Annotated in this window: 55 protein-coding genes, 2 tRNA genes and 1 pseudogene (1 of these 58 only partly in view); 34 read left to right on the forward strand and 24 right to left on the reverse strand. The window is 62.4% G+C overall.

Translation table 11 applies throughout. The features are described 5' to 3' along the window. A partial coding sequence (locus B0919_RS07885) for a transposase (protein WP_139361981.1) occupies positions 1-190 on the forward strand: 190 nt, incomplete at its 5' end. A gap of 40 nt (positions 191-230) precedes the next feature. On the opposite strand, the gene B0919_RS07890 is transcribed toward B0919_RS07885, so the two are convergent. Beyond that, positions 231-1,208 (reverse strand): helix-turn-helix transcriptional regulator, encoded by a 978-nt coding sequence (locus B0919_RS07890; RefSeq protein WP_078011701.1) that lies wholly within the window; start codon positions 1,206-1,208, stop codon positions 231-233. Between the two features lie 99 nt (positions 1,209-1,307). Here B0919_RS07890 and B0919_RS07895 point away from each other — a divergent pair, with 99 nt between their 5' ends. The 4 genes from B0919_RS07895 (at position 1,308) to B0919_RS07910 (ending at position 3,935) form a co-directional block, all read left to right on the forward strand. Further along, positions 1,308-1,532 carry a hypothetical protein gene (locus B0919_RS07895; RefSeq protein WP_139361982.1) on the forward strand — a complete coding sequence of 75 codons (225 nt, stop codon included), beginning with the start codon at positions 1,308-1,310 and terminating at the stop codon, positions 1,530-1,532. A gap of 213 nt (positions 1,533-1,745) precedes the next feature. Then, a complete protein-coding gene (locus B0919_RS07900; protein WP_139361983.1) occupies positions 1,746-2,705 on the forward strand; it encodes a DUF4886 domain-containing protein in 960 nt (319 codons plus the stop codon). Between the two features lie 267 nt (positions 2,706-2,972). Then, positions 2,973-3,236: a hypothetical protein gene (locus B0919_RS07905; protein WP_139361984.1), complete on the forward strand. Its 264-nt coding sequence runs from the start codon at positions 2,973-2,975 to the stop codon at positions 3,234-3,236. A 42-nt stretch (positions 3,237-3,278) separates the two neighbouring features. After that, positions 3,279-3,935: a head GIN domain-containing protein gene (locus B0919_RS07910; protein ID WP_176132924.1), complete on the forward strand. Its 657-nt coding sequence runs from the start codon at positions 3,279-3,281 to the stop codon at positions 3,933-3,935. A gap of 3 nt (positions 3,936-3,938) precedes the next feature. Here the strand turns inward: B0919_RS07910 and B0919_RS07915 are convergent, their stop codons facing one another. Next, positions 3,939-4,469: a hypothetical protein gene (locus B0919_RS07915; protein WP_176132925.1), complete on the reverse strand. Its 531-nt coding sequence runs from the start codon at positions 4,467-4,469 to the stop codon at positions 3,939-3,941. A gap of 169 nt (positions 4,470-4,638) precedes the next feature. Between B0919_RS07915 and B0919_RS07920 the strand changes: the two genes are divergently transcribed. Continuing rightward, positions 4,639-5,661, forward strand: a complete 1,023-nt coding sequence (locus B0919_RS07920) for a tellurite resistance/C4-dicarboxylate transporter family protein (protein ID WP_078011707.1) — start codon at positions 4,639-4,641, stop codon at positions 5,659-5,661. 6 nt (positions 5,662-5,667) lie between these two features. Here the strand turns inward: B0919_RS07920 and B0919_RS07925 are convergent, their stop codons facing one another. The 5 genes from B0919_RS07925 to B0919_RS07945 all read right to left on the reverse strand — a co-directional run bounded on the left by B0919_RS07925 (position 5,668) and on the right by B0919_RS07945 (position 10,925). Continuing rightward, positions 5,668-6,123 carry a molybdopterin oxidoreductase gene (locus tag B0919_RS07925; RefSeq protein WP_078011708.1) on the reverse strand — a complete coding sequence of 152 codons (456 nt, stop codon included), beginning with the start codon at positions 6,121-6,123 and terminating at the stop codon, positions 5,668-5,670. Between the two features lie 98 nt (positions 6,124-6,221). Further along, on the reverse strand, positions 6,222-8,525 hold the full coding sequence (locus B0919_RS07930) for a molybdopterin oxidoreductase family protein (protein ID WP_078012008.1): 2,304 nt from the start codon (positions 8,523-8,525) through the stop codon (positions 6,222-6,224). Between the two features lie 219 nt (positions 8,526-8,744). After that, positions 8,745-9,200: an ankyrin repeat domain-containing protein gene (locus B0919_RS07935; protein ID WP_078011709.1), complete on the reverse strand. Its 456-nt coding sequence runs from the start codon at positions 9,198-9,200 to the stop codon at positions 8,745-8,747. 299 nt (positions 9,201-9,499) lie between these two features. After that, positions 9,500-10,540 carry a bile acid:sodium symporter family protein gene (locus B0919_RS07940; protein ID WP_078011710.1) on the reverse strand — a complete coding sequence of 347 codons (1,041 nt, stop codon included), beginning with the start codon at positions 10,538-10,540 and terminating at the stop codon, positions 9,500-9,502. A 118-nt stretch (positions 10,541-10,658) separates the two neighbouring features. Further along, the gene (locus B0919_RS07945) at positions 10,659-10,925 is read right to left on the reverse strand and encodes a hypothetical protein (protein WP_139361985.1); all 267 of its coding nucleotides are present in this window, start codon (positions 10,923-10,925) and stop codon (positions 10,659-10,661) included. Between the two features lie 196 nt (positions 10,926-11,121). Here B0919_RS07945 and B0919_RS07950 point away from each other — a divergent pair, with 196 nt between their 5' ends. Next, positions 11,122-11,901, forward strand: coding sequence for a sulfite exporter TauE/SafE family protein (locus tag B0919_RS07950; RefSeq protein ID WP_078011712.1), 780 nt, complete (start codon positions 11,122-11,124; stop codon positions 11,899-11,901). 155 nt (positions 11,902-12,056) lie between these two features. On the opposite strand, the gene B0919_RS07955 is transcribed toward B0919_RS07950, so the two are convergent. Continuing rightward, a complete protein-coding gene (locus B0919_RS07955; RefSeq protein WP_139361986.1) occupies positions 12,057-12,374 on the reverse strand; it encodes a DUF1493 family protein in 318 nt (105 codons plus the stop codon). Between the two features lie 111 nt (positions 12,375-12,485). Then, a complete protein-coding gene (locus B0919_RS25185) occupies positions 12,486-12,977 on the reverse strand; it encodes a hypothetical protein (RefSeq protein ID WP_176132926.1) in 492 nt (163 codons plus the stop codon). A 179-nt stretch (positions 12,978-13,156) separates the two neighbouring features. On the opposite strand from B0919_RS25185, the gene B0919_RS07965 reads away from it, so the two are divergent. Next, entirely contained in the window at positions 13,157-14,215 is a 1,059-nt protein-coding gene (locus B0919_RS07965) for an SDR family NAD(P)-dependent oxidoreductase (protein WP_078012009.1), read from the forward strand. Between the two features lie 89 nt (positions 14,216-14,304). Here the strand turns inward: B0919_RS07965 and B0919_RS07970 are convergent, their stop codons facing one another. After that, positions 14,305-14,763: a nuclear transport factor 2 family protein gene (locus B0919_RS07970; RefSeq protein WP_078011715.1), complete on the reverse strand. Its 459-nt coding sequence runs from the start codon at positions 14,761-14,763 to the stop codon at positions 14,305-14,307. Positions 14,764-14,833: 70 nt separating this feature from the next. After that, positions 14,834-15,655, reverse strand: a complete 822-nt coding sequence (locus B0919_RS07975; protein ID WP_078011716.1) for a helix-turn-helix transcriptional regulator — start codon at positions 15,653-15,655, stop codon at positions 14,834-14,836. Positions 15,656-16,136: 481 nt separating this feature from the next. Between B0919_RS07975 and phhA the strand changes: the two genes are divergently transcribed. The 8 genes from phhA (at position 16,137) to B0919_RS08015 (ending at position 21,792) form a co-directional block, all read left to right on the forward strand. Next, a complete protein-coding gene (phhA, locus tag B0919_RS07980; protein ID WP_078011717.1) occupies positions 16,137-16,883 on the forward strand; it encodes a phenylalanine 4-monooxygenase in 747 nt (248 codons plus the stop codon). A gap of 93 nt (positions 16,884-16,976) precedes the next feature. Next, positions 16,977-17,765, forward strand: coding sequence for a prolipoprotein diacylglyceryl transferase (locus B0919_RS07985; protein ID WP_078011718.1), 789 nt, complete (start codon positions 16,977-16,979; stop codon positions 17,763-17,765). A gap of 170 nt (positions 17,766-17,935) precedes the next feature. Continuing rightward, positions 17,936-18,478 (forward strand): hypothetical protein, encoded by a 543-nt coding sequence (locus tag B0919_RS07990; RefSeq protein ID WP_078011719.1) that lies wholly within the window; start codon positions 17,936-17,938, stop codon positions 18,476-18,478. A 35-nt stretch (positions 18,479-18,513) separates the two neighbouring features. Beyond that, positions 18,514-19,362 carry a hypothetical protein gene (locus B0919_RS07995; protein WP_078011720.1) on the forward strand — a complete coding sequence of 283 codons (849 nt, stop codon included), beginning with the start codon at positions 18,514-18,516 and terminating at the stop codon, positions 19,360-19,362. Between the two features lie 125 nt (positions 19,363-19,487). Then, entirely contained in the window at positions 19,488-20,888 is a 1,401-nt protein-coding gene (locus B0919_RS08000; RefSeq protein WP_078011721.1) for a radical SAM protein, read from the forward strand. Between the two features lie 3 nt (positions 20,889-20,891). Beyond that, positions 20,892-21,185 carry a hypothetical protein gene (locus B0919_RS08005; RefSeq protein WP_078011722.1) on the forward strand — a complete coding sequence of 98 codons (294 nt, stop codon included), beginning with the start codon at positions 20,892-20,894 and terminating at the stop codon, positions 21,183-21,185. An 82-nt stretch (positions 21,186-21,267) separates the two neighbouring features. Continuing rightward, positions 21,268-21,501 carry a hypothetical protein gene (locus tag B0919_RS08010; RefSeq protein ID WP_078011723.1) on the forward strand — a complete coding sequence of 78 codons (234 nt, stop codon included), beginning with the start codon at positions 21,268-21,270 and terminating at the stop codon, positions 21,499-21,501. Between the two features lie 12 nt (positions 21,502-21,513). Continuing rightward, entirely contained in the window at positions 21,514-21,792 is a 279-nt protein-coding gene (locus B0919_RS08015; RefSeq protein WP_139361987.1) for a hypothetical protein, read from the forward strand. 92 nt (positions 21,793-21,884) lie between these two features. Here the strand turns inward: B0919_RS08015 and B0919_RS08020 are convergent, their stop codons facing one another. Continuing rightward, the gene (locus tag B0919_RS08020) at positions 21,885-22,388 is read right to left on the reverse strand and encodes a DUF5004 domain-containing protein (protein WP_078011725.1); all 504 of its coding nucleotides are present in this window, start codon (positions 22,386-22,388) and stop codon (positions 21,885-21,887) included. Between B0919_RS08020 and B0919_RS24650 the strand changes: the two genes are divergently transcribed. Then, positions 22,387-22,668 carry a hypothetical protein gene (locus B0919_RS24650; protein WP_139361988.1) on the forward strand — a complete coding sequence of 94 codons (282 nt, stop codon included), beginning with the start codon at positions 22,387-22,389 and terminating at the stop codon, positions 22,666-22,668. The two genes, B0919_RS08020 and B0919_RS24650, sit on opposite strands and share 2 nt — an antisense overlap. Before the next feature lie 22 nt (positions 22,669-22,690). Here the strand turns inward: B0919_RS24650 and mutM are convergent, their stop codons facing one another. The 3 genes and pseudogenes from mutM to B0919_RS08035 form a co-directional block, all read right to left on the reverse strand. Further along, entirely contained in the window at positions 22,691-23,506 is an 816-nt protein-coding gene (mutM, locus tag B0919_RS08025) for a DNA-formamidopyrimidine glycosylase (protein ID WP_078011726.1), read from the reverse strand. A 136-nt stretch (positions 23,507-23,642) separates the two neighbouring features. After that, positions 23,643-24,544: pseudogene (locus B0919_RS08030) on the reverse strand (PhzF family phenazine biosynthesis protein). Between the two features lie 126 nt (positions 24,545-24,670). After that, on the reverse strand, positions 24,671-25,549 hold the full coding sequence (locus B0919_RS08035; RefSeq protein ID WP_078011727.1) for a hypothetical protein: 879 nt from the start codon (positions 25,547-25,549) through the stop codon (positions 24,671-24,673). 222 nt (positions 25,550-25,771) lie between these two features. On the opposite strand from B0919_RS08035, the gene B0919_RS08040 reads away from it, so the two are divergent. Next, entirely contained in the window at positions 25,772-27,841 is a 2,070-nt protein-coding gene (locus B0919_RS08040; protein ID WP_078011728.1) for a T9SS type A sorting domain-containing protein, read from the forward strand. Here the strand turns inward: B0919_RS08040 and B0919_RS08045 are convergent. Both B0919_RS08045 and B0919_RS08050 read right to left on the reverse strand, forming a co-directional pair. Continuing rightward, positions 27,838-29,649, reverse strand: coding sequence for an ABC transporter ATP-binding protein (locus B0919_RS08045; RefSeq protein WP_078011729.1), 1,812 nt, complete (start codon positions 29,647-29,649; stop codon positions 27,838-27,840). The genes B0919_RS08040 and B0919_RS08045 overlap by 4 nt on opposite strands. Positions 29,650-29,723: 74 nt before the next feature. Then, positions 29,724-30,050 carry an STAS domain-containing protein gene (locus B0919_RS08050; RefSeq protein WP_078011730.1) on the reverse strand — a complete coding sequence of 109 codons (327 nt, stop codon included), beginning with the start codon at positions 30,048-30,050 and terminating at the stop codon, positions 29,724-29,726. Positions 30,051-30,541: 491 nt separating this feature from the next. Here B0919_RS08050 and B0919_RS08055 point away from each other — a divergent pair. The 6 genes from B0919_RS08055 (at position 30,542) to B0919_RS08080 (ending at position 34,671) form a co-directional block, all read left to right on the forward strand. Continuing rightward, positions 30,542-30,613 (forward strand) — tRNA-Glu (locus B0919_RS08055). A gap of 20 nt (positions 30,614-30,633) precedes the next feature. Next, positions 30,634-30,705 (forward strand) — tRNA-Glu (locus tag B0919_RS08060). A 297-nt stretch (positions 30,706-31,002) separates the two neighbouring features. Then, positions 31,003-32,007, forward strand: coding sequence for a type I glyceraldehyde-3-phosphate dehydrogenase (gap, locus tag B0919_RS08065; protein ID WP_078011731.1), 1,005 nt, complete (start codon positions 31,003-31,005; stop codon positions 32,005-32,007). A gap of 190 nt (positions 32,008-32,197) precedes the next feature. Next, positions 32,198-33,097, forward strand: a complete 900-nt coding sequence (locus B0919_RS08070; protein WP_078011732.1) for a diacylglycerol/lipid kinase family protein — start codon at positions 32,198-32,200, stop codon at positions 33,095-33,097. Positions 33,098-33,174: 77 nt separating this feature from the next. Continuing rightward, on the forward strand, positions 33,175-33,513 hold the full coding sequence (locus B0919_RS08075; RefSeq protein WP_078011733.1) for a translation initiation factor: 339 nt from the start codon (positions 33,175-33,177) through the stop codon (positions 33,511-33,513). Positions 33,514-33,672: 159 nt separating this feature from the next. Beyond that, positions 33,673-34,671 (forward strand): hypothetical protein, encoded by a 999-nt coding sequence (locus B0919_RS08080; RefSeq protein WP_078011734.1) that lies wholly within the window; start codon positions 33,673-33,675, stop codon positions 34,669-34,671. A gap of 7 nt (positions 34,672-34,678) precedes the next feature. Here the strand turns inward: B0919_RS08080 and kdsB are convergent, their stop codons facing one another. Beyond that, positions 34,679-35,431, reverse strand: a complete 753-nt coding sequence (kdsB, locus tag B0919_RS08085; protein WP_078011735.1) for a 3-deoxy-manno-octulosonate cytidylyltransferase — start codon at positions 35,429-35,431, stop codon at positions 34,679-34,681. Positions 35,432-35,623: 192 nt separating this feature from the next. On the opposite strand from kdsB, the gene B0919_RS08090 reads away from it, so the two are divergent. The 4 genes from B0919_RS08090 to B0919_RS08105 all read left to right on the forward strand — a co-directional run bounded on the left by B0919_RS08090 (position 35,624) and on the right by B0919_RS08105 (position 40,551). Further along, the gene (locus B0919_RS08090; protein ID WP_078011736.1) at positions 35,624-36,652 is read left to right on the forward strand and encodes a LysM peptidoglycan-binding domain-containing protein; all 1,029 of its coding nucleotides are present in this window, start codon (positions 35,624-35,626) and stop codon (positions 36,650-36,652) included. A 65-nt stretch (positions 36,653-36,717) separates the two neighbouring features. Beyond that, positions 36,718-37,476 (forward strand): TIGR02757 family protein, encoded by a 759-nt coding sequence (locus B0919_RS08095; RefSeq protein WP_078012010.1) that lies wholly within the window; start codon positions 36,718-36,720, stop codon positions 37,474-37,476. Between the two features lie 235 nt (positions 37,477-37,711). Further along, entirely contained in the window at positions 37,712-40,129 is a 2,418-nt protein-coding gene (locus B0919_RS08100; protein WP_078011737.1) for an endonuclease MutS2, read from the forward strand. Positions 40,130-40,251: 122 nt separating this feature from the next. Further along, positions 40,252-40,551, forward strand: coding sequence for a thioredoxin domain-containing protein (locus B0919_RS08105; protein ID WP_078011738.1), 300 nt, complete (start codon positions 40,252-40,254; stop codon positions 40,549-40,551). 253 nt (positions 40,552-40,804) lie between these two features. On the opposite strand, the gene B0919_RS08110 is transcribed toward B0919_RS08105, so the two are convergent. From B0919_RS08110 to B0919_RS08120, 3 genes are all read right to left on the reverse strand, one after another. Next, positions 40,805-41,848, reverse strand: coding sequence for a hypothetical protein (locus B0919_RS08110; RefSeq protein ID WP_078011739.1), 1,044 nt, complete (start codon positions 41,846-41,848; stop codon positions 40,805-40,807). 119 nt (positions 41,849-41,967) lie between these two features. Further along, the gene (gene murB / locus B0919_RS08115; RefSeq protein ID WP_078011740.1) at positions 41,968-43,008 is read right to left on the reverse strand and encodes a UDP-N-acetylmuramate dehydrogenase; all 1,041 of its coding nucleotides are present in this window, start codon (positions 43,006-43,008) and stop codon (positions 41,968-41,970) included. A gap of 113 nt (positions 43,009-43,121) precedes the next feature. Then, positions 43,122-44,531 carry a sugar MFS transporter gene (locus B0919_RS08120; RefSeq protein WP_078011741.1) on the reverse strand — a complete coding sequence of 470 codons (1,410 nt, stop codon included), beginning with the start codon at positions 44,529-44,531 and terminating at the stop codon, positions 43,122-43,124. A 397-nt stretch (positions 44,532-44,928) separates the two neighbouring features. Between B0919_RS08120 and recQ the strand changes: the two genes are divergently transcribed. From recQ to B0919_RS08150, 6 genes are all read left to right on the forward strand, one after another. Further along, positions 44,929-47,190 (forward strand): DNA helicase RecQ, encoded by a 2,262-nt coding sequence (gene recQ, locus B0919_RS08125; RefSeq protein ID WP_078011742.1) that lies wholly within the window; start codon positions 44,929-44,931, stop codon positions 47,188-47,190. A gap of 228 nt (positions 47,191-47,418) precedes the next feature. Continuing rightward, positions 47,419-48,123, forward strand: coding sequence for a DUF2306 domain-containing protein (locus B0919_RS08130; RefSeq protein ID WP_078011743.1), 705 nt, complete (start codon positions 47,419-47,421; stop codon positions 48,121-48,123). After that, positions 48,120-48,938 (forward strand): hypothetical protein, encoded by an 819-nt coding sequence (locus B0919_RS08135; RefSeq protein ID WP_139361989.1) that lies wholly within the window; start codon positions 48,120-48,122, stop codon positions 48,936-48,938. The genes B0919_RS08130 and B0919_RS08135 overlap by 4 nt, the downstream gene beginning before the upstream one ends. A gap of 53 nt (positions 48,939-48,991) precedes the next feature. Then, a complete protein-coding gene (locus B0919_RS08140) occupies positions 48,992-49,852 on the forward strand; it encodes a hypothetical protein (protein ID WP_078011745.1) in 861 nt (286 codons plus the stop codon). Between the two features lie 247 nt (positions 49,853-50,099). Beyond that, positions 50,100-50,936 (forward strand): LexA family transcriptional regulator, encoded by an 837-nt coding sequence (locus B0919_RS08145; RefSeq protein WP_078011746.1) that lies wholly within the window; start codon positions 50,100-50,102, stop codon positions 50,934-50,936. Positions 50,937-51,268: 332 nt separating this feature from the next. Beyond that, positions 51,269-51,988 (forward strand): pirin family protein, encoded by a 720-nt coding sequence (locus B0919_RS08150; RefSeq protein ID WP_078011747.1) that lies wholly within the window; start codon positions 51,269-51,271, stop codon positions 51,986-51,988. Positions 51,989-52,142: 154 nt separating this feature from the next. Here B0919_RS08150 and B0919_RS08155 read toward each other — a convergent pair whose 3' ends face one another. The 3 genes from B0919_RS08155 to B0919_RS08160 form a co-directional block, all read right to left on the reverse strand. Then, a complete protein-coding gene (locus tag B0919_RS08155; protein ID WP_254846515.1) occupies positions 52,143-52,976 on the reverse strand; it encodes an alpha/beta hydrolase in 834 nt (277 codons plus the stop codon). 120 nt (positions 52,977-53,096) lie between these two features. After that, the gene (locus tag B0919_RS24655) at positions 53,097-53,729 is read right to left on the reverse strand and encodes a hypothetical protein (protein ID WP_139361990.1); all 633 of its coding nucleotides are present in this window, start codon (positions 53,727-53,729) and stop codon (positions 53,097-53,099) included. A gap of 144 nt (positions 53,730-53,873) precedes the next feature. Then, positions 53,874-55,347: the 3' portion of a M2 family metallopeptidase gene (locus B0919_RS08160; protein WP_078011748.1), read on the reverse strand. It continues 386 nt past the right edge of the window; the window shows 1,474 of its 1,860 coding nt (coding positions 387-1,860); the start codon falls outside the window, past its right edge — the gene reads right to left on this strand; the stop codon is at positions 53,874-53,876.

Consider the following 55,347-nt stretch of genomic DNA (forward strand, 5'->3'; position numbering starts at 1 on the left):
ACCCCGGCGCAAGCGCCGCCACCCCCGCGCCTTCGACGCGCAACGCTATGCCCAACGCCACCCGGTCGAGCGGCTCTTCAGCCGCCTCAAGCAGTTCCGGCGCGTGGCCACACGCTATGAAAAGCTGAATGCGCATTTCCTGGCATTCATCCACCTCGCCGCTACCGTGCTCTGGCTGCGTGACTGTTAACACTTCCTAAGAACTGGCCTAAACTCTTGATTAGTCCGGTTTACCCGCGCAGCTCCCTTGGGCTCACCCCAAACTTCTTCTTGAACGCCGTGCTGAAGTGCTGCAGGGACGAATACCCCAGCTCAAAGGCCAGCTCGCTGGCCGTTTTCTGGCCTCCGATGAGCTGGGCCTGAGCTTCGAGCAGGCGGTAATCGGCGAGGTAACCGAAGACGGTCTGGCCGAACAGCTCCTTGAAGCCTTTCTTGAGCTTGAACTCGTTCAGGCCGGCGATGCGCGCCAGCTCGGGCAGGGTAGGCGGCAGGTGCAGGTGCTGAATGAGGTAGTCGCGGGCGAAGAGCAGGCGCTCCTGGTCGTACTCCGAGCGCACGAAGCGCCGGGGCTGGTGGCGCTCAAAGGCATCGGCTTGCAGGGCCAGAATTTCAAGGGCTTTGGCGTGGAGGAAGAGTTTTTTGAGCGGGCCCTGCAATCGGCATTGCAGCACCTCGCGGATAGCGTGGTGCAGGGCCAGGTTTAGCGTAAGGCTTTGCTCGCCCAGCACCAGCGGCTTGCCTTCGAGCATCCGCTCGGCGAAGCGGCGCAGCACGTCGTTGGCCTGCTCGCAGAGGCGCAAAAACACCGGGCGGGTAAACTGCACCATGAAGGTTTCGGCCTCCAGCTCCTCGTGGCGCTGCGTGCCCTCGAAGCCGGGCGAGTACATCAGGTTGTGCTGGTAAGAGCCCATGACCAGCGGGCGGCCCAGCTGCCGGTGCTCGAGAACGAGGCGCCCGCGCAGGTTGAACTGCAGGTGCACCACATCGAGCTGGGAGTACCACTCTTGGGTGCAGCACTCGCGTAGGTGCCAGCGGGCGTGGCCCAGCCGGATGCCATCGAAGTACCAGTGGGTGAGCGTGCCGCGGCCGGCGGCAAACTCCAGTTCGCCGGTTTGCTCCACCAGCTCGGGCACGTCGAAGTCCTGAGCCACGTGCGCGTTGCGGTGGATCAGGTGCTTATCCCGGGCGTCACGGACTTCGAAGGGCATACTGGTAAAGATAGAAGCTGACTGCGGTGGGCTGACACGGCTTCGCGTAAGGGTGACAAAGCCCTGATTGCGCGCGACATGCCCTTGGCGCGGGGTGACATGGCAGTCGTCGGCGGTGACATGGCACTGAACAAGCGTGACATGACTTCCAACGGGCGTGACATGCCCTTCAAAAAGCGTGACAAGGGCTTCAACAAGGGTGACATGAACCTTGACGAAGCTGACATGAGGTTCAACAAGGGTGACATGGAGTTCAGCGAAGGTGACATGAACCCTGGAGGGCACGGCAGAAGCTTAAGCCGGAAGGTGCCGGGTTGCGGCTGAAGCGTCTACTGGGTTGCGGGCCGGCACGCATACCAAGGGTGAGAAATACAAGGCCGCCGACGGCAAAGCTGCAGCCTGCGGCCCCGGGCTACGTTATAGCTGCCGGAGCCTGACTTACAGCAGCCGGAATTTTGGGCCGGTGGCCCCGGCGGTGGGGACCGAACGCCGGACGTGTGCTTACTTGGCGGGCCTGTTCCTACTCATCGCCCCGCCATGCTCCGCCGTTCTTTTTGTCTTGCCTCGTTCGTGCTTGCCCTGGCGGCCGGCACACCTACTCGTCACGCCGTAGCCGCGGGGCCGCCGGCCAAAAAGCCCATCGTTATTCTGTTTGTGGGCAACAGCTTCTTCCACGGTAAGTACCTGCCGGTGCTCAAGTACAATGCGGGCGCCATCAAGGATGAAAATTTCGGTCTGCCCAAGGAAGACCCGCGCTACGAGCAGTACGACCACGAGCCCGGCCCGTGGGGCGGCATTCCGGCCATCTTCAAGAAGCTCACCGACGAGGCGGGCCTGCGCTACGAAGTGCACCTGGAGTCCGTCAGCGGGCAGACGCTGCAGTTTCACTACGACAACGCCCGCTCAGTTATCGACCGCCCGGGCTGGGATGCCGTGGTGCTGCAGGAGTACAGCACGCGCCCGTTGCCGGCGCGCCGCAGCGGCAAGCCGGAGCTGTTTCAGGAGTACGCCACCCGCATCGAGCAGCTGGTGCACGCCCGCAACCCCGCCGCCAGGGTGTACCTCTACGAAACCTGGGCCCGCGCCGACCAGACGTACCCCACCGGGCGGCCCTATTCCGGTTTGCCCGTCGATTCGATGGGGCAGGACCTGCACGGCGGCTATTATGGCCTGGCCCGGCAGAACGGGCGCCTGGCCGGGGTAGCCCCGGCCGGCGACGCGTGGCTGCGCGCCATGCGGCAGGGCGTGGCCCTGCGCAATCCGTACAGCCCCGAAGCCGGCAAAGTGGATTTATGGGGCGAGGACCATTACCATCCCAGCAACTGGGGCGCTTACCTCAACGCCTGCGTGCTATTCGCTGAAATCACCGGGAAGAACCCCGCCAAGCTGGGGCGCCGGGAGCAGGCCGCGGCCGATCTGGGCATTGCGCCGGCGGTAGCCGCGCAGCTACAGCGCATTGCGTACGCGCAGGTAAAAGCAGGTCGGAAAGTCAAGTAGCGCTTGTGGGCTCTAGCTCTGTCATCTTGATTCCCTGTCATCCTGAGGCGCTAGCCGAAGGGCCTTGTCCCCGCAGAACGATAATCGTGAAGGCTGCATTTTCTAGTGTGGCAAGGTGCCGTGCGTACACCAGCCGAGGGATGAAAGTCAGCGAATTATGATTCTGAGGCGAAACTTCCGGCAGTCGAAAAATCCGGATTGTGTAAGTCGGGCTCCGAATGCTGTAACGTGCAGGGGCCGGGTACGGGCCACTTTTGCATCGTCGGGGTGGCAGTGGTCATCGGGCTGCTCCGGCGTGGCACCATGCTGGACCTGGAAATCTTTCGCACCACTGTTAATTGCCCTGTGGTGGCGGCCGCGCTGCGCGGGCAGCTACGGGCGCGGCTGCCTCGGGGCGCCCGCATCAGCTTTGATCTGGACGACTGCGACCGGGTGCTACGCGTGCATACGCCCGGCCAGCCGCTGGCAGTGGGGCAGGTGGTAGCCACTTTGCGCGAAAGCGGGTATTTATGCGAACCGCTTCCCGATTGATGACCGGCATTTATGGCTTCGTTCAAACAACTCCGCAACATGATGAAAGCTCAAGGAAGCGGCGTGCTGGTCTGCCGCGAATACCCCGTTTCGTCCTTTACCCGCCTGCACCTGAGCACCCGCGGCACCGTGGTGCTGGTAGGCGGCGCCGAGGAGCGCATAGTGGTGGAGTGCGACGACAACCTGCTGGAGCACCTGCAGGTGGTTAATTCGGGCCGCACGCTCTACGTCACGTCGGAAAACAAGCTGCGTGCCCCGGCCTTCACCGAGCTGCGCGTGACGGTGTACCTGCGCCAGCTCGATACGCTGCACTGCGCCTGCCAGGGCGACGTCGTCTGCGAGAATGTGCTGGTAATGCCGGCGCCGCTGGAAGTGAAAATCCTGTCGCAGGGCAACACCCGGCTACGGGTGCAGGCGCCCGCACTCAGCCTGAACATTGCCTGCGAAGGCGACGTGACACTGGCCGGCGAAGCAGGGGAGGTACAAATCAAAACCGCCGCGGCCGGCAACCTCGACGCCCGCGAGCTGCGCGCCCAGCACCTGCGGCTGCGCAACGCCTCGGCCGGCAACCTGGACCTGTACGCCGAGCAGACCATTAACCTGACGCACCTCGGCGCCGGTCACATCCACTACCGCGGCCCCGCGCGCCTCACCGATGTGCGTCAGTACGGCGCGGGCGAAATCCGGCACGTGGGCTAAGCCTCACCCATAGATGAGCATGATTTTCTGGGCGCCGTACTGCTGGTAGCAGGCCAGCGTTTGGCGCAGCGTCTGCAAGTCCTGCCCGAGCTGCCCGCTGCTGAGGTAGCCGCGGTCCTCCGGATACGGGTTCTGGGGCATCTTGGGCAGCTGGGCCAGCAGGTCGTAGGCCATGGAGGTATCGGGGCTGAGCAGGGTGGCCTCCAGTTGCTCGGTGGTGGCTTCCCAGTTGGTGGGCGTGCGGTGGTTTATTGCGCGGTAATAGTGCGGCTCTTCGGCCAGCCGCCGCAGGAACGCGTCTACCAGGGCTATAAAGCCCCCGAGGTCCTGCCAGAATTGGGGCTCGTCCTCGTCGTCGAAGTAGCCGTAGTGCTGAAACGCCGATAAGTCCAGGCCCAGCAGCCCGGACACCTGGGCCACCTCGCTGCCTTCGCCGTAGCCGCCCACCTGCTCGAAAAAGTAGGACAGGCCCTCGGGAAAGTCATTGGGGCAATCCAGCTCCCGGTCGGGCTGAATGAAGTAGTTCATTCCCATAATGGATGCGGTGTAGGGTGACGGTGTCGATGCGGCTCAAGTACGGCAGCGGGAAGCCGTTCGGACAAATCAGGGGAGATATTTCCGGCAGGCCCAGCCGCGGCGGCCATCCGTCGCTGCCCAAACGTATACACCCCGCCGCACTTCTTTTTCACATTCCTCTGCTTCGATGAAGTCGGCTATTCAGCACTTTCCGCCCGCGTATTTTGCCTGGGTGATGTCCACGGGCATCATTTCCCTGGCGGCCCATTCGCTGGGCATTGACTGGCTGGCCGACAGCCTGTTTTACCTCAATGCAGTGCTGTTTCCGCTACTACTGGCCTTGCTGCTGGCCCGAGCGGTGCTGTTCTTTTCTGCCTTTCGGCAGGAGCTGACCACCCACGCCAAAGGCCCAACCTTCCTGACCGTGGTAGCCGCCGCGGCCCTGCTGGGCAATCAGTTTCTATTGCTGCGGCACAACCAGGCGCTGGCCACGGCCCTCTGGCTGCTGGCCGCCGCGTGCTGGGTGCTGCTACTTTACGGCTTCCTGCTGGGTGTGAGCCTGACCGCGGAGAAGCCGCCGCTGGGGCAGGGCTTCAACGGCAGCTGGCTGCTGCTGGCAGTCAGCACGGAGGCCTTGGCGGTGCTGGGTGCCGGGCTGGCGCCGAAGTTGGAATGGGCATCCGTAGCCACCTTTGGAGCACTGAGTCTGTTTCTGCTCGGCAGCGTCTTTTACCTCGTGCTGATGACGCTGCTGGTCTACCGCATGGCATTTAAGCCGCTGGCAGGCGAAGAGGTCGGGGCCGCGTACTGGATCAGCGTGGGCGCCAGTGCCATTACTGTGCTGGCGGGCAGCAACCTGGCCGACGGCCTGCTGCAGGTGTCGGCCTTCTCGGGGCTGCTGCCCTTCGTCAAAGCTTACTGCGTGCTGTTTTGGGCCGTAAGCACGTGGTGGCTGCCGCTGGTAGCGGCGTTGCGCATCTGGAATCACCTGAGCACCCGGCCCGCCTTTGCCTTCAGCCCGACGTACTGGGCCATGGTATTTCCACTGGGCATGTACACGGCGGCCACGCTCAAGCTGGCCCAGGTCCTGCCGCTGCCCGCGCTGCAAAGCATTGCCACGTATTTCATCTGGCTGGCCGTGGCCGCGTGGTTGCTCACGGCCGGGGGCATGCTCTGGCACTTCGCCGCAGGTGTGCGGGCCGCCAAGTAGGTTGCCTTAGTCCACGATGAGTGCCTGCGGGGCTGCCTGCTTGATGCGGCTCAGCAGCCAGTCGGTTTGGCGGGTGGTGCGGGAGCTGCAAAACTCGCAGGTGGCTTTCAGGTCTTCGTCGCGCAGGGCCAGGGCCGCCTGGTGAATGACGGTCCAGCAGAGCTGCGCTTCCTGGGTCAGCAGCCACAGGTCGTGCAAGTCCCGAATCAGGCCCAGGCCGCCGCTGCGCGGGGGCGCAAACAATTGCTGTTTGAGCCGGCTCGGCTCCGAGCTGCGCTTTTCGGCGTAGCGCTGCAGGTAGGGCACCAGCTTGCCGCGGTGCTCCCGCGACCAGGCCGAGAGCTTCTGGCACATCTGCTCGATGTCGGGCTCGTCGTGGTGGTGCCGGGCTACTTGCTCAAACGCCTTGGTAATTTGTTTTTCGCTGTGGTCCAGTATGCCGAGGTAGTTGCCGAGGTGCATAGGAGTAGAGGCTTTGCGCTGCCTGCCTCGCAGCTATGGGGCGCGTAGCGCGGCGGACAGAAGTAAAGAGAACGGCAGAGTGCAGTACGCCGGCCGCCTTAGCGCGCCGCTATTTTGCGGATGCGCACGGCGGCGTACTTGAAGTGCGGCTGCTTGCTTATCGGGTCCCACTCCGTAAGGGTCAGTTCGTTGGCGGCGCGCTTGTCGGCCTCGGCGTGGTCCCAGTAGCCGTAGTGAAAGGGCATAAACACCAGGCCCGGCTCGATGCCGCCGATGCGGGCCGGCTCGGTGGCGTGGCCCCGCCGCGAGCGTACTTCCACCAGGTCGCCTTCCTCGATGCCATAGCGGGCCGCGTCTTCGGCCGAAAGCTGCACGAAGCCCTCGGGCGCGGCGTCCTGCAGGGCCCGGGCCCGGCCGGTTTTGGTGCGTGTGTGGAAGTGGTACACCACCCGGCCGGTCGTAAACCACAGCGGGTAGTCGGCATCGGGCTCCTCGTGAGGCGGCTCGTAGTCCGCCGCCTTGATGATGGCCTTGCCCTGCGGGTCGTGGGCCTTGTATTCCTCGGCCTGCCGCTCGGTACCGGTCACTAGGTCGTAGCCGTAGGTTTCGCAGTAGTCGGCGTGGGTGTTGAACTGGTGGTCGGTGTACAGGTGCGCGGCGCCGTCGGGGTACTGCTCGTTGCAGGGCCACTGAATGCCCGAGCCGCCGGTGAGCTTGGCGTAACTCATGCCCGAATAGTCGCAGGGGCGGCCCTTGCTGCACAGCTTCCAGGCTTCGAAGGCCTCCTCGGGCGTGGTCCAGGGGATAAGCGGCCGGCCATCCTGGTCCCGGAAATCCATGCGCCGGGCGTAGTCGAGGAAGATATCAAAGTCGGCGCGCGCCTCGCCCGGCGGCTCCACGGCCTTGTAGGAAATATGAACGGTGCGGTCGGTGTTGGTAAAGGTGCCCGTCTTCTCGCCCCAGATAGCCGAGGGTAGCACGATGTCGGCCAGCTGTGCGGTTTCGGTCAGAAACGCGTCCTGCACCACCACCAGCAGGTCTTCTTTCTGCAAAATCCGGCGGATGCGCGCCAGCTCCGGCATCGACACGGCCGGGTTGGTGGCCTGAATCCAGAGCAGCTTGATGGCGCCCGTTTCGCAGTAGCGCCACAGCTGCATGGCGTGGGTTGGCGGCGCCCAGTGCGGAATCTTGTCGGGGTGCACGTTCCAGAGGCGGGCCAGCTCCTCGATGTGGGCGGGGTTATTCCAGTTGCGGAAGCCGGGCAGGTCGCCGTCGGCGCCGCACTCGCGGGTGTTTTGCGAGGTCGGCTGCCCGTTCATCTGCAGAATGGCGTTGCCTTCGGTGCCAATCAGCCCCCGAATCAGGTGGATGTTGTTGATCTGCACCGCGGCGGCAGTAGCCTGCATCGACTGGTATACGCCCTGCAGCGCCGTCGACACCAGGGTTTTGCAGGTGCCGATGATGCGCGCGGCCGCCAGCAGCTGCTCGGCCGGCACGCCGCTGAGACGCTCCACGCGCTCGGGCGTCCACTTCTCCACCGTTTTGCGCAGCTCCGCGAAGCCTTCCGTGTGCTGCTTGATGAACTCGTGGTCAAGGTGGTCGGCTTCGATGAGCAGGTTGAGCAGCCCGTTGAGCACGGCCAGGTTGGTGCCCGCCCGCGGGGCCAGGTGCACGGTGGCTTTTTCGGCCGTGTAGGTGCGGCGCGGGTCGATGACGACCAGCTGCGGCGGATTAGGCCCGGCCAGCCGGTCCAGGATGCGCGCCCAGAGCACCGTTTGCTGCGAGGCCATGTTGTGGCCCACCAGCAGCACGGCTTCGGTGGTGTCCAGGTCGGTGTAGGAGCCGGGCTGCCCATCGGAGCCAAAGGAAATCTTGAGCGCGGCGGCCGCCGTGGCGGTGCACAGGCGGGTGTTGCCGTCCATGTGCGGGGTGCCCAGGCCGGCTTTGCCCAGCACGCCCAGCGTGTAGTAGTCCTCGATGAAAAGCTGGCCCGACGTGTAAAAACCGATGCTGCTGGCCGTATGCTGGCTGATTAGCTCCTTGGAGCGCTGCACCAGCAGGCCCATGGCCTCGTCCCAGCTGGCTTCTTCCAGCCGGCCGTTGCGCCGGATCAGCGGTTTGGTAAGCCGGGCGGGGCTGTGGTTGGCTTGCCAGCCGTGCAGGCCCTTGGGCCCCAGTCGCCCATGGTTTACGCGGTCCTCGGCGCGCCCTCGCACCCCCACGATACGGCCGTCCTTCACCCCAATATCCAGCCCGCAGCCGTTGCTGCACAGCACGCAGGCCGATTGCACCCAGTGGTCGGGCTCGGCTTCGAGGTGCTGGTCGATGCGTACGGGCCAGGGGCCGGTGTGGCCGGTACGGGGCCCCCAGATGTCGGCGATAGAGTCGCGCGTTTCCTGCATAGTGGCTGCTCGTTGGGCGGCGCTGCGGCGGCGGTTCCGGGGGCGGCAGACCAGAACGCGCACCATTGCGGGCCGCTTCAAGTGGGAAATCAGTGAACGAGGCTACTTACGCAAGCGGGTGGCTTTGGATTAAAAAGCGGTTAAAATCGGGGTGAAGCCAATAAAAAACGGCCGGGCTGCAGGCCCGGCCGTTTCGGTATGCTTTCGAATCCGAAGCAGTTAGCCTTTCAGCTTCTGCTCGATCAGGGCAATGATTTCTTTGTTGCCGCTGGCTTTGGCCGCGGCCAGCAGCGTGGCGCCCTGGCCATCGGCAGCCTTCACATCGGCGCCATTCTGCAGCAAAAACTCCACAATGGCTTTATGGCCTTGGCTGGCGGCAGCTAGCAGCGCCGTTTCCTGGCCCGCATCCTTGGCGTTGATCTGGGCCTTGTGCTGAAGCAGCGACTTGACAATGTTCAAATTGCCGTTGGTGGCAGCCGTAATCAGGTACGTCGTGCGGAAGCCCGGCATTACCTCAATGGGGGCGTTGGCATCGGCCCCGCCCGCGAGGAGCATCTCGGCGGCCGCGGCGTCGTTTTTCATCACGGCCTTAAACAAATCCTTGTTCGAGGTCTGGGCGGCGGCCGAGCCGAGCAGGCCCAGCGTCAGCGCAAACAGGAGTAGGTATTTTTTCATCTGCAACCAGAAAATGGCGAACGGGGAAGACCGTAAAAATACCAAACGCCTTGAAGGTGTACAAGCCTTTTGGCTGCCGGTGCAGATAAGTGCCGATAGGTCAGTTACAACGGTTTGAATGGTCCCAGCCCATTACTGGCGGGTCTGCCGCCAAGCAGGAGCAGTACCACTGGTACACGCGGCCACCTGGGCTTTTTGCCGCGCCGTTTGTTTCGCGCAGCGGTACCTGATTTCAGGCGGCAGGTTGCGACCAATACGTACGGCCTCTGGCAGCGGCAGCGGGCAACGAACGGTGCCGTTCAGGCCGGTTTCAGGCGGGCGGCCATGCGCTGGCCCACCCGTTGCGCAATGATGCTGGCCAGGATGATTTGCAGGGCGTGGTAGAGCATCAGCGGCAGCAGCAGCGCCCCCGAGGCGACGGTGCCGGCGAAAAGGATTTTGGCCAGTACCGAGCCGTGCACCAACGACTTTTTGGAGCCGCAGAACACGGCCGTAATCTGGTCTTCGGGCGCAAAGCCCAGCAGGCGGCTCAGCAGTGTTATCAGCCCCAGTACCGACAAAAACAGGGCGACCATGCCGGCGGCCAGGCCCAGCAAATCGGCCCAGCTGTAGTCGCGGAACACGTTGCGGGCAAAGGAGTCGCAGAACGAAGTGTACACCAGCAGCAGGATGATGCTTTGGTCGAGCTTGCGCAGCTGCCCCTTGTGGGCTTCGGCCCAGGCCCCGAAACGCTTGTGCAGCAGCAGGCCCAGGCCCACGGGTACCACCACCTGCAGCACCAAGTCCAGCACCATCGGGCCCAGGTTGCCACCGCCGGAGCCTGTATGCAGAAACAGGCTCACCCACAGCGGCGTCACAATCAGGCCGATGAGGCTGGAAATGCTGGCGTTGAAGATGGCTGCCGGCAGATTACCGCCCGCCACCGATACCATCACCACCGACGTAGACACCGTGCTGGGCACCGTGCACAGGTAAAAAATGCTGCTCCAGAGCGTCAGGTTTTGTGCTTCGGAGCCGGATAGTGGTCGGAGGGCCAGGCCGATCAGCGGGAAAAGCAGGAAGGTGGAGGCCTGCACCACGAGGTGCAGCCGCCAGTTGCGCATGCCTGTGCGCAGGCTTTCGGGGCTGAGGCGCAGGCCGTAGAAAAAGAACACCAACGCCACCCCGAAGGTCAGCAGCGAGTCCCACGGCACGGGGCTGGCGTCGCTGCCGATGCCGGGGCGCAGGTAGGCGAGGGTCACGGCCAGAATCAGGCCGAGCAGAAACCAGTCGATGCCGACGCGGGCCAGCGTGGCCACGAGGCGGTGGGAAGGGGCCGCGGGGGCCGCAGGGGTAGGCATGGGCAAAAAACGGCTTTTCCGGGCGCCGGTGGAGCGAACATACGCAGCTACTGGTCAAGCAACCGGGCAAGTCCGGGCAAAGTTTGTCCGCCGGGTAGGCGCGCGGCCCAGCCCAGCGTCAGACCAAACGGCCCGTCAGGCGCAGTACCAGCAGCCCGAAGGCCAGCAGCAACAGCAGCGAGATAAGCCAACTGGCCCAGGTGGGGCGCTCCGTCAGGGGCGGGTACAGGCCCAGCAGGCTGAAGGCCCCCAGCAGCGCCACCAGGCTCAGCAGCCGCGGCCAGGTGCTGTTGCCGTTGATCAGGTTCAGCACCACCACTACTGCCAGCGCGGCCGAAGCCAGCCAGTACATGGGACGGGTGGTAGGCGGGGCAGGATTGGGCATACGAAACGGACAATTAGCGGCCTGGAATGAAGAACTACGGGCGTACCCACTGGCAGTATACGCAGGCCGCGGCTGCCCCGTCGGGCCCAAGCGGCAGTGAACAGCCTTACGCCCTACCCAAGGCGCTTGAAAATTGGTGCCTGCCGGCGTCAGATACCGTGCCCGGCGCGGTGCGCCCGGTATCTTTGCCAGGCTTATGGAGTACCTCGACGCGACGTTGGCGCTGATCTGCGCTTTTGCCTTCCTGGCCGGTTTTGTGGATTCGATTGTGGGCGGCGGCGGGCTGATTCAGCTGCCGGCCATGCTGCTGCTGCTACCCGGCGTGCCGGTGCCCACCGTGCTCGGCACGGGCAAGGTATCGTCGGCGGCGGGCACGGCGGTAGCGCTGCGGCGCTACGCCGGGCGGGTGCCCATGCGCTGGCGGGCGGTGGGCGCGGCGGCCGTCACAGCGGGTATCTTTTCGTTTCTGGGCGCCCGGGCCGTGAGCCTGTTGCCCTCCGAGCTGCTGCGGCCGCTGGTGCTGGGCCTGCTGGTAGTTATTGCCATTTACACCTTCTGGCGCAAGGATTTTGGCGCCATCCACGCCCCACGCCTGCCCGAGCACAAAGAGCCGCTTTACGGCATTGCCATCGGCCTGGTCATCGGCTTCTACGACGGCTTTTTCGGCCCCGGCACCGGCAGCTTTCTGCTCTTCGCCTTCGTGGGCCTGTTCGGCTACGACTTCCTGAGCGCCTCGGCTTCCTCCAAGCTCGTGAACCTGGCCACCAACCTCACCAGCCTGGCCTACTTTGCCTACACCCGCCAAATTCTCTGGCAAGTGGCCCTGCCCATGGCCGCCTGCAACATGCTCGGCTCCGCGCTCGGGGCCCGGCTGGCGCTGAAGCAGGGCGTGGGCTTCGTGCGGGTGCTGTTCCTGGTGGTGGTCTGCGCGATTATTCTAAAGCTGGGCTGGGAGACGTTTAAGCCAATGCTGTAGTCCTGGAGAGGACAGCGCAAAGCTCCTACCTCGTTCTTCCGCCGCTGACTTCCCAGGCCCGGACGACACGCTGACCACTAGCACTGGTATTTAGTGAGGCCCCGGCACCTACGAAGCTCTGTCGGGATAACCACCGGAATAATTCCCAAACTACTTTACACGAGGCGGCCAGTCAGCGCGGCTTGATACAGGTCGCCAAGCTTCAGCGGCTTGATGCGGTACCGGGAATAATCCAAAAACAGGTGGGGCTCGGGGTAGAAATAGTCTTCGTAGACGAAGCCGGATACATCGATACCAAAGCGAACAGCCAAGTCCTTAACCAAGTCTTCCGCTTCCATTCCGGTCACGCCCATGTCCTCTTCAACGGAAGCCTCGGTTGTAAGCACCGTCGTTTCGCAGCTGGTTTGGGCAGCAACAAACAACTGGAACGAGGACCAGCTGATTCTGGGGGCAGAGGGGAAATGCGTTTCCACGGCAAGAAGCAAGGGCGCAATGCGATATATCGAGGCAATAGAAGTATAGAGGTAGCGCCAAGCTAAAGTTAAGCCCGCGCTTAATTTTCTCGCATGCTGCTTACTCGCAGGCTATTCGTCGCCGCGGCCGGGGGGCAGGCCGGGCACGGCGTTGCCTTGGCTGGCGGCTTGGCTCGGCACGCCCATTTTCTTCTCGCGGGCCTGCTGGTACTTGTTGAATTGCGCCGGCGACAACACGTCTTTCAGGAAGGTCAGGCGCGAGCTGCCGATGTCGTCGATAACGGAGTTGAGCTTGCGCAAATCGGTCTTGTACTGCACACGGGCCACTTCCACCTGCCGGATGCTGCGCTGGTTGATTTCCAGCACTTTCACTTCCTGCTGCGGGGTGAGGCCGAGGGCCTGCTTCAGGTTTTGCGTCAGGCTCACGGCCTGGGCCTGGATTTTGGCCTCATCGACTTTGGGCTCCGGCGCGCTGGTCGCGGCTTTCGAGCCTGCGGGGGCAGGTTTCGGCTTGGGTTTGGCGGCGGTGGTCTGAGCCAGGGCCGCCGGGGCGGTGGCCAGCAGCAGGCCGGCCAGCAACAACGTTTTGGGGAAGTTATTCATGGAAATCAGCATCGGCGAAGGCCCCGCCGGGTAGCGGGTACTTTGAGGCGGGGCACGAAAATAGCGTGCCAGTTTGCTCGGTGGTGCCTTAACGCAGGCGGCCGCCGGAATATTCCCCGACGGCCGGGCTTTTCCGAGGCGGCGTGTAACCTTTCGCGGTGGCTTGCATAGAAAGCAGCATGAAGCAGCAATCCTCCCGCAACTCCACCTGGCTGAAGGCCGCCGGCATCGGCGCCGCCGTGGCCGCAGCCGCGCTCTGGGCCAACCGCCGTGGCTCCTATGACCTGCGCGGCCGCGTCGTGCTCATTACTGGCGGCTCGCGCGGCCTTGGCCTGGTACTGGCCCGGCAAGCCGCTGCTGAAGGGGCCAAAGTCGCCATCTGCGCCCGCGACGCCGACGAGCTGGCACGTGCCCGGCAGGAGCTGGAAGCCGACGGCGCCCGCACGGTACTCACGCTGGTGCGCGACCTGTCCGACGAAGCCGCCGTGCGCACCATGGTGACGGAAGTGCGGGAGCAGCTCGGCCCCATCGACGTGCTCATCAACAACGCTGGCATCATCACCGGGGGGCCGCTGGAGCACATGGAGCTGCGCGACTACCAGGAAACCATGGACATTCACTTCTGGGCCGCGCTGCACGCCATGTACGCCGTGCTCCCCGAAATGAAAAAGCGTCGCCAGGGCCGCATCATCAACATCGCCTCGGTAGGAGGGAAGGTGTCGGTGCCGCACTTGGCTCCGTACTGCGCCAGCAAGTTTGCGCTGGTGGGCCTGTCCGAAGGCTTCCGCGCCGAGCTGCTGCGCTACGGCGTGTACGTAACCACCGTATGCCCGGGCCTGATGCGCACCGGCTCGGCCCGCCACGCCGTGGTGAAGGGCCAGCACGTGCTGGAGTTTGCCTGGTTTATGATTTCGGACTCCTTACCGGCCCTCACGGTAGGCGCCGACTACGCCGCCCGGCAGATCTGGAACGCCGCCCGCCGCGGCGACGCCGAGCTGATTCTGGGCCTGCCCGCCAAAATTATTTCGCTGCTGCACGGCGTGGCCCCCGGCACCGTGGCCAACCTGATGAGCTGGGTGAACCGCACCCTGCCCGACGCCACCGGCCCCGCCGGCGACGCGCGCCGCCGCGGGTTCGAGAGCGAGTCGCCGGTAACCAAATCGTGGGTTACGGGCCTCACGCGCAAAGCCGAGCGCGAAAACAACCAGCTTAACGACCATCCGCCGTACCCGGCTTAGGCGTCAGGAGCCGCTTAAGTCTGCCTATCGGGCAGAAGACTTCAACCTACCGCCCACCCGGCCGCGCCCGGGTGGGCGGTAGGTGTTTTTCAGAGCTTGACGGGAAACAGCTGCTCATCTACCTGCGTGCCCTGGCCGGCCACCCGGCACCAGTTGTTGCCCTGCTTGATAAACACTTCCAGACGCCGCACTTTGATGGCGACATCCTTACCAGCTACCTGCAGGCGCACATCCGCCAGCCAGTTGACTACCGCCGAGGTAGCGTTGTAGATGCGGATAATCTCGCTGCCTGGCACGACGCTCACGGACTTGAAAACCAGTTTTTCTTTCGCCTGCGCGGCCCGCCACTCCGCTTCCGAAAAGGAAATGTCGCCCTTAGGGCCCACGGCCACCATATCACGGCAAGCTGCGGCGGGGCGGTAGCCCCCGGGCTGATGCAACAGCGTGCGGATTTGCTGCCGCTCGGCGGCGTAGCTAAGCGTGTCCATTTGGGCGTAAGCGGCGGTGGTTACCGGCAGCAGGAGGCAGCTTATCATCAGGGCTTTCATACGTATCGGGTTGGGTTGGCCCGAAGCTACTGGCCCCGTAAGCAGAGAAATAGTATAAAAACGACGACTTCTAAATCCGCAGATCATCCTGCAGCGTCAGCGGCGCCGCCAGAATTTCCCGCGTGATGAGCTTAGGAGTGGTGCCTGCAAACTCCTTGAAATCCCGGATCAGGTGCATCTGGTCGTAATACCCGCACTGGTGGCTGATGGAAGTCCAGGTGCTGTGGGGCTGACGCACTTTCAGGCGGTAGGCCTGGGAGAAGCGAATGACCCGCGCAAAGAACTTGGGCGAGTAGCCCAAGACTTCCCGGCTTCGGCGCTCAAACTGCCGCAGGCTGAGGCAGGACAGGTCGGCTATTTTTTCGATGGTATCCGTCGGGTTGCCCTGGAGCATGCGCCGGATGCTGCGTTCCAAGGGACTGGCCGCGTGCTGCCCAAGTTTGCGCAGCAAGTAGCCTTCCACGATGTTTTTCAGGGCCAGCGAATGCCGCGCCTCCTGCAGTTGCTCATTCACCTGGCGTATTTCGCGGCCCAGCACATCGGTTGCGTCGAGCGGGCGGTCGAGCAGCTCCGGCATGGGCAAGCCCAGCAGCCGAAACAGCCCGCCGGGATGAAACGCCACGGTTACGAACCGGTGGTGGGCTCCCATGGCCAACTCCACCTTGGTGGTTTGCGGGCCGATGATGACGCAGGCCGGCAGGTCCGCAAACGCCTCGTTGCCGACGCGGCTGCGGGTAGCGTCGCCGGGGTAGAAATTGAGGCTGTGCTGGGGAGTGGGCGGAAACGGCGCACTCCGGCTGTAAGCTGGGCCGGGAGGGTGTACGTCCACGGTCATAATATGGCTCACGGCAGCGCGCAGGCACGGATGAACGGGGTAGTAGGTAGGGCTCATAACGCGAACCGGACTAGAAGTGCCTCCTAAAAGTAGCCGATAATCCAGTCGCTAAGGCAGTTGCTCAGCCGTCGGATAGCGGCTGTTGTCGCGGCATGCCCGCCCTGCCGCTGTAGTTGCAGGAGCCAACTACACGTAGCAGCGCAAAGAAAAACGCAACGCCCCGCGCGAAGACAACCAGCGGGGCAACTGCGCATCAGGCCTGGGCGGAAGCCCGGTAAGTGGTTGAAATAAAATTTAACCAAAAGCTTGGATGTTCCCAAACTTTTGCATCTTTGCCGTATGCTTCACCTCTGCCAGTCGCAGTATTATTATTACCGTCCCTGCCAGCCCACCGGCTTCGGCAGTGGTCGTGTATGCGCGACGGCACCCCGGAAGCAGACGATGTAACGTCTCACCAGGAACCGCTTCATACCCGCCCCTCTCCGATAGCCGGAGAGGGGCTTTTTGTTTTTCACGCTTCCCCAACCTCTTGTCAGCTATGACGACCCTCCAACAACACTACGACCAGTACACCGACGAAGACCGCCACGTATGGAAGCTTCTGTTTGAGCGCCAGCTCCAGGCCTTGCCTGGCCGCGCCGCGCCCGAGTTTATGGAAGGCCTGGCCCGCATCGGCTTCACGGCCGACGTGATTCCGGATTTCCGCCAAACCAACCAGGTACTGCGCCGCCTCACCGGCTGGGAAATCGTGCCCGTGCCCGGCATCGTGGACGACGCGGTGTTTTTCGGTCTGCTCGCTGCCCGCAAGTTTCCGGCGACTACCTGGCTGCGCAAGCTCTCCGAGCTGGACTACCTCGAAGAGCCCGACATGTTTCACGACGTGTTCGGCCATGTGCCGCTGCTCACCAACGCCTCCTTCAGCCGCTTCCTGCACCAGCTAGGGCACGTAGGTTCGTTGCACGCCTCCAACCCTGCCGCCGTGGAGCTGCTGGCGCGCCTCTACTGGTTTACGGTGGAGTTTGGCCTCATCCGCGACGCGGGCAGCGGCGAGGCGCGCATCTACGGTGCGGGCATCCTGTCCTCGGCCGGCGAAACGCGCTACAGCCTCAGCGCCGAGCCGCGGCGGCACAGCTTCAGCCCGGTGGGCGTGCTGGCTACCGCGTTTCGCAAGGACGTGTTCCAGACCGATTACTTCGTGGTCGACTCGCTGGAGCAGCTCTACGCTACCCTGCCCGAGGTGCAGCGCCAGTTGCGCGAGGCGCCGCTAGTGGCGGAGCTGGCGTAAGCAGCCGGGGTAGGCATTCCGCGCGAACGGCGGTGGGCAATAGCAGGCGCGAGCCTGACTATCTTCCCGCCGCCGTTTTTTTATTGAGTTGCCGTGACGTTTCCCGTTCAGCTTTCCTTAGGCCCCATCGCGCTACCGGCGCACTTGCTGTTCGAAGTGCTGGCGTATTCGCTGGGCTACCGCTTTTACAGCTATTTGCGCCGTCATACCTCCGACGCCATCAGTACCGATAACCGGCTCTGGATTTTCATCGGCGCCGCTGCCGGGGCCTTGCTTGGGTCGCGGGTGCTGGGGCTGCTGGAGCACCCGCAGGAGCTGTTGCACCCGCCCGGCGGCCCGCTGTATTATTTCACCAACAAGACCATAGTCGGCGGCTTTCTGGGCGGGCTCATCGGTGTGGAGTTGACCAAGAAGCGTCTTGGCGTCACGGCCTCGTCGGGTGATTTGATGGTGTATCCGCTCATCCTCGGTATGGTGCTGGGGCGCATCGGCTGCTTCCTCTCGGGCCTCGAAGACGGCACCTACGGCACGCCCAGCCAGCTGCCCTGGGCCATGGACCTCGGCGACGGTGTGCCGCGCCACCCCACCAACCTCTACGAAATCCTGTTCTGGCTGCTGCTCGGGGCCGCGCTCTGGCTGCTGGAGCGCCGCCGGCCCTTGCCCGATGGCTGGCGCTTCCGCCTGTTTCTGGTCTCGTACCTGCTGTTTCGCCTGCTGATTGAGTTCATCAAGCCCGCGCCGCCGCTGCCCGGGCTACTGCTCACTAGCATTCAATGGGCCTGCGTGGCCGGGCTGGGCTACTATGCGTGGCTGTGGGGCCGGGAAGCACGGACGCCGCAGCGCGGCGAGCCTGCTGCCCGCCCCGTAGCCGGAATGGAATGACCCTGTGGGCGCCATGTCCATGCGCCGTTATTTTCCTGGATGCTGCGCCTGGATCAGCCAAAGCAGTCTGGGCGAGCTATTTTACCACTAGCCTCAAGACCGGAAAAGGCCGTAGCTTGCGGCGGCCCCAAGCTCGTCCGGGGCCTTTCCGCCAACCTTATCGTCGTTGTATGAAGTTCGTTTCGCTGCCTGCCGCCACCTTTACCGCGCGCGGCTTGGTGCTCGTGCTCTGCTTTTGGTCCGCGCTGAGCTTCGGCCAAAGCAAGCCGTTGCCCGACAACGTGCGCCGCGCCAACCTCGAAGCGCAGGTAACGGCCATGGAGCAGGCCTTTATGCAGGCCGATTTCGAAACCTTTGCCGACTTCATGCACCCCGACGTGGTGCGCCTGGCCGGCGGCCCCGACGTGCTGGCCCAACAGCTGCGCAAAGGCATGGAGGAAATGACCACACAGGGCGGCAAGGTCAATAAAGTCACCCACGGCACGCCTTCGCGCATCGTGAGCGTCGACCGGCAGCTGCAGTGCACCGTGCCGCAGACCACCGAGTTTCAGCTCGCCAAGGATACCCGCACCGCGCAGTCAACGCTGCTGGCCGTATCTACCGACGACGGGCAGCATTGGGCCTTCCTCGATACGGCGGGCAAGGACTGGGAAACGGTGCGCCGCCTGGTGCCCAGCCTGAGCCGCGAAATCGTGCTGCCGCAGCAGAAGTAACCCAGTGAAGATGTAGGCGCAAACCCTGACGAGACGTGCAGCGTGATAAGAACCTGTTGGTGCAGCCCGCCTTTCTGCTTGGTTTGGCCGTGCTCTTGCTGAACGACGGGTACGGGAAAGCTGCCTTTCCCGGGCTCATCACCGGCAAGCTCTCCGATGTGGCCGGGCTGCTCATCTTTCCCGTATTCGTCGCCTACGTAGTGCCGGCTGCTCAACGGGTAGCCGTGCCGCTCACCGGGCTAGCTTTTCTGCTGTGGAAAACACCGGCCGTCACGCCCCTTATCGAAGCCTTCCGCGCGTGCACAGGCTTGCCGTTGCAGCGTACCATCGACTATTCGGACTATGTAGCACTGCTTGTGCTGCCGGCCGCGCAGCAGCTGATTAGCCGAAGGAGGGCGGGGCCGGCGTGGCCCGCAGGCTGGCTGCAGCTGAGCCGGGCCGTAGTAGGGCTGGTGGCGGTTGTTGCCTTCAGCGCAACCAGCCTGCCATATGCTTCCGCACCGAGTGGTTCGGTGCTTATCGACGAAACCTACGCCCTGAAAATGAGTCAGAAGCAGTTGTTGGCCCGACTGGCGCAAATGGGCTACCCGGCGGTATACAAGCAGGATACCGTGGCCGACCACCCGGCTGTGCTGCGCTACTACCAAGTCGACAACGTGGCGCTTAGCCGTTGGCTGCCCGAAGCGCATGATACGTTGGCCAATATCCGCTTCCAGGTGTATACTCTGGCCAGCAAACCCGACAAATGCTATCTGAAGCTGCTAAATGTGACTTTTCGCGGCACGCCTAACATCGACGACTGGCGGCTGCTGAGGGCCCTGAGCCGGCGGTACGAGAAGCTATTCGAGGGCCGCGTGGTGCGCCCATTGCGCCAGCAGCCCTGAGCGCTCAGACTCGCCTTGTATCGGCGGCGCCTGTAGCGTCCAGAGCCGGCAGGCATTTCGTAGGCCGCGGAAAGTTGCTAGGTTGCGGCCGGTCCAGCTTTCCGCCGATCTACTTCTGCCGCATCATGCCCGAACGCCCCTATACCTACTACGACTTCACCCTGAGCCTGTGCCCGCACTGCCTGCGTCGCGTAGAAGCCAAAATTGTCTTTCAGGACGACGCGGTATACATGCTCAAGCGCTGCCCCGAGCACGGCCGGCAGAAGGTGCTCATCGCCTCCGACGTGGAGTACTACAAGCAGATTCGCAACTACGTCAAGCAAAGCGAGGTGCCGCGGCGCTTCAACACAGCCACTCATTATGGCTGCCCCTACGACTGCGGTCTGTGTGCCGACCACGAACAGCATAGCTGCCTTACCGTGGTGGAAATCACCGACCGCTGCAACCTGACCTGCCCCACCTGCTACGCCGAAAGCAGCCCCACCAACGGCCGGCACCGCACCCTGGAGGAAGTAGAGCAGATGATTGACACCTTGGTGGCCAACGAGGGCGAGCCGGACGTGGTGCAGATCAGCGGTGGGGAGCCCACCTTGCACCCGCAGTTCTGGGAAATTCTCGACATGTGCAAGCGCAAGCCCATCAAGCACTTGATGGTAAATACCAACGGCGTGCGCCTGGCCAAGGACGAAGAATTCGTGGCCCGGCTGGCTACCTACATGCCGGCCTTCGAGGTGTACCTGCAGTTCGATTCGTTTAAGGAAGAGGCCCTGCGCCAGATGCGCGGCCGCGACCTGCGCGCGGTGCGGCTCCAGGCTCTGGAACACCTGAACAAGTACAACCTGAGCACCACGCTGGTGGCTACGCTGCAGAAAGGGCTCAACGACGACGAAGTCGGCCAGATCATCGACTTTGCGCTGCAGCAAAAGTGCGTGCGCGGTGTCACCTTCCAGCCCACCCAAGCGGCCGGCCGCCTCGACCACTTCGACCCCGTCACCGACCGGTTTTCGCTCACCGACGTGCGCACGGCCATTCTGGAGCAAAGCCCGGTGTTTTCGGCCGACGACCTGCTGCCTGTACCCTGCAACCCCGATGCGCTGGCCATGGCCTACGCCCTCAAGCTCGACGGCGAAGTATACCCGCTTACGCGCTATATCAAGCCCGCTGAGCTGCTGCAGAACTCGCGCAATACCATCGTGTTTGAGCGCGACCCGCGCCTGCAGGGTCACCTGATGCGCATGTTCAGCACGGCCAACACCGTCGATACTGTTACGCCGGAGCTCAACCAGCTGCTGTGCTGCCTGCCACTGGTGCAGGCGCCCACCCTGCGCTACGAAAACCTGTTCCGCGTCATCATTCTGCAGTTCATGGACGCTTGGAACTTCGACGTGCGCGCCGTGAAGAAGTCCTGCGTGCACATCGTCTCGAAGGACAACAAGATCATCCCCTTCGAAACCATGAACATCTTCTACCGCGACCAACCCAAGCAGGAGCAGCTGGAAATGCTGCGCGACATTCCCGTGCTCTAGCCCATGCAGCCCACGCCTTCGCCGCCGCGTAACTACTTTGGCCGGGTGCTGCTGGTGCACCTGATTCTGGTATTGCTGATTCACGTCGGGCGGCAGCTGTTGTTCGACGACCCGGAGCGCACCACTATTTTCTTCGTGCTGGTGCTCATCGCAGTCCTCGATGCCGTGTGCTTCTTCGTTATGCTGGTAACCGGGCGCTGGCGGCAAGGATTGGCCTACGCCGTGGCCGCGCTGCTGGTGTTCCTCATTGGCTTCGGCGACTGTGCCACGCACTTTCACCTCGGGCCCATGAACTGAACAGCGCGCAGCTCTTCAGCCGCTTACGCTTTATGAAGCATCCCACAGCCAGCATTATTGCCTCAACCTGCTGCTGATCCTGGTGAAGGCGGCCTTGGCGTACTACGCCAACGTGCCGGCCGGCGACGCGGCAATGGTGTTGTTCCTGTTGTTGGTGCCGCTGTGGCTGCTCAATGGAGTGGCTCTGTTCGTGAGCATGTTTCTGCTGCCGCGTTGCCGGCCTTACTTTCAGGCCTTGCTGCTGTCCACTATCCTGATTCTTGTTATCGGGCTGGGAATGTGCAGCTTTTCCCTGTCGCGCCCGAATGTCCACTAGCAAGTCTACACTATGCTTTCACCAGTCAACCGCCGTATTCTGCGCCAAAATCTGCTCATGCTGCTGGCTGGGGCCGTGGTGTTCGGGGCGTTTGCCAAGCTAAGCGGTGGGGCCAGTCTGGCTTTCTTTGGCTTGCAGATTCTGCTGCAGGCGCTGGCCAATGCCACGCTTGGGCTGCTGGACTCTTTTGGCCAGACGCAGGGTAAGGCTGCGGGGTATTGGTTGAGTGCTTTGCTGGTGCTCCTTATTGGGCCCGGGTCCTGCGCGTTGGTTGGCGTAACCCTGTATTAATCTGTTGTATACAAAGCAAAACGCCCGACTGCAAAGCAGCCGGGCGTCACCTGCTGGGTGGAGCCAGCAGGACTTGGAAAAACGTGGAATGCTTAGTGCGCGAACGTCGTCACGTAGGTGACGGCGGCAGCACCTTCGCCTTCGCTGAACTTGAGGCGCAGCGAGTTGGCAGAGAGTTCTTCTACCGAGTAAGTACGCTCGTAGGAAGGCAGCTTCACCGTCAGGGACTTGCCATCTTCACTCAGCTGGTAAGAGCCGGACAGCTGCTGGGGCTGGTCGGCAGTGGCTTTGGTAGCACCCTCGTCCTGCACGTAGCGGCCGTCGGTGGTAAATTGGGTCAGGTTGTCGCGCTGCGTGGATTTCAGGCGGGCGAACAAGCTAACGGTAGTGGCTTCGGCAGCGCCCTCGGCTTTGCTCGAAGTGGACAAATCGGTCAGGTGCCACTGGCTGCCGGTAAGCAGTTGCTGCGGCGTCTGCTGGGCCTGCTGCGCGGCGGCTGCGGCCGTCGGCTTCGCTACATCTTCCAACTCTTTCTCACACGATGCCAGACCAACTAGGGTCAGCGCCAGGCTCAGGTAAACGGGCAGTTTCTTCATGAAAACAGGTAAGGGGTTTGGTGAAGAACTCGGGCAACTCGCCCGATTTGGCGTTTTTTGTCTTTCAGTACACAATCCAACTTCACGTCTGAGGCTAAGGTGGCTAGCCCTGCGTTGGCGTCACAATGCTAAACTACTAGGTATGGTTCGGATTATCGCGGAAAAAGTCAATAATTCAAACATTAACCTCGGAAAATTCAATACAATTTTATATTGTACTTTTGATTGTGGAGAAAATGCAAAAGCCGCTTACGCAATGCGCAGAGCGGCTTTTAGTTAGCTGTGGTTTGTAGTGATAGGAGCTATTCCTCTTTCTGGCAAATGGGACAGAAGTACGTAGCGCGTCCACCGACATACTTTTTTACAATTGGCTCTTGGTCGTTTGGGCAGAGCTTGTAGGCCTCCGAGCCCGTCACCGGGTATGTATCCCACTCCCGGGCATGTATAATAAAGGAGGTCGGGAAGTGGCGGTAATTGGCCTCCTGTTCGATGGCCGTCGTTAGCACTAGCCCGATAGCCGCGTGCAGGTGCCCGACCTCCGCGGGCGTAAGCGAGCAGGCCACCCGCTCGGGGTGCAGGCCGGCCTGAAACAGCACTTCATCTACTATCCAGTTGCCGAGGCCGGCGGTGAGCCGTTGGTCGAGCAACAACGGCTTGATGAGTGTTTTCCTGCGGGCCAGTGCTGCAGCTAGTTGCTCCGGCGTCAGCGCCAGCGCGTCGGGGCCCAGTTTCTTTTGCTGCTGAAACACCGCCACGCTATCGGCCAGGCGGATGCGCCCAAACTTGCGCGGATCGATGAACGCCACGCGCAGGCCGTCGGCCAGATGCAAAGCCACGCGGGTAAAACGCGGCCGGTCGTGGTCGTCGCGGTAGGCGCCCACGTCGCCGGTCATGCCAAAGTGCAGGGCCAGCACCTGGCCTGAGGACAACTCCAGAAAACAATTCTTGCCGAGGCGGCGCGTGGCCGTCACAGTAGCACCCACCACGGCCGCGCGCAGGCGGGCTTCTGGCTCGGCCAGCACGTGAGCATCCAGTACTTCAAACTGCACAATGACCTGATGAAGCAGCAGGTCGTCGAGAAAGCGGCGGTAGGTTTCGACTTCGGGTAACTCGGGCACGAGAGGAAAGATAAAGGTGACAGGGCGCCGCTGGGCAGCGCTGGGCTACTGCATACAAAGCTGCCCAACCGCGCGGCCAAGCTCAGCCGTAGAGCAAAACCCAACTGCCAGCCAAACGTTCCCGTAGGGCCGTTGCCTATACCGTCAGCCGCCCTTCTACCAGTACCACGCCGGTGCCACCTATCTGCACTTGCTCCACGATGCCGTTCTGGCTCTGCACGTTCACCTGCACCGCGCCAGGCCGACCCAGCCAGTGGCCTTGTTCGGCTACGTAGGTGGTGGCCGTCAGATACCCGTGATGGTGCAGATAAGCTGCCATGGCGCCGGTAGCAGAGCCCGTTACCGGGTCTTCCAGAATGTCAGGCGGCGTGCCGAAATGGCGGGCAAAGGTGCTGCCCAGCGGCGTGGCGCCGCCCAGGCAGAATAGGTGCGGGCTGAAAAAGTCGCTGGCGGCGCGGTAGCGGGTGTACGCCGCGGCTTCTGGGGCCTGTGCCCGGCGCAAAGCGGCGTGGTCGCGCAGCAAGACCATCAGCTGCGGCGTGCCCGTGCTTACCGTTTGGATGGGCGCACCGGGCAATAAGTCGTCCAGTGTCAGGCCAAACAGAGGCAGCACCGCCGCGGGCTCGTGCAGATGGCCAAACACCGGCCGGCGCTGCGTCATGGTCACTTGCAGCGGCTGCCCGTCAGTGCCCGGCGCAATGGCTACGCTGATCGGGCCTTCCAATAATTCAAACGACAGCTGCTGCGGGCCGCCCTGCAGCGACACCACGCCCGCGTGTACCAGGGCCACCGCTGTGGCAATGGTGGGGTGGCCGGCCAGGGGAATTTCCTCGGCCGGCGTGAAGTAGCGCACGGCCACGGTGCCGCCCTGCTGGCCCGCCGCACAAAGGCCCTTTCCGACTGGTTGAACTCGCGCGCCAGCCGCTGCATCTGCTCCGGTGCCAAGTCGTCGGCCTCCAGCACTACGGCACAGGGGTTGCCACCGAGCGGCTCGGTAGTGAAAGCATCGACGAGAAGAAACGGGTAGGAACGAGGCATAGAGCAGTAGAATGACGCCGCAAATAACGCCGCTGCCCTCCATACGGCGCCGATTTCGGCTGCTAAGCCAAATAAAAAGCCCGCCCCGGGGAATCGGAGCGGGCTTTGAAAGCGAAGGGTAGGCCGTTACGAGGGGTCGGTCAGGCGGCCAATCTGCTGACCTTGCGGGTTATAGATGCCGCCTTGGGCACTCACGTACAGGCGGCGCTGCTGCCCGTCGATGAGCACAAACGGGAAATCGGAGCTGCCGGAAGGAGTCAGGCGGCCTACCACCGCGGCCGTGCGGTCGTTGCGGTCCATGCGCACCACGTTCAGGCCCTTGGTCACGTACAGCGGCTGATTGGGGCTGTCGCGGAAGGTGAGCTTGCCCACAATGCTGATGTTGCTCTGCGAGGCCGGCTGCGCCTGCATGGGGCGGGGCGTAATGGCCAGCGGCTGCGCCGAAGGCACGGCACTGGTGTTGCTGGTCAGAATCTGCTGGTTGGCCTGCTGCCAGCCCCGGCCGATGGCGGCCAGCCGCGTGGGGCGGCCCGGGTGCGTGCGCGAGTCGTAGTCCTGCGACACGACGGCCAAGGCCGTCTGAGATTCGGCCAGACTGGCGCCCATCTTGCGTAGCACAAAGCCCGAAAACTCATCGGCTTCCAGCTCATCGGCGGGGTTAGAGCCGCCGCCCTGCAGGGTGTGGCCGTTCAGGTGGTGGCCCATCTCGTGCGCCAGAATGCTGATGCCGGCCCAGTCGGTGTGGCCGGCGCGGTTCACGGCTGCCACAAAGTTGGGGTTATATAAAAGGTAGCGCTTGCCGCCGTACACGACGGCCGCAGCGTTGTCGACTTCGGTGGTGGCACGCAGCTCAAAGCGGGGCTTCAGGCCCACTACGTTCGTGATTTCACGCAGCACGTCGCGCTGCGGAGCCGGCTGAGCAGCCATGGCCGAACCGCCCGTCAGCAGCCCCAGGGTGAGGAGCAAACTAGCCAGCAAGCGGCGAAAGATGCGGGGGTGGTTCATGAAAAAATCCTTTTGGTTCGGAGTACTGATACGCAATTTTACTGCCAAGTTTGGCAACGCAAGCTTGCTGGCAGAAGCTATTAGTATAACGCCGGAAGGCGTGTTTTTCGTTTAAATGCCGCCTCGATTTGTCGAGGGGAATTCTGCTGTGCGCTGACTTGTTGCAGCTTTACCGCAAGCCAAACGGCCGGTTTTTCGCGGACAAATCCAACGCCCAGCTTCATGAAGCAGCTTACGCAACTTGCCTTGTTAATGATGTGCGTATTGGGCGGCCTTGCGGCTCAGGCCCAGGAAGCCTGCATGTTGGTGCCCTTGCCGCTGGCCCAGCGCACGGCCGCTGCTACGCTGGTGGTCGAAGCCCGCGTAACGGCGCAGCAGGTCGTGGAAAATGCTGGCGGCAACATTTTTACCCTCAACCGGCTGGAAGTATACAAGGTCTTCAGCGGGCAGCTACCCGCCGGCGTGCAAGTGACGGAGCCCGGCGGTACTCTGGGGCTGCGGCGCGAAGTAGTATCTGCTACAGCTAATCTGGCCGTTGGGCAGCAAGGGCTGTTCCTGCTCGAGCCCGACCCGGTCGGGCCGGACCGCAGCGCCTTCCGGCTGGTGGCGGGCCCGCAGGGGCTGATTCGCTACGATACCGGCGACCGTACCGCCGCCGATCCGTTTGGCAAGTACCGCTCCATCGAGAATGAGTTGTACCCGGCCGTGGAGCGGGCGACGGGCCGGGCCGGCCGGCAGCTAAAGGCCAACGCCTCGCTGGATGCCGCCCCGGTAGCCGCACGCGCCAACGCGCCCGTTATCAATGGCTTTTTGCCCGCCAGCCTGCCGGCCGGTACCGGCGCTGTGCTTACCATCAACGGCTCCGGTTTTGGGGCCACGCGCGGGGCCGGGCGGGTAGAATTTCCCAACGCCGACGCGGGTGGTTCGTCCTACATAGCAGCCAACAGCACCGATTACGTGCTGTGGGCCGATACCCAGATTCAAGTGCGGGTGCCTTCCGGTGCCGGCTCGGGCGCCTTTCGGGTCACAACCGACGCTGCCGCAACTACCACTAGTCCCAGCGCGCTGGCCGTTGTTTATGCTTACAGCAACATCGATACGCCTCCCGCGCGAGCCCGTTTGGTGAATGACGACGGGCAGGGCGGCTATACGCTGAACTACGACGCCGACTTTGCCGCCAACACGGCCGCGCGGGGCGCTTTCGAGCGGGCCCTCAACAGCTGGAACGCGGCCACACGCCTGCCCATGCGCATCGGTGCGCTGGCTACCAACAGTGTAATCAGCAACGATGGCACCAACATCGTCCGCTTTGACGCTGGCGCTACCTTGCCGACCAACGTGCTGGGGCGTACGACTTCCTACTACCAAGGCTGCATTCCGGGTGGCAGCGGCCCGGCGTTTTGGAAGGTCTCCGAAATCGACTTCAATTTTGCCCGCCCCAATGCGGGTTCCGGTGGCGTCAACTGGAACTTCGGGCCGCAGGCGCCTACCTCCGCCCAGTACGACTTCGAGAGCGTGGCGCTGCACGAACAGGGCCACGCTCACCAGCTAGGCCACATCATCCGCCCCACGGCCGTGATGCACTACGCTATTGCCAACGGGCAGCTGGCGCGCACGCTCAGCGCCGACAGCGACATTCCCGGCAGCCTGGCCGTCATCGATTTCAGCCTGAACAGCCTCAATCCCTGCGGCGAGGCGCTGATTCAGCTGCTGAACGTGGTGCTGCCCGTCGAGTTGGTCGGCTTCGCGGGCCGCTACGAGTCGGCCCTGCCTGGCGTACGCCTGAGCTGGACTACGGCCACCGAAACGGGCAGCGCCTACTTCGCCGTGCAGGCCGCCGACGCTCCCGCCGAAGCCGCGTGGCAGGACGTAACGCGCGTACCCGCCGCCGGCAACAGTACCGCACGCCGCAGCTACGAAGCCCTCGACTCACGCCCCCTGGCTGCTGGCCAAACGCGGTATTACCGCCTGCGGCAGGCCGATGCCGATGGGCGCGAGTATTTCTCCGACGCGGTAGCCGTGACCGGAGCCGTGGCGCTGCTGGAGCTACAGACCTTCCCCAACCCCGTAGCCGACGTACTGAGCGTGCGCGGGCCAGCCACCGAACAGGCCGGCTCGCTACAGCTGACGCTGACGGATGCCGCCGGCCGCCGGGTACGCGAGCTGCGCCTGCCAGCTACCACCACGGCCGTAGAGGTGCCCGTTGCCGATCTGCGCAACGGCCTTTACCTGTTACAGTGGCGCACGGCCGGCGGGCAGGTGCTGCGCAGCCGGGTGCTGGTGCAGCACTAAACCGGCTGTTTGGCAGTCTGCGAAGCTCCGTTGGTTGCCAGCGTAGCCGGGCGGTGCCGCTCGCCAATCTGCTGGCGCCACATGGCGTAGTACAATCCTTTGCGCGCCAACAACTCGTCGTGGCGGCCGGCTTCCACAATACGGCCGCGCTCCAGCACGTAGATGCAGTCGGCGTGCAGAATGGTGCTCAGGCGGTGGGCAATGAGGATGGTAAGGTGGCGCCGCGTGGCCGACAGGTCGCGCACCGTCCGGCTGATTTCTTCCTCCGTGAGCGAATCCAAGGCGGAAGTAGCCTCATCAAATACCAGCAGCGTAGGGCGCCGCAGCAGGGCGCGGGCAATGCTCAGGCGCTGCTTTTCGCCGCCCGATACCTTCACGCCGCCTTCGCCGATGACCGTATCCAGCCCCTGCGGTGCCCGGCGCAACAGCGAATCGGCTGCCGCCTCGTGCAGGGCGCGCAGGCATTCCTCGTCCGTCGCCTGCGGGGCCACGAAGCGCAGGTTGTCGCGGATGGAGCCGGCAAACAACTGCGGGTCCTGCGTCACGAAGCCGATCTGCTCGCGCAGGGCGTCGAGGTCCAGCGCCGCGCCGGGCACGTCGTTGTAGAGGATCTGGCCCTGCGCGGGCGGGTACAGGCCCACCAGCAGCTTGACCAGCGTCGTCTTGCCCGAGCCCGACGGCCCCACGAAGGCCACCGTCTGGCCCAGCTCCGTGCGGAACGAAATACCGTCCAGGGCGGCCGTATTCGCCGTGAGATGGCGGAAGTGCACGTCGTCAAATTCCAAGGTGCGCAGCTCACCGATGGCTTTTGGGGCGGCCGGCTTTACGTCGCGCGGCGTGGCCAGAATCTGCTGGAAGTTAGCCAGCGAGGCTTCCGTTTCGCGGTAGATGTTGATGATGTTGCCCAGCTCCTGCAGCGGCCCAAAGATGGCGAAGGAGTAAATGAACAGCGAGAAAAAGTCGCCCATCGAAATGCGGTGCTGCACCACCAGAAACAGCAGCAGCAACAGGATGCCGCTGCGGAGCGTGTTCACGAAAGTGCCCTGCACGAACGACAACGAGCGGATATAGCGCACCTTCTTCAGTTCCAGCTGCAGAATGCGCCCCGTGGTGGCATTCAGGCGCTCGGTTTCCTGCTGCGCCAGCCCCAGGCTCTTCACCAGCTCGATGTTGCGCAGGCTTTCCGTGGTCGAGCCGGCTAGCGCCGTGGTTTCGGCCACGATGGTCTTCTGCACCACCTTGATTTTCTTGCTCAGCAGGGAGCTGACAATGCCCAGAATCGGGATGGTCAGGAAGTACGCCGGCGCAATGGGCCAGTACACCTTCAGGGCGTACCACATCACGAAGATGATGCCCACCACGGAGGTGAAAAGGACGTTGACGAAGTTCTGGATGAGCTTCTCCACGTCGGAGCGCACCTTCTGCAGCTTGCCCAGCGTTTCGCCGCTGCGCTGGTCTTCAAAGACCTGGTAGGGCAAATCCAGCGAGTGGCTCAGCCCGTCGGAGTACATCTGCGCGCCCAGCCGCTGCGTGATGACGTTGACGAAGTAATCCTGAAAGTTCTTGGCAATGCGCGACACCATGGCCACGCCCATGGCCTGCAGAATCAGGATACCCGCGCCGCCGGCCAGAAACTGGGCAAAGCTCGGGCGCAGCGTGCTGCTAAGCGCCGGCGTAACGTGCCGGTCGATAATCTGCCGGAAGATATAAGGGTCCAGCAGAGAGAAAATCTGGTTGATGGCGGCCAGCAGCAAGGCCAGCGCCAACAACCCCCAGTACTGGCGTAGGTAGCCGAACAGCAGTTTCATGAAGGGGTAGGAAGGGGAGAGCAGACCCCGAATAACCACCCATGCCGCAAGATGTTTTTGCTCCGGTTAAGGGCTTACGCTGGCTCTTCATCGGCCATTTCCGGGCGAGCCTCCGGAGCTACATCGGCAAAGGCCTGCTGCACGGCCGCCGAAGCCGGGCTAAACACTAGCCGCATCGAGCGGCGGCCCAGGCGTTTCTGGTAGCGCATCAGCAGGTCGCGGGCGGCGGTGGGCAGGTGATGCAGGCGGCTGCAGTCAATCCAGACGCTGGTTTTGCCGCTGCGGCAGGCTTGCAGCAGGCAGCGGGCCAGGGTATCGGCCGCCGTGCCAGCCGAGGGAGCAGGGCTATCGGCCAGCAGCAGCACGTAGCGGTCGGGGAGGATTTCGTGGTAAACGTCCATGGGAATGCAGAGAACGGGCCCGTAGCGGGCGCTACGGCAACCTCTCATACGTGCAGCAACGCAAAAAGTGAAGGGCTCGGCTAGCCGGCTCGGCAGCCCCACTGACCGCACCAAGCTCCACCGTACGACGCCGCCTGATGGGGTTGGCAAAATCAGTATTTGTACGCCCGGCAAAATCAGTATATGCCCAACAGTAAGCTGGAAGAGGCCGGCGTTACTTTGCCTCAGTGGGCTGCCTGTCAAATGCGGCAACTGACGTAGCTTCAGGTGTGGTGCTACGTCGAGACAGGCAGCCCGCTTTTTTTGCTTCGGGCCGAGCTAGCCAGCCCAATGAAGAGGGGAGGCGCCATCGGCGTAGAAAAATTTCCGCCTGAAAATCAGCGGAATTTTCAGTTAGAAGGACTTTTTTTAGCCTAGTGTATTGCGCTGAATGATGCTTCAGCTATCTTTGCACCATCAAACGACAACGGTAACGCGAAAGCGACTAATCTGGTCCGTTCGTCTAGGGGTTAGGACTGCAGATTTTCATTCTGCCAACAGGGGTTCGATTCCCCTACGGACTACTTCGCTGTCGTTTGAACCTGGTCCGTTCGTCTAGGGGTTAGGACTGCAGATTTTCATTCTGCCAACAGGGGTTCGATTCCCCTACGGACTACAACAATGCGAAACGCCTTCGGAAACCCCGAAGGCGTTTCGCGTTTATGCTCATTGGGCTCTTGGCTGCGTGGGGCCACGGCTAAGCCGGAGGAATCTTGAAACGCAGCCCCGCTAATAAAGCCTGCGCGGCATAGAACCATCGGCGCTGTCGGCGGTTGGTAGCAAGCTTGCCGCGGGCGAGCCGGGCATTGCAGGCCGGTGTTGGCATTTGTCCCTGAGCCGTGTACCTTCGCCCGCGCATTCTCCTCCAATGGCCCGGAGTGTTGGGGCCGCTAACCCGTTTTCTTTTCCCCTTATGGCTAAAATCAAAGTTGCCATCAACGGCTTCGGCCGCATTGGCCGCCTGACGTTCAAGTCGCTGCTGAGCCGCCCCAACGTGGAAGTTGTGGCCATCAATGACCTGACGGATAATAAAACGCTGGCTCACCTGCTGAAGTACGACTCGGTACACGGTCGTTTCGACGGCACCGTTACCTACGACGAGAACAGCCTGACCGTGAACGGCCAGCGCATCGCCGCCCTCGCTGAGCGCGACCCGAAGCTGCTGCCCTGGGGCGACATGGGCGTGGACGTAGTGCTGGAATCGACCGGCCGCTTCACCGACGAAGCCGGCGCGGGCCAGCACCTGACTGCCGGTGCCAAGAAAGTGGTGATTTCGGCGCCGGCTACCGGCAACATCCCCACCGTGGTACTGGGCGTGAACGAAGACATCCTGACCGGCGACGAGACCATCCTGTCGAACGCCTCGTGCACCACCAACTGCCTGGCCCCCATGGCCAAGGTGCTGGATGACGCTTTCGGCATCGAGAAAGGCTACATCACCACGGTGCACGCCTACACCTCCGACCAGAACCTGCAGGACGCGCCGCACAAAGACCTGCGCCGCGCCCGCGCCGCTGCCTACAGCATCATCCCGACCTCGACGGGCGCTGCCAAGGCCGTGGGCCTGGTGCTGCCCCACTTGAAGGGCAAACTGGATGGCGTGGCCATGCGCGTGCCGATTCCGGACGGCTCGACCACCGACCTGACGGTTATCCTGAAGCAGGAAGTAACCAAGCAGCAGATCAACGAGGTGATGCAAAAGGCCGCCGAAGGCCCGCTGAAAGGTATCCTCGAGTACTCGACGGATCCGCTGGTGAGCATCGACATCGTGGGCAACCCGCACTCGTGCATCTTCGACTCGGAGCTGACCTCGGCCAACGGTACGCTGGTGAAAGTAGTAGGCTGGTACGACAACGAAACCGGCTACTCGACCCGCACCGCCGACCTGATTGAGAAGCTGGGCAACATGGTGAAGTAAGCTTCATCTGCTTGAGTTTTGAAAAGCCAGCCCCGTTTCGGCGGGGCTGGCTTTTTTGTGCGCGTACGGCAAGCGCAGATAGTGCCAGACGACGGTAATACCATCGGTCGTTGGCCAAAGTAAGCGGCACCCGTATCCTTAGCGTCCATTCGTTTATCCGTCGGCGTCTGCGGTCTATCTTTGCCGTGCTATGACGCCCGACTATTCCCGCCTGTGTTTCATTTTTAACCCCATTTCGGGCACCAACCGGCGCTTCGACCTCCCTGGCCTCCTGCACCAGCGCCTGGGCAAGAGCTACGGGCTGCACTACGAAGTGTGGCCTACCGAATACGCCGGGCACGCTGAGGATCTGGCCCGCACGGCCGCGGCGCAGGGCTTCGGCATTGTGGTGGCCGTGGGTGGCGACGGTACCGTGAACGAAGTAGGGCGGGGCCTGCTGGGCACGGGCGCGGCCATGGCGGTGCTGCCCCGTGGCTCCGGCAACGGCCTGGCGCGGCACCTGGGCATTCCGCTACTGGCCGCCGCGGCCGTCGATTTGCTGCGGCAGCCGCGGGTGCTGCCCATCGACGTAGGGCGGCTGAACGGCCGGCCGTTTTTCTGCACCGCCGGGCTGGGGTTCGATGCGCACGTGAGCCGCTGCTTTGCTGAAGCAGGCACGCGCGGGCTGGCTACTTACGTGCGCGTGGCCCTGCGGGAGTACGGTCGCTACCGCCCCACGCCCGTGGACATCGAGCTGAACGGGCAGCACCTGCGTTCCAATTGCTACGTGCTGGCTTTTGCCAACGCCGCGCAGTACGGCAACAACGCCTACATTGCCCCGCTGGCCGACATCCGCGACGGGCTGCTGGACCTCTGCCTGATTGATAGTATGCCCCTGGGCCGGGCGCTGCGCGTGGCCTACGGCCTGGCCGCCGGCGACCTGCCCAACTCCGGCGCTGCCACCTACCACACCACCCGCACCGTGCGCGTGCGCACGCAGCAGCCGCTGGGCTTTCACCTCGACGGGGATTTTGCCGGCGAAGCCACCGATGTACAGGTCGTTATCGAGCCGCTGGCCCTGCCGGTGGTAGTGGGAGAGGCGTTTAAGTAAATTGCCAGACGGCTAACTGGCGGGCTGTTCGGAAACGATTAGCCATTTAGCCCCTTAATCGTGTAGCCCTTCAACCAATGAGCAAGCAAAACCGCACGGGCGTGGTGTACTCTACCAACCCCGACTTCGAATACCAGAACAACGACGGCGCGGAAGCCACTACGCTGCCGCCCCAGCAACAGCAATTGCGCGTGCAGCTCGATAAGAAGCAGCGCGGCGGCAAGCAGGTAACACTGGTGACCGGCTTCGTGGGCCGCGACGAGGACCTGCAGGCGCTGGGCAAGACGCTGAAGACCAAGTGCGGGGTAGGCGGTAATGCCAAAGACGGCGAAATCCTGATTCAGGGCGACTTCCGGGAAAAGGTGCTGGCGGAACTGCTCAAGCTTGGCTACAAAGCCAAAAAAGCCGGCGGCTAATCCCGACACTGCCTGCTGTAGGAAATAAAACCATCTGCCCGGGCAAATAGGAACAGCTAGAGCCAACACAGACAGCTAGTAGGCAGATGCCATTAGCGTCACGCAGCTTTGTTTGTTTACCAGTTGATCATTAGTGTCTTAGGCTGATAATAGGCGTCGATGAACTTGTTTGATCGGGCTACCCGTACGGTGGCCGCTCTAGCCCTGTTGGGCGCTCTGACGGGCAGCGGCTGTCAGTCCCACGAGGCGGTAAAAGTGCCGCTGACCATTACCACGCACAGCACGGCGGAGCACCGGCGCATTCCGGGCACGCACATGCTGCTGGCCGCCCCGCCCGAGTTCAAAGTGGATGCCGACAAGCACATGCTGCGCCTCGATGCGTTGCAGTTCGTGGAAGTGCGGGAGCTGCTCGGGATGACCTTCGACTACTACCTGGGCCAGCTGGGACGGGAACTGGCTACCCGCGAGGATTTGCCCGCCGACGCGCTGCAGCGGACCACTTTCAACGGCCACCCCGCCGTGTTTCTGACCCAGCCGCACGGGCAGCTGCCCGGCCTGGAATCGGCCCTGCTGGCCTTCGGCGACAGCAGCCGCGTGACTTTGCTCTTCGGCGTATATCCCTCGCTGCTACCCAGCGCCCGCGCCATGATCCAGAAAACTCTGCTGACAGCCAGCTACGACCCCAAGCTGCGCGTGGCGGACGAGGACCTGGCCGGCCGCTTTCAGCTCGATGTACAAGACACCGATTTCGCGCGGGTGACCCGCAACGGCCGCTGGACGGTGTACGTGCCGGGCAGCAGCCACGCGGCCGCTGCTGACAGCGGGCACAAGACTCTATTCCGCGTAACGGTGCTGCCACCCGATTCAAACAGAACCCACGTGCAGGACATGGCGCTGTCCTTGATTCGGGAATACCGGACGTACACGCAGGTCGACAATGTGCAGGAGGCCAACACGCAGAGGAACGGGCACTACGCCTACGAAAACGTCCTGACCTTTCGCAACACCGGCAAGGAAGGCAAGGCCCTGGTGCTGCTGATGAGCACACCCCAGGGCATCATCGTGTTCGACGGCCGGGCCTACGACCAGCCGCTGGAGCGGATGAAGCAGTTTGTGCGCGTGGCCAAAACCATCCGCGTAGCCGCGCCGGCCATCTAGGTGCCGGCTAGCCGTTACCGCGGTTGGTCAGGTACGCCAGGGCCCGTTTTACATCCTCGGGCGTGTCGATGCCGATGGTTTCCACCGAGGTTTCGGCCGTGTGGATGCTGAAGCCGTGCGTAAGCCAGCGCAGCTGCTCCAGCGACTCGCCGATTTCCAGCGGAGCCGGAGCCAGCTGGGTGAGCTGCTGCAGCACGGCCGGGCGGTAGGCATACAGCCCGATGTGGCGCAGAAAGCGGTGGTGCTGCAGCCAGTCGATGGACGGATACTGGCGCAGGTAGGGGATGGGGTGACGGCTGAAGTACAGCGCCCGGCCCTGGGCATCGAGCACCACCTTGGGCAGGTGCGGGCTGAGCAGCTCCTCCTGGCTAAGCACGGGCTTGACCAAGGTGCCGATCTGGGTTGCTTCGTCGGCAAACAGGGCCAGCAGGGCGTCGATCTGCCCGGCCTGGATAAACGGCTCGTCGCCTTGGATGTTGACCACGCAGTCGGCCGTTTGCCCAAGCTGGTGATAGGCGTCCCACACCCGGTCGGTGCCGCTGGGGTGGTTGGGGTGGGTGAGCACGGCCTCGGCGCCGAAGTCAAGCACGTGGTGCAGGATTCGCTCGTCGTCGGTGGCCACTACCACCCGGTCGAGGGAAGCTTGTTGGGCCTGCTCCACCACGCGCTGAATCATGGTTTTGCCGCCGAGGTCAATCAGGGGCTTGCCCGGCAGGCGGGTAGAGCTGTAGCGGGCCGGGATGATGGCAATGCTGTACATCGGGGAGGGAAAAGCGCGCGCCAATTGGCGGGCCGGGAAATGGTTGGATTTAGTCGGGCAAAATTGGCACGATGCTGGCCAAAATCCCGCGTCGCAGGCAACTTTCCGTATCTTTCGGCAATGTAGCGCAGTGGTTGGCAGGCCCAACCCCGTCGAGCGACGCCCGCGCTACTTGCCGTACGCCCTTCCCGTATGCCCCGTTTTTCGCAGCCTGTTTCCGCTTTCCTTTTTCTGTTGTTGCCCGTCGTTGCTGGTGCCCACCACCGCCACACCCCGCCCGATTCCATCGGCGTGGTGGTGCAGCAAGACAAGACCTACGTGCGCCACCGCGTAGTGGCCGGCGAAACGCTCTACGGGCTGGCCCGCCGCTACAAAGTATCGGTGGAGCAAATCATGGCCGCCAACCCCAGCATCAAAGGCGCTCTGGTTTCGGGCCAGATTGTGCTGGTGCCGCGCGTGCGGGCGGTGTTACCGGCCGGTACTGGCGCATCCAACGCTGCACCCAAAGCGGCGGCCGCTGCGCCGGCTGCTACCAAGGGTCTCGCCATCGATGCCGCCGGTAACAAAGTCTACAAGGTGCAGCCCGGCCAGACGCTGTTTGCCATTTCGCGCAAATTTGGCGTGGCTCCGGCCACGCTGCAGCGCTACAACCGCCTGCCCGCCGACGGCGGCGTGCGCGTAGGGCAAACGCTGATCATCGTGCCGGCCGCGGGCGGTAACGCCGCCGAGCCGGTAGCCGCGGCTCCCAAGCCCGCCCCGCCCACCGCCCGCCCCGAGCGCGACGACGAGGCCGAAAAGGAAACCAAACAGCGCGAAGCGGAACGCGAAAAGGAGCGGGAAGCGGCCAAAACCAAGGACGCCGAAACCGCCAAGGAACCAGCCTCCAGCCCCGTTGCTGCTACCGCCACGGCCGAGGAAGATACCGGCCCGACCCGCGCTAGCGAAGTGATGCGTAAGGTGAAGGAAAGCGGTGTGGCTGCCGTCATTGAGGGCGGGCGTTCCGATAAATATTTGGCCCTGCACAAAACCGCGCAGGTAGGCACCATCATTCGGGTGCTCAACATCATGAACGGCCGCGACGTGTACGTGCGCGTCATCGGCAAGCTGCCCGATACCGGCGACAACGCCAACGTGCTGATCCGCCTCTCCCGAAACGCGGCCACCATGCTCGGCACGCCGGATCAGCGCTTCCGCGTCGAGACGTCCTACTTATCCGAATAACGGCTCCTGGCTGTACAAATGCTCCGGAAGCCCGACCTTTGTCGGGCTTCTTTTTTGCCTTTCGCGTGACCCACGACCAGCTCCAAGCCCTGCTCGATGACCGGTACCACCGGTACGACCAGCCCACTTTCATTGCGCCGGACCCCATCAGCCTGCCCCACCGGTTTACCAAGCGGCAGGACATCGAAATCAGCGGCTTGTTTGCGGCCCTGCTGGCCTGGGGCAAGCGCAGCATCATCCTCAAGAAAGGCGACGAACTGCTGGCGCGCATGGATAACGCCCCGTACGAGTTCGTGCTCCACCACCAGGACGACGACCTGCGGCGCCTGGAGCGCTTCTGCCACCGCACTTTCTGCGACACCGATCTGCTCTATTTTATCCACTGGCTGCAGTGGTACTACCGGCAGCACGACACGCTGGAGGAAGCGTTTCTGAACGGCACCACGCAGCGCCAGCGGCTCGAAAACTTCCACAACCTATTCTTTAGTCTACCCGATGCGCCCGAGCGCACCCGCAAGCACGTGGCCACGCCCGCCCGCAACTCGGCCTGCAAGCGCGTGAATATGTACCTGCGCTGGATGGTGCGCCCCGACACCCGCGGCGTGGACTTCGGCCTCTGGACGCGCCTGTCGCCCGCCGAGCTGGTGTGCCCCCTCGACGTGCACGTGGAGCGCGTGGCCCGGCGCCTGGGCCTGCTCACCCGCAAGCAAACTGACTGGCAAGCCGCCACGGAGCTAACCGGCGCGCTGCGCGAGTTCGACCCGCAGGACCCGGTGAAGTACGATTTTGCCTTGTTTGGGCTGGGTATTGACGAGAAGTTTTAAGGCTGGTGCCATTGAGCTAGGCGCCGCCCTAAGATGCCACGGCAAATGCTACAGGTAGAATGCAAGGGACGTTAGCTATCAACTATAAGTTAATGACGCTGATTAGCCGGGCTTCCACCCCCTTCGTATAGCTTTGCCTGAATCTTTCGGCCCGCGCGGCTGTTAAGGAAGGCTGGCACGTGCATTCGGGCCGGCCGCATTGTCTGACTACCGACTACTCAGTTCCCAATACCTTTTGATTTACCCCAACACCTTCGAGCAGAAAATCGGCTTCCAACAAGTGCGTGAGCGGCTCACCGAGCTGTGCCTGAGCGCCCTGGGCCGCCAATACGTGCAGAAGATGCAATTTCAGCCCCGCGCCGACGAGCTGAAAAAACTCCTGCTCCAAACCGACGAATTCCGCCAGCTGCTGAGCAGCGGCGCCGATTTTCCCAGCCAATACTACCACGACGCCGGCCCGCACCTGCTGCGCGCCCAGCTGCCCGGGGCCTTCCTGGAAGTAGCTGCGTTCTACGAGCTGAAAATGTCCCTGCGGACCATCCGCGAGGCCCTTACGTTCTTCGTGCAGGCGCCCGAGGGGCTGTACCCCACGCTGCGCCTGCTCGGCATCGGCGTGCAGGCCGACCGCAACCTGCTGGTTTCGCTGGACAAAGTGGTGGACGACGACGGCCACGTGCGCGACGACGCCTCGCCCTTGCTGCGGCAGCTGCGCCAGGAGCTCATCAACCGCCAGGGCATCCTGCGCCGGCAGATTGCCGACGTGCTACGCCGTGCCCGCTCCGAAGGCTGGACTCCCGAAGGTGCCGAACCCACCATTCGTGGGGGCCGCTTGGTGCTGCCGGTGCTGGCCGAGCACAAGCGTCGCGTGCGTGGCCTGATTCACGACGAATCAGCCACGGGCCAGACGGTGTATATCGAGCCGGAAGCGGTGTTCGAGCTCAACAACGACATCAAGGACCTGGAAAACGCCTGGCACCGCGAGCTGGTGCGCATCCTGATCAGTCTTACCGATCAGCTGCGTCCCCACATCCCGGATTTGCGCCGTGCTTACCAGTTCCTTGGCCTCCTGGACTTCATCCGCGCCAAAGCCCGCTTTGCCCAGCAGCTCGAAGCCGTGCTGCCCAAGCTGGGCGCCCGCCCGTTGGTGAAGTGGCAGCAGGCCCGGCACCCGCTGCTCTACCTGAACTTCAAGGAGCAGGGCCGCGAAGTCGTGCCCCTGGACTTGGAGCTGAACCCCGAGGCACGCGTGCTGGTCATTTCGGGGCCGAACGCCGGTGGTAAGTCGGTGGCACTGAAAACGGTGGGCCTGGTGCAGTACATGCTGCAGTGCGGCCTGCTTATTCCGGTGCGCGAGGACTCCGAAGCTGGCGTGTTCGACGACATCTTCCTCGACATCGGCGACGAGCAGAGCCTGGAGAACGACCTGAGCACGTACTCCTCGCACCTGACGCACATGAAGCAGTTTTTGCTGCTGGCCAACAAGCGCAGCCTCGTGCTCATCGACGAATTCGGTACCGGCACCGAGCCCGTGCTCGGCGGCGCCATTGCCGAAGCGGTGCTGTCGGAGCTGAACCGCGTGCGGGCCTTCGGCGTCATCACCACCCACTACACCAACCTGAAGAACCTCGCCGAGCGCACCCCGGGCCTCGTCAACGGCGCCATGCGCTACGACCCGAAGCACTTGCAGCCGCTCTACCGCCTCGAAACGGGCAAGCCAGGCTCGTCTTTCGCCTTGGAAATTGCCCGCAAAATCGGCTTGCCCAAGAACATCGTGGAGCGCGCCTCCCAGCTGGTGGGCAAGGAAAAAGTGCGCTACGACCGTCTGCTGGAAGAGCTGGAAGCCGAAAAAGCCGAGCTGGAAAAGCGCACCGCCGAAGCCGAGAAAAACGAGCGGCGGATGAAAAAGCTGGCCCAGGAATACCAGGACCTGAAAAATCACCTGGAGGAAACCCGGCTGGACGTTATCCGCGAGGCCAAGCAGAAAGCCAAGCTGCTGCTCAAGGATACCAACGCCCAGATCGAGGCCACTATCCAGGAAATTCGCACCGCCAGCGCCGAGAAGGAGCAGACCAAGGCCGCCCGCCAGAAGCTCGATGCCTTCGTGCAGAAGGAGCTGAAGCAGGAGCTGCCCAAGCCCCGCGGCACCCGCGAAGTGGCCGACCCCAAGGCCCTCAAGCCCGGCGATAAAGTGGCGCTGATCGGGCAGGAAGGCTACGGTGAACTGGTGAGCCTGAAGGGCAACACCGCCGAGGTGCTGTTTGGCGGGCTGAAAACCATCGTGAAGGTAGCGCAGCTCGAAAAAGTCACGCGCTCGGAAATCCGGGAGCGGGAAAAGGAAGCTGCCCGCAAGGCCCCGGCCGCCGAAGCCCGCGCCAGCTCCGGCCTCGATGTAACTGGCCGCATGGCCGGCTTCAGCACCACGCTGGACTTGCGCGGCGAACGGGCCGAAGACGCCCTGCAGCGCATCATGAACTACGTCGACGACGCGGTGATGCTGGGCGTGCCGGAACTGAAGTTTATCCACGGCCGCGGCAACGGCGTGCTGCGCCAGGTGGTGCGCGACTACCTGCACTCCCAGCGCAGCGTGGTGAGCGTGGCCGATGAGCACGCCGACCGCGGCGGCGACGGCGTGACGGTGGCCGTGCTGAAGTAAAGCTCTCCTAATAAGCACTACTTCTAGTTACTGCGCCGACCAGCCCCGCTGGTCGGCGCAGTATTTATTTACGGCTGCCGGTACCGTAATTTGGCCGGAGCATTGTCCCTGCTTAATCATTTATGCGCGTAATTATTTCCGCTTTAGCCCTTAGCCTTGCCGTGTTGTCGGGCTGCGGCCGTGATGCTCACTTGGTTGGCAGCAAACCCGTTAGCACCATTGAGTATTATGCCCAGCCAAGCCTTGACCCACTTGCCGCACTCGTAGCGCAGCAGGCTGCCCAGGCCAAGACGCCCATCCTGTACTTTTATGCGGACTGGTGCGGCCCGTGCCGCCGGTTCCGGGAAACGCTGGCTGATAAGCAGGTGCAGGCGGCCTTGCAGAATGCTACCTCAACATTGACAAGGATACCCAAGGGCTAGCCGAGAAGTACGGGGTGCAGGCCGTGCCGACCTTCGTAAAAGTGGATACCAGCTTAGCTCGACTAGCCCTTATCTCCGGTGACAAGTGGGATGAAGACGTGCCCGAGAATATCGCGCCGGTGATGCATAATCTGGCGGCCACTCGGACTTACGACAACCCATCGGCCTCCGCCAAAACAAACTGAGGACCAACAACAAGGCCGCTTCCCAGCTGGGAAGCGGCCTTGTTGTTGGGGCCAGAAATACGAAAGTGTTACTTCTTGCCGCTGGTAATCATGGGTACTGCGGGCGAGGTGGAAACGCCCTGGCTGTTGGCCGACGAAACGCGGATGTAATACGTCGTGCCCGTCTGCAGATCCGACAGGGTGATGTTGTGCTGGGTGGTCGGCGTTTTGTCTTCCATCACGCCGCCCAGGGCCGGTGTCGCGCCGTACTCCACTTTCGTGGTGCCGGGGTTGATAGTGGCGAAGTTGACGGTGATGCTGTTCTTGGTTACCGCAATTGGCACCGGCTCACCCTTGATGACGGGCAGGCCCCCGGCCACCACAAAGTCGGTGCTCAGGCGCGGCAGCAGCTGGTAGCCCGTGGGCGTGCCCGACGGCGAGTGCTGACCGATAACCCCGACGAGGTCAAATTTGCCACTGGGGGGCGTGCTGCCCACCAAGCCGTTGTTGTCGGTGGAGGTGGCCGAAATACGGACAATCGCACCGGCCTGGCCGTTGATGAGGTAGTTCATGTTGCCGGCCAGCGACGTGGCGGGGTTGCCGCCGGTCGTAGTCAGGCGCTCCACGTCGGTGATTTTCACCAAGCGGCCTTCGTAGGCCTCGTTATACACTTTGGTCAGTTCCGAAGCGGGCACCGTGGTCATGCGCAGCTTGCGGCCCGAGCCCAGCTTTTTCACCGACACCACCGGGTCCATCTCCAGCAGGCTGTTGTAGTTTTTCAGCGTGCCGTGGGCCTCCACGCTGTCACCGGGGGCCAGGGCTTTGAGGGCGTCCAGGGTATTCGAAAACAAGGCCAGGCTGCCATCCTTGTCCTGGATGTAGCGGATGTTGCCCAGCTCGGGACCGTTGATGACCACGCCGCGCACCGTAACGGTCGCGTTGGGCTCACCGGCACGCACGGCGGCCAGCGTCAGCGGACCACCAGGTGCCGGAGCCGCGGCGGGAGCAGCCGGTTGTTCGGCGGCCGGTTTGGTCGTCGTTGTGGTCGTGGTGCGTTTAGTAGTCGTACGCGTCTGGGCCTGAGCGCCCAGGGCACTGCCCACGAGCAGCGCTATGAAAAGTGATTTGTTCATTCGAAAGCAGGAAGTCAGCAACAGGGAGAAGTGAGCAAACTCAGTACAAATATTTGCCCAGTTTCTGAAATTATGGCAAAATCGGCTGGGGAAAAGGCCTGTATCTACCGCCAGCCGCTTTAAATGATGTTTACTTCCGGGTGCAGTTCAATTCCAAACTTTTCCCGCACCGAAGCAATGATTTCTTCGGCCAGGGCACGCACCTCGGCACCAGTGGCGCCGCCGTGATTGACGAGCACCAGCGCCTGCCGGTCGTGCACGCCGTAGCGGCCGCCTTCGCCGGCGCGGTGGCCCTTCCAGCCGCACTGCTCGATGAGCCAGCCGGCGGGCACCTTCACACCGCCGGGCACCGGGTAGCCGGGTGTTTCGGGGTATTCGGTTTTGAGTGCGTCGAACTTGGCCTGCGACACCTCGGGGTTTTTAAAGAAAGAGCCGGCGTTGCCGACCTGGGCTGGGTCGGGGAGCTTGCTGCGGCGGATGCTGATGACGGCCTGGCTGACCTGCTGCGGCGTCGGGTCCTCGGTCACGCCCATTTCCTCCAAGGTGCTGCGGATGGCTCCGTATGAAGTATTGGCCTGCGCGCGGCGCCGGTGCAGCCGTAGCACTACGCCCGTTACGATGTACTGATTGCGCAGCGGCCCCTTGAAGACTGACTCGCGGTAACCAAAGCCACATTCTTCGCGGGAGAAGCGCCGCAGCTGGCCACTGACCAGTTCCACGGCCTCGAGGTACTCAAAGGCATCCTGCAACTCCACGCCGTAGGCCCCAATGTTCTGCAGCGGCGCGGCGCCCACGGTGCCCGGAATCAGCGAGAGGTTTTCGATGCCGGCCAAACCCTGCGCCAGGGAATATTCGACCAGCCCGTGCCAGGACTCACCGGCGCCGGCGCGCACCAGCACCGTATTGTCGGCGGCGTTTTCATCCAGCGTTTCGAGGCCGCGGATTTCGTTTTTCAGCACCACGCCGTCGAAGTCGCGGGTGAAGAGCAGGTTGGAGCCGCCGCCGAGGATAAGCTTGGGCGCGGCCTGCACTTCGGGCAGCCGCAGCAGCTCGCGCAGTTCGTCCACCGAGGCAAAAGCGGCAAAGAGGTGGGCCTTGGCGTCGATGCCAAAAGTATTGTAGGCGCGCAGCGAAACGTCGTGTTGAAGCAAGGCGGGCATAAGTTGGGTAGCGGTCCGGCTGCAAAGGTAACGGGCTGCGCCGGCCCGCGCCCCAAAAGCAACGCGCCCGCCACCGAAAGGCAGCGGGCGCGCGATGGGAAGTCGAAAAGACTCTAGCGGACGCGATAACCGCGCAGGGCGTAGTAGAGCAGGTAGGCGTAGCAAAGGGCCGGCAGCACAAATGCCGCCCGTAGCCCACCGCCATAGGTAGCCACCGAACCCATCAGCAGCGGCACGATGGCGCCGCCCACGATGGCCATGATAAGGTAAGACGACCCTTGCTTGGTAAACGGACCCAGCCCTTTGATAGCCAGCGGGAAAATTACCGGCCACATGATGGAGTTCATCAGCCCGCAAAGCACCACAAACCACAGGGCGGCCTCGCCCGGGCTGGCAATGGAGGCCAGCACAAACACCACCGCCGCCGCGCACACCGCCACCAGGGCTTTCCGGTCGTTGACGCGGGCCAGCAGCGGAATGCCTACCACCCGGCCCACCAGCGAGCCAAACCAGTACGAGGCGACGAGCACCGCGCCCACCGCCTTGGTGAAGCCCGCGGAGGTATCGATGGGCGCCGGGAGCTGGCCGAACAGAATGGCAATGGCATTGGTGGCCACGTTGAGGCCGCGCACCAGCGCTTGGGTAAAGCCGCTGAGCTGGGCAATGCCTTGCGCCTCGCCATAGCGAATCAGGAACGAGCCCAAGCCCACTTCAACGCCGACATAGAGGAAAATGGCCAGTACACCCAGGCGCAAATGCGGAAAATCCAGGGCCGACAGCCGGCCGCGCGACGACGCCAACGCTTCCGCGTTGTCTTCGTCATCGGCCTGCATACCTTCAATTTCGGGTAGGCGCAACAAGGAGAAAACGCCCGCCAGCACCGCCAGGAAAATGGCTAGGCCCACGTAAGGCGTCTTCACCAAACTGGCTTCTTCCGCCAGACGCTGGGCATCCGGCAGGCTGGCTAGCCGCGCTTTCAGGGCCAGCGAACCGCCGAACAGAATCATGCCGCCGAGCAGGGGAGAGAGGGTGCCGCCGATGTTGTTGGCTACGCCCACAATGCTGACCCGGCTGGCGGCGCGGTTGGCCGGCCCGAGCACCGATACGTACGGATTGGCCGCCACTTGCAGCAGCGTCACGCCCGCGCCCAGCACGCTTAGCCCGAGCAGGAACATGCCGAAGGTGCGCGTGTTAGCCGCCGGCACGAAGAGCAGCGCCCCCGCGGCCATTACCAGCAGGCCCACCACGATGCCGCGCTGGTAGCCCAAACGCTTCAGCAGGTAGCCAGCCGGCAGCGACATCAGAAAATACGCCCCAAAGAAAGCAAACTGCACGCCCGACGATTGAAGGTCAGTGAGTTTGCAGACGTCCTTGAGGTAGGGCATCAGCACGTCGTTGAAGTTGGTGACGGCGCCGAACAGAAAGAACAGCGACGTCATGGCTGCCATGGGCAGCGCATAGCTGCGCGCCGGGCCGGCGGCCACGGCGGAAGCAGGGGAGGAAGAAGTGGTGGGAGCAGCCATGCAGGCGGGGAGGAGATGAATACCGGGCTTTAAAGATAGAAAAACCGACCGCCGGACCTACTCTGGTGCTGTTGCCCGCCCGACTTACCTGTGCAGCTTCAGGGTTCCGGTGCGGCCTACGCGACCGGGTGCTCACCGCAGCCGCCGGTGTGCTCCGGTGGATTGCCACGGGCTTGCAGGATGATTTTGCACGTGTTGAAAGTAAGCTGACTGTCATCAAGTGAGGAGAATAGATGCCGTCGGCAGAAGGACGCCGGTACGCTGCAAATCCGAAGCCATGGTTTCAACGGTTGTATTCCCCGGCAGTGTAGCAAAACCTCCGGCTTGGCGCACCATTTTAGCTTTTTGCTCGTTTCTTTAGCCTGGAACTCCCGCCAAACTGCCGTATTTTTACCGAATGTTAGCAGCTACCGAACCCCGCACGCCTACCCAGCTCGACGCCGCCCGGCGCGTCCTGAAGCAGTACTACGGCTACGACCAGTTCCGGCCCATGCAGCAGGACATCATCCAGAGCATCCTCGCGGGGCAGGATACCGTCGTGCTCATGCCCACGGGTGGCGGCAAATCGGTGTGCTTCCAAGTGCCGGCCATGGTGCAGGACGGCGTGTGCGTGGTCGTGTCGCCGCTCATTGCCCTGATGAAAGATCAGGTGGAGGCGCTGAAGGCCAACGGCATTTCGGCGGCCTGCATCAACTCCAGCATCGGGCAGGCGGAGCAAAGCAGCATCGCCCGCGCCTGCCACGCCGGCCTGCTGAAGCTGCTGTACGTGTCGCCCGAGAAGCTGCTGTCACAGGGCTTCCTCAGCTTTCTGCAGCGCCTGCAGGTGAGCATGTTTGCCATCGACGAGGCGCACTGCATTTCCTCGTGGGGCCACGACTTCCGGCCGGAATACACCCAGCTGCGGGTGCTGCGCGAGCAGTTTCCGCAGGTGCCCATCATTGCCCTCACGGCCACGGCCGACCGCCTCACCCAGCGCGACATCCAGCAGCAGCTACGCCTGACCGAGCCGAAAGTGTTCCTTTCGTCGTTCGACCGGCCCAACCTGTCGTTGAGCGTGCGCCCGGGGCAGGACCGCGTCAACGCGGTGGTGAACTTCCTGAAAACCCACGAAAACGAGGCCGGCATCGTATACTGCCTCTCGCGCAAGCAGTGCGAGACGCTGGCCGGTAAGCTCAAGGAGAAAGGCATCCGCGCTGGCTTCTACCACGCCGGCATGACCGATAAGGCCCGCTCCGACGTGCAGGAGCAATTTCTGCGCGACGATTTGCAGGTCATCTGCGCCACCGTGGCCTTCGGCATGGGCATCGACAAGAGCAACGTGCGCTGGGTCGTGCACTACAACCTGCCCAAGAACATCGAGGGCTACTACCAGGAAATCGGCCGCGCCGGCCGCGACGGGGCGCCCGCTGAGGCCGTGCTGTTCTACAGCTACGCCGACGTGGCCCAGCTACGCGACATGATTACCAAGGACGCCGACCCGCGCCTGGCCCAGTTGAACACCACCAAGCTGGAGCGCATGCAGCAGTTTGCCGAGGCGGCCTCCTGCCGCCGCCGCATCCTGCTGGCGTACTTCGGCGAGGTGCTCGATAAGGACTGCGGCAACTGCGACATCTGCCGCAATCCACCCGTGACCTTTGACGGCACCGAGCTGGCGCAGAAGGCTTTGTCGGCCGTGGCGCGTACCCGCGAAGCTGCCCCCCTCACGCTCATCTGCGACGTGCTGCTGGGCCGCCGCAACCAAGCCGTTATCAGCCGCGGCTACGACCAGATCAAGACCTTCGGCGCCGGCGCCAACCTCTCGTTTCTCGACTGGCAGAGCTACCTGCACCAGCTGCTCAACGACGGCCTGCTCTACATTGCTTACGAGCAAGGCTACGCCCTCAAGCTTACCGACCTTGGCTGGCAAGTGCTGAAGGGCGAGCGGAAGCAGAACCTGAAGCAATTCCAGGTACCGCAGAAGGCCGAAAAAGCGCCCAAAGGCCGCGCCGCCAAAGCCGCAACCGGCACCGGCCAGCGCCTCGTATCCGTCACCGACGATTTGTTCGACCGCCTGCGGCAGTTGCGCAAGAAGATTGCCGACGAGCAGGGTGTGCCTCCTTACGTGGTCTTCTCCGACACCACCTTGCAGGAAATGGCCATTGAGCGGCCGCGCACGCGCACGGCCATGCTGGCTGTATCGGGCGTGGGCATGAAGAAGTTCGAAACCTACGGCGAGCGGTTCATCGAGCTGATCAACCAACACGCCGGTGCCCCCTCGCCCGACGACGTGCCCGACCTGCCTGGCGAAGACGACACCCCGGCCGCCGCTCCCAAGAAGCGCGCCGCGCCTGGCAGCACTTACGTCGACAGCTGGAAGCTGCACCGGCAGGGCCTTTCGGTGGAGCAGATTGCCGAGCAACGCGGCCTGTCGCCGAGCACGGTAAAGTCGCACCTCGAAACGCTCTACGAAAAAGGCTACCAGCTGCGCACCGAGGAGTTTCTGAGCCAGGACGACTTTGCCCGCATCCGCGACGCCGCCCACGAACTAGGTCCTGATTTCCGCCTGCGCGACCTGTTCGACCACCTGCGCGAGCGGTACGACTACTTCCAGTTGCGCGTGGCCCTGACTTACGATAAGCGCCTGCGCGGCGAACTGCCTAACCAGCCGCCCGCGGAATAAGTCTTGCATGTCGCAAGACCAAAGCCTGCTCAGTTCCTGGGCAGGCTATTTTTGAATGCCACTATTGTAAACAGCCTGTTAAGCGCAATAAAAAAAGGTAGAAGCACCTGCATTTTACCAGAGAAGAAATATTTTGCCATTTCTATACTCGGCGCGAAATATATGACGTTGACTCAGCACAAGTAAGCCGCGGCAAATTGCTATTTTAGGCGCACTCCTTTTCTCATCATGATGATTTCCTCTGCGCCGCTCTACCGCACGCTGCAGATGCTCTTTGGCGTCGCCGTGGTGCTGTTTACTGGCCGTATGCTCGTGATGGTGCTGCCGTACCTGAACTTCGAGCCGGGCATTCATTTTCTGACCACCAAATCCGAAGCAACCAACGCCAATAGCCTCTTTCGGGTAGGCTTTTACGTGCACATCACCAGTAGCTTGCTCGTGCTGGCGGCTGGTTTGCCCCAATTCTTTCCGGTGCTGTTGCGGCGCCAACTCGCCCTGCACCGAGGGCTGGGCAAAGCGTACGTGGTGACCATTCTGGCGCTGGCTGCCCCATCGGGCCTGATCCTGGCCGCCTACGCCAACGGCGGGCTGGCGGCCAAAGCCGGCTTTACGCTGCAGTGCGTGGTGTGGTGGCTGGCCACCTGGCAGGCTTATCGGCTGGCCCGGCAGCGGCGCTGGCAGGAGCACACCGAGTGGATGATTCGCTCCTTCGCCGTGACGCTGGCTGCCATGAGCCTGCGGCTGGAAAGCTACGGCATGTACCACTGGCTGGGCACCAAGCCCATGGAAACCTACATCACCGTCACGTGGCTGTCGTGGACCGGCAACCTGCTGCTGGCCGAAGTGCTGGTGCAGGCCGGCGCCGCCCGCCGCTTACTGCGCGACTTTTACGCCGTCGACAAGCAACCCAAACCCCAAGCCGTACCCGCATGAAAACGTCTCTACTCGGGCTGGCCACGCTCGGCTGTGCTGTCGCCCTTTGCGGCCTGATGCTGGCACCCACTCCAGGCCTGCAGGCGCATACCGTCACCTCCTACGGGGGTACGGGCCGGGCAATGGTACCCGCGGCCGCGCAGGCCTTTCTGGCCCGCCACGACTTGAAAACGCTGTGGCTGCCCGTTAAAGCCGAAGGCGAGTGGGGCGGGTATGAAGGGCCCGAGCCCGTGCAAAACGGCTTTTTCGGCGCAGATCATTACCGCATCGAGTTTGCCCTGCTCAGCGTGGTGCGCGACGCCAAGCAGCCGCAGCTGTACCACGTGAAAGGCAAAAACCGCTACAAGGGACGCATTACGCCCTTCTCCGGTACCATTACGATTACCAAGGTTTACCAAAACCCGCCGGCCAAAGACGTGAACGACCAACCAGTGCCCCAGTACACCGTCGTGGGCCCGTTTGAGTTGCGCGAAGATGCGACTACGCCCGGCAGCGGCACGTTCAAGGGCACCGTGGCAGCCGACGTCACCGTCTGGAACGATGGCCGTGTTGAGCTCGATGTCCAGCCCAACACGGCGGCAGCCAATTGCGGTTATAAGTTTAGTGGACAGTGGGTGAGTGCCCGCACCGGCCAAGTCAAGCCCGTGCTCTGGGGCGACAACCTGAATGCCGTCAGTCGGCAGCTGTTCTCTGACTTTATGGTCGGGGAGCGGATGCCGCACGTCAATCCCAAATACGCCAAACTGGGCTGGAACCGCATCTGGGACAATGACGAGTGGTGGGCCGAAACGCCGGCCAACGCCACGGCCTTGTAAGCCTGTTAGTTACTCCTTGTTTCGCCGCCGCAACTGCTGACGCTCCTTCTCTTATGAAACCATTCGTTTACCTGCTACTGAGCGCCGGCGTGCTGGCCGCCTGCCAGCGTACCCCCGAACCCGAGCAACCAGCTGTCAGCTCGGCGCAAGCTGCGCCCATGCCCGCCAAAGCCCCAGCCGCGGCTCCTATAGCCGCAGAGAGTGCGGTGGCTATAGCGCCCGAAATGACGGCGTTTCTCAAGCGCTACGATCTGAGCACACTCTGGACCAAAGGCAGCGACGACGGGCCCTTTGGCACGCTGAATGGGTTCTTCGGCGCTGATAAATACCGGATTGAGTTTGTCTTCACCGAGGCCACGCGCGACACCTTGCAGCCTCATGTGTACCACGTGCGCGGCAAGGACCGCTTCAAGGACTTCGTCACGCCGTTTGAAGGCACCGTAGTGCTGGAGCGCCTGGCTGACCAGCCGCCGCTGTCGGCGGCCCTGAAGCAGGAAATTGAAGACCGGGGCTACGATTTTGGTGACGACGAGCCCTACAAGTACAGCGCCGTGGGCCACTTCGTATTGCGCGAAGACGTTGGCCGCGCCAAAGCCGGCGAATTTCGCGGCGACGTGGCGCTGGACTTCCGCGTGGACAAAGACGGTAAAATTGCCGCTTACGCCATTGACAAAACCTTGCCCTCGCAGGGCGGCGTCGTGAAGTTTTCGGGCACCTGGACGAGCTACAGTTCCGGGCAGCGCAAGCCGCTGGTGCTGGTCGAAGACATCATGACCTACGGGCCAAGCATCTTCGAGGACTTCGTGCTGGGCGAACGGGAAGCTGACTTTAATCCCAAATACGCCAAGCTGGGTTGGAATACTTACTGGGAAAACAAGGAATGGTGGGCCGAAACACCGACGGCTAGTCTATAACCAGTTGTAGGTAAACAGGTTGTTTCAGCGGCCGCAGCAAGCTTCCAGGCCTGTTGCGGCCGCTTTATTATGCGGCATCAAGCTGAACGGTAAGGTAATTGAGGGGCGCAGGTGGCAAGGGCCGAATTATTTGGCAAAGAAGAAAAAACTTTCTGCTAACTGAATTAGTAAAAGCCAAGAGCTGTTGCTACCTTCACGAGCCGGTAAGCCGTTGAGGGCGAATCCTGTTAGCCGGCCACCCCGCCCCATGATCAATACCAACCTGAAATTCTGGCGCCGCGAACTGGGTCTGACCCAGGCCCAATTAGCGGATAAACTGAGCATCAAACGCTCCCTGATCGGGGCCTACGAAGAAGGCCGAGCCGAGCCCAAACTCACCACCCTGGTGAAGATGGCTCGCCTGTTTGGCATTTCGCTGGATGCGCTGGTAACCACCGACTTCTCGAAGAAGCGCCAAGCGGCCGCCGTGCTGCGTCAGTTGCAGAACGTGCCCGCCCTAGAGGCCGCCGGCACCGACGGCGTAGCCGTAGCCGACCCCGAACGTAGCAAGGGCGAAAACCTGCGCGTGCTGGCCATTACGGTCGATAAAAACCAGAACGAGAACATCGAGCTGGTACCGCTGAAAGCCGCCGCCGGCTACCTGAACGGCTACGCCGACCAGGAATATATCGAAGACCTGCCCAAGTTCCGCCTGCCCATGCTGGGCCAGACGGGCACTTTCCGTGCCTTCGAAATCAGCGGCGACTCCATGCTGCCCATTGCCTCGGGCACCGTTATCGTAGGCCGCTACGTGGCCGACTGGAACGAAGTAAAAGACGGCACGCCCTGCATCGTGGTGAGCAAGAAGGAGGGTATCGTTTTCAAGCGCGTGTTCAACCGCCTGCAGGAAGCGGCCACCCTCACGTTGCACTCGGATAACCCGGTGTATTCGCCCTACGAAATCGACGTGGACGATGTGCTGGAAATGTGGGAAGCCAAGAGCTACATCAGCAGCACCTTCCCGATTGCCGATCTGTCGCTCAACCGTCTGGCCAGCATCGTGCTGGATCTGCAGAAGCAGGTGACGACGCTGAAGAAAGCCTAATTACGGATTTAGACGGATTAGCTTCGCTGAACTTCGTTTCGTCGGATTTCACGGATTTTGTAGACGATTGTCGTCTGAACAATGGTGCCACGGCCTAAAGCCGTGGCACCATTGTTTTTTAGCACAAGTGCAGTTCAGCCGCTGGTATAGCTTTAATGCTCATTTCCAGGCGCGGAATAAAAGTCTCGGATCAATCAACGGGCGAATCGTCCGCAAAATCTGTGGAATTCGAAAAATTCGATGCAATCCGTGATTTAACTTTCGGCCGCCTCGGTGCGTATGCGGGGCAGCATTGCTGGCTTCGGCCAGTCACGACCACACGCCTGACGCCTATGCTCTCCTACATTTCAGCTACCGACCGTTTTCACGCCCAACCCGTTGCCTGGCTGAGTAGCTACCACTTGTTCAGCTTTGCCGGTTACTACGACCCGAAGAACATGCAGTTTGGGCCCCTGCGCGTGTTCAACGACGATACGGTGGCGGCCAACGCAGGCTTTCCACAGCACCCGCACCACGAAATGGAAATCGTGAGCATCGTGCTGGAGGGCGAAATCACGCACGAGGACACGATGGGCAACAAAACGACCATCCCCGCGGGCGAAGTGCAGCGCATGACGGCCGGCACCGGCCTGGCCCACTCGGAATACAACAAGACGGATAAGCCGCTGAAATTCTATCAGCTTTGGTTTATCCCGAATCAAAAGGGCCTGGCTCCGAGCTACGAGCAGAAAAGCATTGACTTTTTGGGCTCGAAGAACGAGCTGATTCCGCTCGTGTCGGGGCAGAAAGTGTTGGAGGACGTGGTATACATGAACTCCAATACCACCGTGTACTGGAGCAACCTGCGCGCTGATAAGGAGCTGGAGTTTAAGACCTTCCCCATCCGCCTGACCTTTCTCTACGTGCGCGAGGGCGCTATTTTTGTCAACGGCACCCGCCTCGGTCCCGGCGACCAGGCGCGCATGACCGACGAAAATGTGATTCACTTCCGAGCCGAAAGCGACGCGCAATTCATCCTGATTGACCTGCCCGCCGCGGAAGCCAACTACTAGGCGTAACAGCAAAACCCCGGCTAGCAGCTGCAAACGTTGGCCTCAGCTGATGATACAGTTGCTGTGAGACGACGCGGCTAGTCAGTTTCGCTCAAACGACAAGGGCGGCACCACGTGGTGCCGCCCTTGTCGTTTGCTGATGCCTCATTGTGTATTACTTCTGCGCCGGCGGCTTGAACAGCAGACGAAACGCCCGCAGGGCCGCCGGGTGGTAGATGGTGGCGTGCGTTTCCGTGGGCAACGGCTCGTAGTAGCTGCGCAGCTTCGTGCGGTCGGCGGAGGCCTGCAGGGCCGCGTCGAGCTGGCGCGCAGCTTCCAAGTCGCCTTGGCTGCTGGTGGTTAGGTAGATGCTTTTCTGGGCGAAGCGGCTAGGCTGGTTCTGCAGCAGCTTTGCCGACTGGCCTGCGAGGTACCTGTTGTTCCACCACAGGCTGGGGTCGATAGCGACGTAGGTGGAGAATAAATCGGGCTCCAGCAGCAGCGTTTCTACTACAAACAACCCGGCCAGTGACTCGCCCACCACGGCGGTTTCGTCGGTGGTGCGGTAGCGGGTGCGCACGGCGGGCATCAGCTCTGTGCGGATGAAGCGCCGGAACGCCGCCGAGCCGCCCACGCGAGGGGCAATTTTTCGGTCTTCGGCTACGTCGGTCGGGCCGGTCATGTCGCGCCGCCGTTCAGTGTTGGCAATACCTACGAGGATGAACGGGCGCATCGTGCCGTTGCCCACGGATACCTGCACCAGGCCCGCCATGTGTAGAAAGTCCTCGTTCATGCCGCCGTCGGGCATGTAGAGCACCGGCATGCGTTCCGTCTTCGACTCCGTATAGCCAGGGGGTAGGTACACGTTGAGGCGCCGCGTTTCACCCAGCACCTTGGATTCTAGTGTGAACGTCTCGCCGATGACAAGTGGGGAAGCAGCCGCGGTGGTGGTAGTTGTCTGAGCTTTACCCGGTAATGCATTGCCGCAACAGCCCAGCAGGACAAACAAGGGCAGTAGATACGAATGTTTGAGTAGGCTCAGCGGATTACGCACGCGCAGTGGGAGCTAGGTTTTGACTAGTCGAAAGTAAAGCACAACGATGAGAGCCTGCTGATAACATTGTGAGAGCTAGGAAAAATATTGTCTACGCAAGACTAGTGCTAATGCCAGCATCGATAGGCCAAGTGCCGCATAGGCGGGAAGGGTACTAGCCGACGAACTTTGCGTGTTGGGAAAGTGCTCGTTTCGATAAGCATTGAGCAGTGCGTACTCATTTAGCCAATTCTTAAGGTAAAGAGGCAGTTGCTGCCTTAGTTGCTCCTCGATATAAGCTTCCTGGTCCGCTGAATCTGGCTTGACACCCGGTGGGGGCGGGATAAGTATAAAACCAGGTTCGGTGAGGCTACCGGATAAACTGCACAAATCAAGAGGCATGATGTAGCCCTCGTCGTTTAGGCCAGCATAGAAGATCCATAAACCCGGCGTGACTGTAAGCCCACAGCTGGTCATATGTTCATTTAGCCCAGTGAGGGTATCACTCTTGATAGCGCCTTTGAACAATTCAACAACTCTTACCTGATAACTGCCCCGGCTCGCAGAAATAACTTCCCCGATAAATACGTAGCTGGAGCGTTCTAATTCTGTTCGTACTTGTTGGAGCGACCATTTATCTCCCCGGGGAGGCAGGCATTCACAGGCATGAGCGTAGTATCCGTACAGCAAAAAGGTAAGGCCAAACACGAGTTGTTTACAAAACTGCACGGAACGGTGGAGGTTGAAGAGCGGTCAGACAATTCTTAAAGAGCTTGGCCGCAGCGCGTCCCATAAAAGGGGCACTGCGGCCAAAGGGTTGAGCAAAGCGACTCGCAGACGCTCAGCTTATGGTACTACAACGAAGAGCAAGAACTACATCGTGTACTTCCGCCCTTTGTTCTGCTGCTTCAGGTAAGTCATCAGCGGCTGGAAGTAATCCACCATGGCGCGGGCGGAAAGGTCTTCGCCGGTTTTCTCGCGTAGCAACTGGCGCCAGTCGGCGGAGGCGCCGGGGTACATGATGTCGCGCAGGAACTTGCCCACTTCCTTATTGCCGTAGTAGTTGGTGGCGTGCGGGTCCTGGTGCAGGATATGCTTGCTGATGTGGTCGTGGAGCTGGAACAGGATGACGTAGCTCAGCGCGTAGTCATAGTACTGGGCCGGGTCGTCGTTGATGTGCGTTTTGGTTGCCGGATCGAGGTACTGCTCGTCGCGCGCGGTGGGCGGCACGATGCCCTGGTACTGCTTGGATAGCTCCCACCAGCGGGCGTTCAGCTGGTCTTGGGAGAGGTTGTCGGCGTAGAACGAATTTTCCCACTCGCTCATCACACCCGAGGCGAAGGGGATGAACACCACGTAGTTAAGCGCCTCTTTCAGCAGCGTCTGCGTCTGGTTGGTCTGCGTCTTAGGGTCCACCAAGTTCAGGCCGGCCAGGAAGGGCTTCTGGGTGGCGGCCAGGCCCATCAGGCTGCCCATGGCTTCGTGGTAGGCGCGGTTGGCGCCGCCGCGCAGCAGCACGGGCACGTCGGGGTTGGTGTAGGTGAGGTAGTAGTAGATGTGGCCCAGCTCGTGGTGGGTCGTCTCGTACCACTCGGTGTTGGGCTCCACGCTCATCAGGCTGCGCACGTCCTGGTTCAGGTCCATGTGCCAGGCCGAGGCGTGGTTATTCTTCTTGTAGGTGGCGCCGGCCGGCAGCGGGTACAGGCTCGATTTCTCCCAGAACACGGCGGGCAGGGCCGGGTAGCCCAGGCTTTGGTAAAAGCGCTCGGCCTGCTTTACCTGCCATTCTGCGCCTTTTTTGGCCAGAATGGGGTCGAGGTTCAGGCCCTTCACGTCCACCATGGCGCTCCAGTCCTGGCCCCAGCGGTTGGGCAGCCAGTGAGCGGGCAGGTAGTCGGGTACCTGCTTCTGGCCGTACTTCTTCGCCAGCTCGTAGCGGGCGTAGGTGTGCAGCTCGCGGTAGAGCGGGCGCAGCTCCTCGTTGATTTTGCGCACCAGCTGCATCATCTCCTCGCGGGTCATGCCGTAGTCGGAGGCCTGGTAGCTGAAGTAATCGGGGTAGCCCAGGGCCTGCACCACCTGATTGCGCAGAGTGCGCAGGTTCAGCAGCCCCTCCTTGAGCGTGGGGCCCACCGCCTTGCTGGCTTCCCAGGCAGCCAGGCGCTTCTGCGGGTTCTTCTCCTCGCGCAGCACGCGGTCCAGGTCGTTGGTCGTCACGGCCTTGCTCTGGTACTTGTATTCGTAGCCGTAGAGCTTCTCGGTCTGCTGCGTTTCGGCCTTGATGCGGCGCTTCACCACGTCGGCCACCGTCTGGGGCGAGCCGGCGGCGTTGTACAGGGCCGTCTGC

Source organism: Hymenobacter sp. CRA2, from assembly GCF_002007105.1.
GTDB lineage: Bacteria > Bacteroidota > Bacteroidia > Cytophagales > Hymenobacteraceae > Solirubrum.

What these genes read in the sequence shown, in the direction of transcription:
- B0919_RS07890 (WP_078011701.1), bottom strand. Translation starts at nt 1,208, where the DNA reads ATGCCCTTCGAAGTCCGTGACGCCCGGGATAAGCACCTGATCCACCGC.
- B0919_RS07895 (WP_139361982.1), top strand. Translation starts at nt 1,308, where the DNA reads ATGGCAGTCGTCGGCGGTGACATGGCACTGAACAAGCGTGACATGACT.
- B0919_RS07900 (WP_139361983.1), top strand. Translation starts at nt 1,746, where the DNA reads ATGCTCCGCCGTTCTTTTTGTCTTGCCTCGTTCGTGCTTGCCCTGGCG.
- B0919_RS07910 (WP_176132924.1), top strand. Translation starts at nt 3,279, where the DNA reads ATGAAAGCTCAAGGAAGCGGCGTGCTGGTCTGCCGCGAATACCCCGTT.
- B0919_RS07915 (WP_176132925.1), bottom strand. Translation starts at nt 4,469, where the DNA reads ATGGGAATGAACTACTTCATTCAGCCCGACCGGGAGCTGGATTGCCCC.
- B0919_RS07920 (WP_078011707.1), top strand. Translation starts at nt 4,639, where the DNA reads ATGAAGTCGGCTATTCAGCACTTTCCGCCCGCGTATTTTGCCTGGGTG.
- B0919_RS07925 (WP_078011708.1), bottom strand. Translation starts at nt 6,123, where the DNA reads ATGCACCTCGGCAACTACCTCGGCATACTGGACCACAGCGAAAAACAA.
- B0919_RS07930 (WP_078012008.1), bottom strand. Translation starts at nt 8,525, where the DNA reads ATGCAGGAAACGCGCGACTCTATCGCCGACATCTGGGGGCCCCGTACC.
- B0919_RS07935 (WP_078011709.1), bottom strand. Translation starts at nt 9,200, where the DNA reads ATGAAAAAATACCTACTCCTGTTTGCGCTGACGCTGGGCCTGCTCGGC.
- B0919_RS07940 (WP_078011710.1), bottom strand. Translation starts at nt 10,540, where the DNA reads ATGCCTACCCCTGCGGCCCCCGCGGCCCCTTCCCACCGCCTCGTGGCC.
- B0919_RS07945 (WP_139361985.1), bottom strand. Translation starts at nt 10,925, where the DNA reads ATGCCCAATCCTGCCCCGCCTACCACCCGTCCCATGTACTGGCTGGCT.
- B0919_RS07950 (WP_078011712.1), top strand. Translation starts at nt 11,122, where the DNA reads ATGGAGTACCTCGACGCGACGTTGGCGCTGATCTGCGCTTTTGCCTTC.
- B0919_RS25185 (WP_176132926.1), bottom strand. Translation starts at nt 12,977, where the DNA reads ATGAATAACTTCCCCAAAACGTTGTTGCTGGCCGGCCTGCTGCTGGCC.
- B0919_RS07965 (WP_078012009.1), top strand. Translation starts at nt 13,157, where the DNA reads ATGAAGCAGCAATCCTCCCGCAACTCCACCTGGCTGAAGGCCGCCGGC.
- B0919_RS07970 (WP_078011715.1), bottom strand. Translation starts at nt 14,763, where the DNA reads ATGAAAGCCCTGATGATAAGCTGCCTCCTGCTGCCGGTAACCACCGCC.
- B0919_RS07975 (WP_078011716.1), bottom strand. Translation starts at nt 15,655, where the DNA reads ATGAGCCCTACCTACTACCCCGTTCATCCGTGCCTGCGCGCTGCCGTG.
- phhA (WP_078011717.1), top strand. Translation starts at nt 16,137, where the DNA reads ATGACGACCCTCCAACAACACTACGACCAGTACACCGACGAAGACCGC.
- B0919_RS07990 (WP_078011719.1), top strand. Translation starts at nt 17,936, where the DNA reads ATGAAGTTCGTTTCGCTGCCTGCCGCCACCTTTACCGCGCGCGGCTTG.
- B0919_RS08000 (WP_078011721.1), top strand. Translation starts at nt 19,488, where the DNA reads ATGCCCGAACGCCCCTATACCTACTACGACTTCACCCTGAGCCTGTGC.
- B0919_RS08005 (WP_078011722.1), top strand. Translation starts at nt 20,892, where the DNA reads ATGCAGCCCACGCCTTCGCCGCCGCGTAACTACTTTGGCCGGGTGCTG.
- B0919_RS08015 (WP_139361987.1), top strand. Translation starts at nt 21,514, where the DNA reads ATGCTTTCACCAGTCAACCGCCGTATTCTGCGCCAAAATCTGCTCATG.
- B0919_RS24650 (WP_139361988.1), top strand. Translation starts at nt 22,387, where the DNA reads ATGAAAACAGGTAAGGGGTTTGGTGAAGAACTCGGGCAACTCGCCCGA.
- B0919_RS08020 (WP_078011725.1), bottom strand. Translation starts at nt 22,388, where the DNA reads ATGAAGAAACTGCCCGTTTACCTGAGCCTGGCGCTGACCCTAGTTGGT.
- B0919_RS08035 (WP_078011727.1), bottom strand. Translation starts at nt 25,549, where the DNA reads ATGAACCACCCCCGCATCTTTCGCCGCTTGCTGGCTAGTTTGCTCCTC.
- B0919_RS08040 (WP_078011728.1), top strand. Translation starts at nt 25,772, where the DNA reads ATGAAGCAGCTTACGCAACTTGCCTTGTTAATGATGTGCGTATTGGGC.
- B0919_RS08045 (WP_078011729.1), bottom strand. Translation starts at nt 29,649, where the DNA reads ATGAAACTGCTGTTCGGCTACCTACGCCAGTACTGGGGGTTGTTGGCG.
- B0919_RS08050 (WP_078011730.1), bottom strand. Translation starts at nt 30,050, where the DNA reads ATGGACGTTTACCACGAAATCCTCCCCGACCGCTACGTGCTGCTGCTG.
- gap (WP_078011731.1), top strand. Translation starts at nt 31,003, where the DNA reads ATGGCTAAAATCAAAGTTGCCATCAACGGCTTCGGCCGCATTGGCCGC.
- B0919_RS08070 (WP_078011732.1), top strand. Translation starts at nt 32,198, where the DNA reads ATGACGCCCGACTATTCCCGCCTGTGTTTCATTTTTAACCCCATTTCG.
- B0919_RS08075 (WP_078011733.1), top strand. Translation starts at nt 33,175, where the DNA reads ATGAGCAAGCAAAACCGCACGGGCGTGGTGTACTCTACCAACCCCGAC.
- B0919_RS08080 (WP_078011734.1), top strand. Translation starts at nt 33,673, where the DNA reads ATGAACTTGTTTGATCGGGCTACCCGTACGGTGGCCGCTCTAGCCCTG.
- kdsB (WP_078011735.1), bottom strand. Translation starts at nt 35,431, where the DNA reads ATGTACAGCATTGCCATCATCCCGGCCCGCTACAGCTCTACCCGCCTG.
- B0919_RS08090 (WP_078011736.1), top strand. Translation starts at nt 35,624, where the DNA reads ATGCCCCGTTTTTCGCAGCCTGTTTCCGCTTTCCTTTTTCTGTTGTTG.
- B0919_RS08105 (WP_078011738.1), top strand. Translation starts at nt 40,252, where the DNA reads ATGCGCGTAATTATTTCCGCTTTAGCCCTTAGCCTTGCCGTGTTGTCG.
- B0919_RS08110 (WP_078011739.1), bottom strand. Translation starts at nt 41,848, where the DNA reads ATGAACAAATCACTTTTCATAGCGCTGCTCGTGGGCAGTGCCCTGGGC.
- murB (WP_078011740.1), bottom strand. Translation starts at nt 43,008, where the DNA reads ATGCCCGCCTTGCTTCAACACGACGTTTCGCTGCGCGCCTACAATACT.
- B0919_RS08120 (WP_078011741.1), bottom strand. Translation starts at nt 44,531, where the DNA reads ATGGCTGCTCCCACCACTTCTTCCTCCCCTGCTTCCGCCGTGGCCGCC.
- recQ (WP_078011742.1), top strand. Translation starts at nt 44,929, where the DNA reads ATGTTAGCAGCTACCGAACCCCGCACGCCTACCCAGCTCGACGCCGCC.
- B0919_RS08130 (WP_078011743.1), top strand. Translation starts at nt 47,419, where the DNA reads ATGATGATTTCCTCTGCGCCGCTCTACCGCACGCTGCAGATGCTCTTT.
- B0919_RS08135 (WP_139361989.1), top strand. Translation starts at nt 48,120, where the DNA reads ATGAAAACGTCTCTACTCGGGCTGGCCACGCTCGGCTGTGCTGTCGCC.
- B0919_RS08140 (WP_078011745.1), top strand. Translation starts at nt 48,992, where the DNA reads ATGAAACCATTCGTTTACCTGCTACTGAGCGCCGGCGTGCTGGCCGCC.
- B0919_RS08145 (WP_078011746.1), top strand. Translation starts at nt 50,100, where the DNA reads ATGATCAATACCAACCTGAAATTCTGGCGCCGCGAACTGGGTCTGACC.
- B0919_RS08150 (WP_078011747.1), top strand. Translation starts at nt 51,269, where the DNA reads ATGCTCTCCTACATTTCAGCTACCGACCGTTTTCACGCCCAACCCGTT.